Origin of the sequence: Oxalobacter vibrioformis, assembly GCF_027118995.1 — a bacterium.
Classification (GTDB): domain Bacteria; phylum Pseudomonadota; class Gammaproteobacteria; order Burkholderiales; family Burkholderiaceae_D; genus Oxalobacter; species Oxalobacter vibrioformis.
This window is the reverse complement of sequence record NZ_CP098242.1, coordinates 55172-112696: the sequence shown is the minus strand read 5'-3', so window position 1 is coordinate 112696 and position 57525 is coordinate 55172. Positions and strand designations below refer to the sequence as shown.

Below are 57525 nucleotides of genomic sequence, written 5' to 3'. Positions count from 1 at the left end.
CTGTTTTATTTGAAAATCGTATAGACAGGAGGCCGGTTATGACAGGATGGAGCTGGGATAAAGAGGATGCCAAATCACATGTGATTGTTCCAAAATCGGAAGCCGTTGCAGTCTATCTGGACAATTCAGATCAGCTGATTATCAGGCAGCAGGGAGAACTCGGGGAGGAAGACAGCATGGTGATCATTCCTGCTGGGTATACGGAAACCCTGATTAATGCGATACGAAGTGCCAAAAAGCTGTAAAACGCCAAGAGGAAACAGAAGGAGGCGGTATAAAAACCATTCTTCGAATCAGATACCCATAACAGAGAGGAATCAATCATGAAAAAAAGCACGAAGATGCTTGTTGCACTGCTGGCAGGCTTTTCTTTTGTCGTTTCACCGGCTTTCCCAGCTCCCCAGGGCGAAAAGGATATGCCTGAAGAAGTCAGGAAAGACAAGCCTGAGCAAAGAAAACAGAATGAGAAAAAAACGATGGAGCGCAACAAGGATGGCAGGGAGAAAAAAGCGCGTGACAAGGATGAGGTAAAGCGCGAGAAAGCACGGGATAAAGAAGGGAAAAAGCCGAATAAAGATCGCCGGAAAGCGCAGAAAAAACAGGACAGGGAGCGCGAGACGGAGCAGAAGCAGCGAGACAAGGAAGACAGGGAAAGTAGCAACAGGCCGGATAAGGAAAGGAAAGACCGCAAGGATCGCAAGCGGGAAGATGGCAAAGTGCGTTCACAGCAGAAAGAGTAATCTGACAGCGGCCTGAATGCAGGACAATCACTCCCGGGGCTTTGCCCCTTTTTTTACGTCGGCAGTGCGGGCAGAATCAGTGCAGATATAGTGTATGATTTCCTGATTACTTGAAAGGGAAAGTCATGCGCTATTTTTTTTCAGCCTTAACTGCTTTCATTGTGTTTCTTTTCCTGCCTTTTTCATCTCATGCGGTGACGCCGGCTTATGACGAACTTGGCCGCCTCATGAATGGTGATGAGGTATACAAGGAAAATAATCCCCCCAAGAAAGGTCAGGAAAAACGGCCGGTACCGGAAATTGACCGTTATAACCATATGGGCATGACCCCGCTGCAAAGTGCATCGATGTATGGAGAGATTGATAAAGTTCACGATTTTCTCAAGAAGAAGGCCAATCCCGATATCATTTCGGCCGGGGGGCAAACGGCACTGCAAATGGCTGTGCGTTCCAATCAGCCGGAAATCGTCAAACTGCTCCTTGCCCATAAGGCCAACCCGAATCTGCGGGATGCGCTTTCTCTGGCTAAATCTGATGAAATGAAAAAACTCCTGGTATCCCACGGGGCAAAAGCCAGCCAGAAAAAAGAAAAAAAGGATGTTCAGATCAGCCTTATTTCTTCTGAAGAAGTGAAAATCATTTCTGAAACAATCGAACAGGAAAAAAAACATAACAGGCCCATTCCGACCCTGGCGCAGGCGGTCATATTAGGCGTGAATCCGGAAGGGCTGGACGCCATGCTGAAAAAAGGAACCGATATCAATGAGATTGACCCGGTTTTTGGTACAGCACTGCATCAGTTTTTTGAGCAGAGGCGTGACAAATCGATCGGTATTTTTCTCCTGGAAAAAGGGGCAGATCCCAATCTGGTTTCCCGCATGACGCACCCCTTCTTATCAGCACTGTCACGGGGAGATCTGGATATTATTTCCCTGATGATCGAGAAGGGCGCCAATATCACGGTCACCGACCATGACGGGAGAGAAGGGTTAAGCCGGGCGGCAGAAGGAAGGAAAATTGATGTCGTGAAACGCTTGCTTAAGGCGGGTGCAAAAGTCGATGCCAAGGATAAGAATGGTCAGACCGCGCTTTATTACGTGTTGCGGAGAAAACCAAAGGCAGTGGATATGGCGCAACTGCTTCTGGAAAACGGGGCATCGACAATGGTCACTCCAAAACAGCCTGCGTTAAGCGTTATTGACTGGCGTACAGAGAACGTGGACATGATGCTCCTGCTGCTTGAATATAAGGCCAAACCCGTTGTCAAGCGCGAGGACGGCACCCTGGTGATGTTTGCCGTTCACTCGGGGAGCCTTCCGCTTTTGAATGCGGCTATCAAGGAAGGGGTGGATGTGAAAACGCGCAATCGCGATGAAGACAGTGCGCTGGAGTATGCCGTTACGCAAAAAAGAGTGGATATGATCAAGGTACTGCTGGCTGCCGGTGCACCGGTAAATGGCAGTGTGGATCTCCCTGGCAGGCGTTTTGTCGATACTTACGGCAAGATGCATGCAGGAACTGACGATTTGCTGGCCATTGCAGTAGAGACAGGAGACCTTGATGTGATAAAAACACTGATTGATGCGGACGTCCATCTGGATACAACGGCTAATTCCTTTGAAAAGCCGACGCCGCTTCATATGGCTGTTCAAAAGAAACGGAGTGATATTGTCGATATGCTCTTGACGGCAGGGGCCAACCCCAACAGCTTGGACAGGTATAAAAGAACGCCTTTGCATATAGCAGGACGTTATCCTGATGCGGCAATCGTCAAGCGTCTTTTAGCAGCCGGTGCCAATCCGAACGCGGCAGATGAAAAAGGCGAAAACACCGCTTGATATGGTTTCACGCAATGACGACAAGCAAATCAGTGACATACTGATCAAGGCTGGTGGAAAAAAGGAATACGCAAAAAACAGGGCTGGTAATCAATCCGTCCCCAGGAAAGGGAAAATATGGGCAAGTCAATCAAGCCGGTGGTGTATACAGAAGAAGAAATCGATTGTATAGAACAGCATATCGAAAAACATTTTGGCGCTTTTGAGCATGTTTTTCACGAGGTTGCTTCTTCTGGCATTCATGTTGATATCTGCATTATCCCGCCAAGCGAAACGAAACCTTTTTATACGCTTGTCACAATGGGAATGGGGGCACACAGGATGACCCTGCCTGACAGACTGCAACAGAGCGGTCTGTCACGGGCAGAACTGCTGGTAACGCTGCCACCGGACTGGAAGCTCGATGACAGTGACGAAAAATGGTACTGGCCGATTCGCTGGCTGAAAATCCTGGCCCGGCTGCCTGTTGATATGGATACCTGGCTTGGCTGGGGACACACGGTTCCCAGTGGAGAACCTTTTGCCGAAAATACGACGCTTTCCACTATGCTGCTGGTTGATCCTTACCCGGACGAAGCAAGCATGCTCTGCACGCTTCCCGGTGGAGAAGCCGTCCATTTTTACCAGCTTTTTCCTCTGTACGAAGAGGAAACTGATTTCAAGAGACAGCACGATACCCAGAAATTGCTTGCGCTTTTTGGTGGTGAAGTGTCACATGTACTGAACGTGGGCCGGAAAAATTATGGCTTGTCGGTTTCTGCAAAAAATTTCGCGATAACAGATATTCGCCCGCTGATTGATTGGGGAGGTGCAGAAGGATGCTTTGCCACAGACCGGATCATGGTTGATGCGAGCAAGGTGGGTTTCATGTACCGGGAAATGCCGGAATATGAGGGAGACAGCGGCTGGCGTTTTGCCGCAGGCGATGAAACGGCAGAGTATATGGATAACCCGGCTAATTCCGGTATCTACATGCTCAATACGGTTGCCAATTATGATCCGGATATTATTTCGTACCTGAAGGCGGATTATGGAACGGCCTTTTTCCGTAATGAAAAGGGAGCGTTTGAGAGGGACGACAACTGGGAACCGGAGAAAGAGGAGTGACGTGCAAAAAAAACAACATTTGCACGTAAAATACGTCGTTTTCTTTGCCGGATTCCCGGAATTTATACTATATTGCAAGGTAGTCTCATTTTGCGGGACTGGTCGTGACAGTCTGCTTTTACTCATGCTGGCAGAACATAAACAAAAGCAGGATTGATTGTCATGGCTGAAACTTGCGGAGAATAATGTGGCAGAACCAAAACAACACATGTCACGCCAGATCGCCGAAGAAATTGTTGAGCGAAGCCCATCGGTTTCCATTCGGGTAACCGGTCCTGAAAACGGTTTTTCCACACTGTTTGTTACCGAGAATATTTCTTCTTATGGGTATTCCAGGGAGGACTTTGTTTCCGGAAAGATTCACTGGATCGATCTCGTCCACCCGGATGACGTCGATATGGTATCTGATGCGTTAAAACGTCATGATGAAGAAAATACGGATCAGTTCAGCATGGTGTATCGCATCAGAAAGGCGGATGGCACACCCATGTGGATTACGGATGCCACCATTGTCGAGCGTTCCCCTGAGGGTAAAGTCATTCATTATGACTGCATCATGCGGGACTACACCGAGGCAAAATCCAATATCGACAAAATTGAAGACAGCCAGAGACAGAAAGTTGTCCTGAATAATATCCTGCAGGGGCTGCATGATGTCGACCTGGACAAGGCATTGCAGACCATTTTGGACAGGGCTGGTGTGTATCTGGATATCAGCCGCATCACCCTTTTTGAGGACAGCCGGAACCATACCCAATGCAAAGCCATCCATGAGTGGTTCAATACGGGTATTTCACCCATGATGGGAAGGGATGATTTCGTCCTGAATTACGAAAATGATTTGCCCGAGGTTACCCGCAGCCTGATGGAATCGGGTTGCATCATTATTAACTCGGATGATGATCCCAAGGGGTCAAAAAAACGTTTTGAAATGGAAAATGTCCGTGCGTCGGCCATGTTTTCTGTCTATATTCAGGAAGAACATTTCGGTTTTCTCTGCTTTGACGAGTGTGTCAAAAATCGCGATTGGGACAGTGATACCATCGCCTTTCTCGAAAATGTGACCCGCCTTGTTTCCACTGCGCTGTTAAGAAGGCGAAATGAGCAGGCCATCAGCAATATGGCGCTGACAGACCAGTTAACAGGACTGCCTAATCGCTACTATCTGGAAACGCGCCTGAATCATGCCGTGACCAAGGCAAAGGAAATCGGCCAGAGCGGCTATGTCCTCTTCATTGATATGGATGACTTCAAAATCATCAATGATGGTTATGGACATGATTATGGTGACGTTATCCTGAAAGCGTTTGCCTCCTTCCTGCTGGAAAATTATAAGAGCGAGTCAGAGATTTTCCGTTTTGGCGGGGATGAGTTTGTTATTTTGCTGCACCCGGAAAATGCCGGTTCGGTGCAGCGGGTCATCAACGGACTTTTAGCCAGGGCGCAAATGTCCTGGAATGTCCTGAACAAAAGTTTCTACTGTACGTTGAGTATCGGTGTCGTTGCTTTTCCCGAAGAAAACATGGACAGCAAGGATATCATCAAGCATGCGGATATCGCCATGTATCAGGCAAAGCGTTCCGGCAAAAATAATTATGCTTTCTACAATGCCACCCAGGATAATGACTCTGTCGAGCGGGCCGAGCTCGAAAAGGAAATGCGCGAGTCCATTGATAACAACTTCAGTGGTTTTTCTGTCTTTTACCAGCCGCAGACTGATAATGCCGGTATGGTCATCGGTGCTGAGGCATTGTTGAGATGGACCCTGTCTGACGGTACGCAGGTCCCGCCTATCCAGTTTATTCCGCTTGCTGAATATCTCGGGCTGATTGTGCCTGTCGGGGAATTTGTCCTTCGTGAATCGGCGCAGGTATGCCGGCGTGTCAACGAAACCCATCCGGAATTCTGGACCAGCATCAATGTGTCCATTCGCCAGTTCCAGCAGCAGGATTTTCTGCAAAGAGTCATGATGATCATGGAGGAAACGGGCGTCAACACGGCCAATATTGTCTTTGAGATTACAGAAGGCATGGCTATGTATGACATTACGAGAATGAAATCCCTCTCAGAAGAATTCCGCGAACACGGGATACGGATCTCAATGGATGATTTTGGCACAGGATATTCCTCTTTAAGCAATATGCGTGAATTGCCGATCGATATTGTCAAGATTGATCGCACCTTTATTCGTGATATTACGACGGATGCCTACTCGAAATCATTTATTCGCCTGATTATCGATCTGGTTCATTCCATGGGCAGGAAGGTGTGCGTTGAAGGGGTGGAGACAGCGGAGCAACTGAAATATTGCCAGGAATGCAATGCGGATTATGTGCAGGGATTCCATCTCCATGTCCCTGTGTCTCTCGATGAGTTTGAAAAAATCATCAATCTCAAACAGGACTGACCAAAACGGGGCTGGCTGGTAAGGCACCTGCCGGCTTTATCTGATGCTTTACGATAATACGCGCCTGCATAGCAGGCGTTTTTACAGGAGGTCGGGATATTGTTACCTCAGATCAGATATGTCACAGCCTGTTTGCTTGCCATCGTCTTTTTCCCACTTTTCTCTTCTGTTGCGTGGGCACAGACGGATCCGTTGCCTTCATGGACGGATCTCCCGGCAAAACAGCGGATCATGGCTTTTGTCAGGCAGACGGTAACGCCCGATAGTCCCGGTTATTTGCCGGAAGCGGAGCGAATAGCGGTTTTTGATAATGATGGCACACTGTGGGTTGAGCAGCCTGTGTATGCCCAGATGGTTTAATCGTCCGGAAAAAGAAGATTGAGAATATCTCAAACGGGAAAAACAAGGCACTGCTGATAGACCGGGTTATTGGCATCCGGCCGGTAATTGCTGTCGGCAATTCGGATGGTGACTATGAAATGCTGGAATGGACCACGGCAGGGCGTAATGGAATGGGGGTTATCGTTCATCATACCGATGCCCGGCGTGAATATGCCTATGACCGTCTTTCGGGCATGGGAACCCTGAAAAAAGCACTGGATGATGCTTCCCGGCAGGGATGGATTGTTGTTGATATGAAAAGAGATTGGCAGACTATTTTTCCGGAAAAATAGCCTGTCATCAGGCGGCGCAAAAAAGGGAGGAATGATTCCTCCCTTTTTGAATGGATGATTGATCAGAATTCTTCCATTTTCTCTTCATAAGTTTCAGTTGATATATTTCGGGCAGCAGTGAGTGCAGGAACCCTGTCTGCCTCATTCCTGATATAGCCCGGCAGCCGTATCGGCAGTTTTTTACCGCGTTTACTGCTGGTGCACAGCCGCGTTCAATGGCAGCAGGCTGGTCTGAAAGGCGATGCCGTCAATCACACTGATGATTTCCTCAATCTTTTTTGCGGATGCATCAATTTGATGCATGGTTTCAACTACCCGGACGTTGGCTTCTCCGCCTCTGATGGCAATATCTGTTGCAGAGGTGGCAAGCTGGTTTGCCTGTTGTGCATGGTCAACGCGACGGAGCGGCAAGCTGCTGATGATTGCCATGATGATCGTCAGCAACAGCACGATGACAAAACCGATAGTGAGTCGGGTACCTATCTTCAAATTCTTCATATTACCTTCATCGGTATCTGGAAAGTCCTGGCTAAAACAGTGCTTTCCGGTCTTCTTTTTAAGAGTACCTGTATGGAACAGTTGTGTATATGCGAAATTGATATATAAAAGAGGTGTATATATATTTTTGTTATAACTTAAATGTAAGAAAATTTTTTATGTAAAATGCTGAAAATTAATGATTTATTTGTTGTTTGCATTGTTTTTTATACTGTGATGCAACAAACATTTACATTAAGATTTGTTTTTCTTGTGTGGTGCGCTTACAGGAGAAACGGCAATTCCAGCAATCTGGCTTCATGTATTACCACTTGGGTGAGGATATTTTTATTCCCCAGATTCTCTGGTCGTTTTGTCTGTTAATTCGCCGTTATTTGTTAACGAATAACGAGGAGTGTCTCATAAAAGAGCAAACGGTGATTATTTGATTTTTATGGTTTTTTCATGAGAGAAAAAACCATAAAAAATGATTCAGTTCATTTGTTGAATGACCTGGATTTATCAGATTAAGAATAATTGAAATTGAGATATTAGATTTCTTATATTATTGATATTTAATATCATTTGTTTCAAAAATGTTTTTTCCTCTGATAAAATGACATGTTTTTTTTATTTTAATAATTGCAATATTTGTTGGGGAAGCTAATGTCGCAGTTAAGTAAATCTCATACAAAAAAGCCCAAACGGGATAAAAGTGATTCCAAGGTAACCTCAACGAGTGCGAAAAAAGGCAGTAATGGCAAGAAAAGCCGCAATCGCGAAATAGCTGGTTTCAGGCTGATTAACAAGATCAGAACACGCGCAATCGAATTGGGCTTACAGGATCGTTATATTGCCGATATGATTGGCGTAACACCGATTTACTGGTATTCCATTGCAAACGGACACCGGAAAATATCCTCTCTCAGCAAAGAAAAACTCAAGAAAATAGCAGAATTTCTCAAGATACCCACTGTGCAGGCGATGAATCTGGCCGATGTGCTGGATCATGACGATTTTTTCCTTGGGCGCCTGGAAGATCAGCTCAGTACCTCAATAGACCAGATGCGCAATGATCCGGCATGGATGTGCTGGGCACCAAGCAAGGAGGAGTGGAATTCGCTTTCTATCGGTGCGCGAACCGGAATTGTCATGCTGTATGAGACCGTTTTTTACAAGTCTTTCCTTGAACGGGCTGAAATTGAATTTCCTGAGATGAGAAACAAGGTCAGGGATTTTATTGAAGAAAAATTCCCGGAAAAAGGAAATAGACTGACAGAAGTGGATGTCTGACCAATTGATATAAAGGGATTGGACAATCAGATGATACTGTTGCTTGTTTAATGGGTTTTAATCCGCCTTTATTTATTCAAAACAGCCCCTTCAGCATTATTAAATGGCCAGAAAATCCGCTAAACATTTTCCGGTGGATCAGGGCGCTGTTTAATGTTTTTTAAAATGGACCGATTAAACATGAATCGATCCATTTTTTGTTGTTATTCTCCAGATATCAGAAACAAATCGGATTACCTGTCGTTTGGCTTTCGCCTGATAAGTTTCTGCTGCCTTTATGGACTGTCATTTTTTGACAGGTCTGTAAAAACAAAAAAACCGCGTAAGCGTTAGACTTATCACGGTTTTTTGAACTTGCGCGAAAGAGCGCGAAAGTGTTGTTGGTGGCCCGGGGCGGAATCGAACCACCGACACAAGGATTTTCAGTCCTCTGCTCTACCAACTGAGCTACCAGGCCAAGACGTGCAATTATAGCAAAGCGGATGAATAGCGCAAGGGTTTTTCCGGGCGTAAAATACAGGAATACAGGCGGCACATTGCTTAAAGCCTGCTAATTCTTTTAATAACAGCATGTTATGGATGAAAAGCGGTTTTTCTGATGGAGAAAATTGTTTTTTGTCCGCTGACAGGATACTCATGGCAAAGAAAACACTGGCTGAGCGAATTATTGCCTTTAACCGCGCCCTCCATTTTGACGGGGAACTGCCAGAGGGTATTCGTATCATGAATCCTTTTGCTGAAAATGTGTCTGCACTGAAAGCCTCGTCTGCTTTCTATCGCAAATACTATGATGATATGTTTCCCAGGCATATGATTATCGGCATCAACCCGGGACGTTTCGGGGCGGGACTGACCGGTGTGCCTTTTACCGATCCCAAGCGGCTGGTGGAGCGGTGTGGCATAACGGATTATGCAGGCCCTGTTACGCATGAGCCATCCAGTGTTTTTGTATATGAGATGATCCGGCAGTATGGCGGAGAAGATGCGTTTTACCGGGATTTTTATATTACCTCTATTTGTCCGCTGGGTTTTACCAGAAAGGGGGCGGCAGGAAGAGAGGTGAATTTCAATTACTATGACAGCAAGGTGCTTTATGAAGCGGTTCGTGACTTTATGATTGACAGCCTGCGCCGCCAGCTGGATTTCGGGTTTTCAACCGATGTGGGGTTTTGCCTGGGTACCGGTAAAAATGTGGATTATCTTTCGCGTCTGAATGAAAAATGTGGTTTTTTCAAACAGATTATTCCGCTTGAACATCCCCGATACATCATGCAATACAAGGCAAAAGCCATCCAGGCGTATGTCGACAAGTATCTTTCGCTTTTTTCCCGGGTCCGGCATAACCGGTAAAAGTGCTTGCGCGTGGTGAAAGTGCAGGGGGCATGAAAGAAATCCGGTATTCGTGAAGAAATAACCCTGATGATATAGCCATGGTAATTTTTACGGGTTTTAATATCAGGAAGCAAGGCATATACTTTTTTGGGAATACCTTAATGAAGGGAGAAGTCAGGCAGTAAAAATCTTGACTTTTTTCTGTCATCCTGTTGTCAATGAGATCATTCGTGAAAGATGCATCAGTTACCAATAAAAGCACCTCCGGGCAGGTGATTATATCGGGAGATGCCCCCTATCATTTTGAGGACGATCCGTCTTCCTGCGGCTGTTCTCCGTTTGTTCCCGCCCGTTCGAGAAGTTTCTTTTTCAAATTTGCCATGATCTGCCTGACCGTCGGTGGCGGGTTGAGGTACGGGATTTTCAAGACGTGTGAATTTTTCGTATAAGACCTGATGGAGTGTTTTCTGCCCTGATTTCATTTTTTATGATGTTTTGTGCTCATTGTCAATGTGGGACCTCGGTCTTATTTGCAATAGTTGTATCGTGCTGTTTATAAAAGATTTGCTTCTATCTCGACAATATTGAAAAATATGCACAATGCAATTAAAAAGTTAGAGCGATTCATATGACACAGGAACAGGAGAAAGAGACGTCATTAGTGAAGAAGACACATATTGGACACTGAGTAAACAGCATGCGGTATTCACTAATGTTACTTATTACTTTTGTGATGACCTGCCAAGTAAACCAATAACCCACATCTCATTTTCAACTGGTTTTTCATCAAAATTCAGTGAAAACTTCCTTTATACAAAGCTGGTTGAGGCTTTTGGAATGCCAAAAACCTGGAAAAGAAAAGGATTTTTCTCTTGGAGTGTCAATGATGGAATTATTTACTATTCTGATAATGGGGGTTTTTTGTTGCTCCCCAAAGGGTTTGTGCCTGGTTATTGGTAGTCTAAGTGATTGGCTTCTTGGTGTTTCTTGTAAAAGATAGATGCTGGAGATTTCAGGTTTTAGTCTGCGCAATGTGTTTTTACTGCATGCGATGATTTAAAAAATTCTTGCCATGTGATGTACTTAGCATAATACTCCAAAAAAAAAGCCGCTGATCCTAACAGAATCAACGGCGTATATATTTTTGGTGGTGATAGGTGGATTTGAACCACCGACCCCAGCATTATGAGTGCTGTGCTCTAACCAACTGAGCTATATCACCGGAAAGCGTGTAATTTTGCTTGTTTTGCACCACGATGTCAAGTTGCTGACCCGTTGTGAGGAAATTATTTTTCTTTGGTTCCTGTATGCTCTGCCAGCGCTTTTTTTACGAGGGTAATGATCTCTTGTGCCGCATCGGGTGACAGGCAGTCGACAACCCGGCGCTCAGGCATGGCTCTTAACCAGGTAAGCTGGCGCTTGGCGAGTTGGCGGGTGGCGGCAATGCCTTTTTCCCTCAGCGCTTTCCGGTCAAATTCGCCATCAAGATATTGCCATGTCTGGCGATAGCCGACACAGCGCATGGATGGCAGGCCCAAGTGCAGATCTTCCCTGTTGCGCAGGGCGCGCACTTCATCTATGAGCCTGTCATTTTCCAGCATGTGGTCAAATCGTGTTGCGATGCGCTCGTGAAGCATGCTGCGATTAGACGGCTCCAGTGCAACAGGAAGCAGCACGAAAGGCAATTCGGTGTTTTTTCTTCCGGTATGCAGTTCGGAGAGCGGTTTGCCGGTGATTTCGATGATTTCAAGGGCCCGCTGGATGCGCTGTGAGTCGTTGGGCTTTAAGCGTGCTGCAGTATCCGGGTCGAGCAGGGCCAGCTTTTGATGCAGAGCCGGCCATCCCTCACGGGCAGCATCTTCATCGATTCGGGCGCGGATAGCCGGATCAGCACCCGGCAGATCATCAAGACCAGCCAAAAGCCCCTTGAAATACATCATGGTGCCGCCAACCAGCAGGGGTAATTTCCCCCGCTGGCTGATTTCAATGACCAGGCGGAACACGTCTTCCCTGAAGCGGGAAACGGAATAGGATTCGGACGGATCAACCAGATCAATGAGATGGTGTGGAACCATGCGGCGCTCGTCAGGCGTGGGCTTGGCAGTGCCGATCGTCATGTCCCGGTAAACAAGGGCGGAGTCAACGGAAATGATCTCTGCCGGAATATGCTGCGCCACCTCAAGTGCTGCAGCGGTTTTTCCGGATGCCGTCGGCCCCATGATGGCAACAGCGAAGGGTTTGCTTTCCATGTCGGGTAATGTCGTATCAGGATAAGCGAGTGTTATTGTCCCCGCATGAAGAACGCATCCAGTGCCTGCCAGTTGATCTGTATCCATGTTGGGCGGCCGTGGTTGCACTGGTCGGCGTTTTCCGTGACTTCCATCTGGCGGAGCAGGGCGTTCATTTCCGACAGGGTAAGCGAGCGGTTGGCGCGTACGGAACGGTGACAGGAAATGGTTGCCAGCAGTTCATTGCGTTTTTCGCCTGCGATGACGGAGGTGCCATATTCATGAAGCTCGGCGAGCATGTCCTTGATCATGGATTGGATATCCGATTCACGGAGCAGGGCAGGGATGCTGCGTATGGCGAGTGTGCCCGGTGAGAGGGAGGTGATATCAAAGCCCAGCGAAAGCAGCGTATCACGATACTCTTGGGCCGTGCCCGCCTGGATATCATCTGCCGTAAAGGAAATGGGCACGAGCAGGGACTGGGTTTGCAGGGTATTGGCGTCGACCTGTGCCTTGAGTTTTTCGTACAGGATACGCTCATGGGCGGCATGCATATCAACCAGGATCAGGCCATCCCTGTTCTGGGCGAGAATCCAGGTATCACGCAATTGCGCCAGGGCGTAGCCTAACGGGTGCGTATCCGGTATGGCAGGGGCGCCTGCTGCCGGGAATGCCTGTGTCGCTTCCCCAGGGGAAGACTGCATGTCTGCAAGCGGTAATTCCGGCCTGTCTTTCAGGGCAGCAGAGACGAAGCTGCCATATTCGGTCAGGTTTTGCCTGACCATGTTTCTGCTGGCGGTTTCCGAGCGCCATATGCCGGTTGAAGAGCCGGTCCTGATAACAGAAGGAGATGTGTCGACTGCGGTTGATACGGACTCTGCTGTTTTCGCCAGCGCCCGGCTGACGGTATGCTGGACAAACTGGTGAATGCTCCGGCTGTCACGGAAGCGCACCTCGGTTTTTGCCGGGTGCACATTGACGTCAACGGCAGAAGGCGGGATATCAAGGAAAAGCACGTAGCTGGGAAAACGGTTGCCATACAGCACATCTTCGTATGCCGCTCGTATGGCATGGGATAAAAGGCGATCGCGGACAAAGCGGCCATTGACATAAAAATATTGGGAGTCAGCACGGCTGCGGGATGCCGCTGGCTGTCCAAGAAAGCCATACAGGCGGATGTCCTGGGGGGGGGGCTCCGGCCGACTGGTCAATGAAAATCCTGGCACTGGCAAATTCCTTGCCGAGAATCATGGCTGAGCGCTCATCCAGGGTGCCTGCCGGCCATTGTGTCGCGGGTTTCTCATTATGTGAGAGGGTAAAGTGGATTTCCGGACGTGCCAGGGCAATACGCTGAACCACGTCGAGGCAATGGCCAAACTCTGTTTGCTCGGTTTTCAGAAATTTCCGGCGGGCCGGTGTATTGATGTACAGTTCACGGACATCTATTGTGGTTCCCTGTTGTCCGGAAGCCGGTATGGGCTTGTCTGACATCGTGTCTCCGCTGATTTTCCACGCATGCTGCTCGGTGGCTGTGCGGGAATGGATGTCGATATGGGCTACCGAGGCAATGGATGCCAGCGCCTCGCCACGAAAGCCGAGGGTAGCGACATTTTCCAGATCATGCAGGTTGCCTATTTTTGACGTGGCGTGCCGCATCAGGGCAAGCCCGAGCTCTTCGGGAGGAATACCTTTGCCATTGTCGGTAATGGCAATGCGCTTGATCCCGCCATTTAAAAGGCGGATATCAATGCGGGTGGCACCGGCATCAATGGCATTTTCAAGCAGTTCCTTGACGACAGCCGCAGGGCGTTCGATAACCTCACCTGCCGCAATCTGGGAAATCAACTGATCCGGCAGCAGACGGATTTGATCTGGTTGTGATGATTCTTTCTTCATGATCATGATTATAGCGGCGTTGAAAAGGGGACGCATCGTACCAGGGTTATCAAACAGGTAATATTTTATGATTTATGTGATGATGCAGGATACTGCGAGTATACTTTCACTTGTTTTTGGCGCTGTGCTTCCTGTTTTTTGCGCAGCAGATAATTGGATCAATTTTCGGATAATTATGGATTTCATGCAGTTTCTCGACATGGTCATTCATGTCGATAAAACGCTGGGTATGGTAATCAGCAATTACGGGACACAGGTTTACGTGATGCTGTTTGGTATTATCTTTTGCGAGACGGGCCTCGTCGTCATGCCGTTTCTGCCGGGAGATTCCCTGCTCTTTATTGCCGGTGCTTTTTGTGCCACTGGCGCCATGGATATGTGGCTTTTGATGGCACTTCTCATTTTTGCTGCTATCTCGGGTAATACGGTAAATTACTGGGTGGGGAAAAAGGTCGGACGAAGCGTATTTACAAAAGATTATGCCTGGCTTGACAAAAAGGCGCTTCATCATACCCAGGCATTTTTTGAAAAACACGGGGGGAAAACCATTACGCTTTCGCGCTTTGTGCCGATTGTCCGGACCTTTGCGCCTTTCGTTGCCGGTGTTTCCGATATGCCTTTCGGGCGCTTCCAGTTTTATAACATCACGGGTGGCGTCGGTTGGGTGGTGAGTCTTGTCGTTGCCGGCTATTTCTTTGGCAATATCCCCATTATCCGTGACCATCTGAATACGATCGTCCTGCTTGGCGTCTGCGCTGCGATTGTTCCTATCATCATTGGCGGCATCTGGCGCTTTTACCTCAAGGTAGTCCGCTCCAACTGATTTTTATCTTTTTCATGTTTTATCGATTTCGTTTTTTTATTCTGTTATCCCTGGTATGTGCGCTTTTCGCCTGCAAGAAGGCACCCGCTGAATATCCGCTTGCTGGCGCACCGATTGGCAAACCCGCCGAAACCGCGCGTATCAAGGAAGGGTCGATGCTCTTGCGCGGTTTGGATGATGAGCGCCTGAGCAGCCTTGAATTACCTAATCCTTATGCGGATTATGTGTATGTCATCAAGCCGGGCCGCCACAGGCTGATGGGCATGAATATCCAGTCCGGTCATGTCCTGATTCCGACGGACCTGCGTTGCTACAGCCTGGAAGCAGAACTTCTCCCGGGCGTGGATTATCTTCTTGTTGAGGACAAGGAAAAGGAGATGGCGCATCTGAAACGGGAAGATACCGGCGCCATTGTTGCCTCCGGTGAAAAGTATGAGCAGAAAGATCCTTATTCCGGCGCGTGTACCTGGGGAAAATGAAGATCGATATTCAAAGGGCTCAGTTAACTGACGCGCGTGATATTGCCGTGATGACAGGCGAATACCGCGCGGAGATGGCAGCTTTGGCCGGTGTGTCAGAAATTGATTTTCAACTGAAGGAAGAAACGGCCATACTGGACGGATTTCTGGATAATGCAGATTATGCGGTGTTGATTGCACGCAGTGTGCGTGGTCATCCGCTGGGTTATGTCACGCTCTTTGAATCCCAGCCGTATGCGGACGCTGCATACGGGATTATTGAACAGCTTTATGTTCGCCCGTTTTACCGCCAGCGCCGGATTGCCCGCCGCATGCTTAATGAAGCCAGGGAGTTTGCTTCAAAAAAACGATGGAGGCGCCTTCTGGTAACTTTTCCGGTATTTTTCTCGCTTGATGCGGCACGATCGCTTTTTGAAAAACAGGGATTCAGGGACCCGGGGCAGAGAAAGCAGTGGCTGCTGATATGAAAAAAGCCGTCTTTAACAGGCGGCTTTTTGTTTGGAAACGATTATTGGACCCTGATGTTTTTGAATTGCCAGGGATCGCTTTCATCCAGGTCTTCCTTAAAAGGCCAGTTGCGTCCGGATAGCGGTGTCCAGTCGCCATACTCGCCAACGACCTCGCCAAGGTAAGGGCCGGCAATTTCCAGCATGACATTGTGGTCCATGTTATCCGGTTCAATAATGCTTTCTTCCGGATTGCGGATGGCATAAATGACACCCGCTAAGACGCCTGCAGCGACCTGCAGGCTGGTTGCATTATTATAGGGCACCAGATTGCGGGCCTCGCTGATGGAAAGGCGTGAACCATACCAGTAGACGCCTTTTTTGTTCCCCATGAGTAAAACGCCCAATTCATCGACGCCCTGGTTGATTTCATCGCGGATGAGGATTTTTTTCGATTGCTCACGCCAGTTTTTCCCGGCCAGTTCATGCAGGGAAAGGATGGCATCATCGCAGGGGTGATAGGCGTAATGCACAGTCGGGCGATAGACTACCTTGTCGCCCTCCCGGACAGTCAGGTAATCCGCAATGGAAATGGATTCGTTGTGGGTGATAAGAAAACCCAGATAGGCGCCCTCAAGCGGCGTCCAGCTTCTGACTTTTACTGCTGCACCCGGCAGGGCCAGCATGATGGCTGACTGGCAGCCGGTTTCGTGGGAGACCCCATCTTCCGGCCAGTGCTTTTCATGGGTACCCCAGCCCAGTTCACAGGGCTGAAGGCCTTCACCGATGAAGCCGTCAATTGACCATGTGTTGATAAACGTATCACGCGGTTTGTATATCGCAACATTCTGTGTATCGCGCTCGGCGACATGGATCGTCCTGATTTCCAGTTGCTGCGCCAGTTTTGCCCAGTCTTCTTTCGTTACAGGATTGGCGTCAATGTTATTGTCTGCCGCCAGGTTCAAGAGAGCTTGCTTGAGAAAGCCTGATACCATACCGGGGTTGGCGCCCTGGCAGATAACAGCCGTAGGCGCTTTTTTCTCTTTCCTGCCAAAATTCAACGCATGTTCTCGCAACATATAGTTGGAGCGTTCAGAGAGGGTAGCCGTTTCTTTTGTATAGCCGCCTTCCCAGGGCTCGATAGACGTATCGATATAAAGGACTTCTTTTTCACGGCAGAGCGCCATGAGAGCCAGGCTGGAAACATTGACGGAAAGATTGACCAGGAAATCGCCTTTTTTCAGGTTGGGCTCAATAATAGAGCGGTAATTGGCTTCAGTCAGGGTGATTTGCTGATGAGTAATACCATAGGTTTTGGCAATTCCTTCCTCGTCTGCGTTAGCGGAAATCACCTTGATCTTCTGTGGTGTGATCGTCAGGTGACGCAAAAATAACGGGATAACACCCTTTGCAATGCTGCCCAGTCCGATCATGAGCAGATTACCCGTAAAATTCTCGCGTGGAATGTTCAATTTTTTATCCTTGTAATGAGGGCAGAGCCCAGGTTAAGAAAATGGCATAAGATCTCTTTTGATAAGTGGTTTTCAGGAGACTTAAACGGCAACTCGCCTATTTTTCAAGGGATAAGCGAGTGGTTTTTTTATTGCATGGAAAAAGCAATAACCAGCAATTTTATTGTCAAATTGTTCATTTCGCAAATATTCCTGAGGCCGTTTTCAGGCTGATAGTTTACTTTTATTGGCATGAACGAGTTATTTTGCAAAAAAATCGATAATATACTGATTCCACAGTTTTTCTTTTTCTTATGAGAGTTGCTATTCTTGATTCAGATCCCGTTTCCGCGGCCAGAATGTCCCGTTCACTTTCTGCTGCCGGTTATGCCTGCCAGCTCTGTCGCAATCGTGATCGACTGATCGATATGGTTGACTCCCAATTGCCGGATATCCTGCTGTTGCGTTTGGACGAGAAAGAGGAAGGCATTTTTTCGCTGATCAGCCAGGTAAAGGAAAAAGGGGTCAAGAGAATCCTGCTTCTGGTAAAAGCAGGGCAGGAAGCCCTGGTAAACGGAGGATTGTTCGCCGGGGGAGATGATTATCTGTGCCTTCCCGTAAGGCAGTATGAATTGCAAACGCGTATCAGTGTGCTGGCCAGGCAGATCATGCCGGATGTCAAACAGCACTATTACCTGAAATATGGCCATTATGAGTTTGCCAGGTATCCGAATGATCTGATCGTTTCGGGAAAAAGCATCAGGCTTACGGCCAAAGAGTTTGACCTGGCCTTGCTGTTTTTCCGTCATATCGGCATGCCTTTGTCCAGGGCGCATATTGCTGAGGCGATATGGGACATGGATGGCAATGAAATGATCAGGACGATTGATACCCATGTTTCCCGTGTCAGGAACAAGCTGAACCTCAAACCGAAAAACGGTTTTCTGCTGGAGCAGGTGTATGGTTTTGGCTACCAGTTGCTTTCCTTGGCAGAAAAGTGAATGGCCCTACGTTACCTTCACGTATAATTCCCCTTTTATTTTCATTCGATCCACACCAACGTCATGAAACCGTCGATGCTCGCCAAACTGGAGCAACTGGCCCTTCACCTGAGGGAGCTGGATGAATTGCTGATGCAGCCGGATGCGGCATCCAATCAGGATAATTACCGACGGCTGACACGGGAGCATGCGGAGATTTCCCCCGTTGTCGCGCTTTTTGAAGCATATCGCCAGGCAAAATCCGACCAGGAGGCTGCAGAAGAAATGCTGCAGGATGCCGAGATGAAAGCGTTTGCACAGCAGGAGATCGAGGCAGCCAGCGAAAAGATGGTAAAGGCAGAAGAAGAGCTGCAAATCATGCTGCTGCCAAAAGACCCGAATGATGACAAGAATATTTTCCTGGAAATCCGGGCGGGCACCGGCGGTGATGAATCAGCGATTTTTGCCGGCGATCTGCTGCGCATGTATTCCCGTTTTGCCGAGCATAACCGATGGCAGGTGGAAATTGTCTCATCTTCACACTCAGAGCAGGGTGGATACCGGGAGGTGATTATCCGCCTTGTCGGAAGAGGCGCTTACTCAAGGATGAAATTCGAATCAGGCGGTCACCGTGTCCAGCGGGTTCCTGTCACAGAAACACAGGGAAGAATTCATACGTCTGCCTGTACGGTTGCTGTTATGCCCGAGGCAGATGATATTGAGGAAATACAAATCAATCCGGCTGAATTGCGGATTGATACCTTTCGTGCATCCGGTGCTGGCGGGCAGCATATCAACAAGACGGATTCCGCTGTCAGGATCACGCATCTTCCGACAGGTATTGTCGTGGAATGCCAGGATGACAGAAGCCAGCACAAAAACCGTGCACAGGCCATGTCGGTGCTGGTTTCCCGGATCAAAGATATCCAGACGCGGGAGCAACAGGCCAAAGAGGCCGCTACACGCAAAAGCCTGATCGGCTCTGGCGACAGGAGCGAACGGATTCGCACCTACAATTATCCGCAGGGAAGGGTCACAGACCATCGCATCAATCTCACACTGTACAAGCTGGAAGCCATCATGGATGGGGATCTGGATGAACTGACCAATGCGCTGGCCACCGAACACAAGGCAGAACTGCTGGCCGAGATGGGGGAAAACGTCTGAGCAGCAGATAAAAGTGGCCAAAACAACGGGTTTTTGTGCCAGATTAAAGGGAAAAGGCCCTGTTTGGTTAAAAATTGTAACGACGTTTGTTTTAGCGGATTTCTCCCGGTATAACCCTACTATGACTTCACGAAAACTCCTTGGCTTTATCATACTGCTGTGCTGCGGTTTTATCGTGTTTGCCCTTTATCTGCAACACTATCAGGATGTGCTCCCTTGCCCATTGTGTGTGGTGCAGCGCTATGCCTATATTGCCATTGCAATTTGTTGCCTCTTTGGCCGGTATACCCCCTTTATTCGCCTGGCATCGTTCTTTTCTCTTCTGGTAGCTGTAGGCGGTGCTTTTGCTGCCTCCATGCAGTTATGGGCCATAAAAAACCCCGCCATCCAGTGCGGGCGCGATCCGCTGGAAGCCACCATGAACAGCCTGCTGCCAGCCAAGTGGCTGCCATCCGTTTTCAAGTCGGAAGGGTATTGCGGCGAAGTGCTGGACCGGATTTTGGGGTTGACGCCCCCTGAGTGGTCTCTGGCATGGTTCATGCTCTTTGCCTTTATCTTCTTTATTATCATGCTGCGCCGTCGCAGATGAGATGCTGATGACGCCTGTCGCACCGGAAAGCGCAAAAGACGCGGATGCTGCACTATTTGCCCATATCAGGGGAGGTATCCGGATTGGCGCCCTGTTCAGAAAACCTGTGGTTGATCCGGTTGATCTGCGGATATTGCTGGAATATGCGCTGGGCATATCCCATGTCCAACTGGTGATACAGTCAGAGCGTGAGCTGGGAGAAAAGGAAGCGCATATTGTCCTGGAACTGCTGATGCGTCGCTATAGGGGGGAGCCTGTGGCGCATATTGTTGGTGAGCGGGAATTTTATGGCCTGCCGTTTTCCATCACACCGGATGTCCTGATTCCCCGGCCTGAGACTGAGCTGCTGGTGGAACTGGCAATATCCCGCCTTCCTGAAAACGGCGTATTGCTGGATCTGGGTACGGGTTCTGGAGCGATTGCCGTTGCCGTTGCCCACGAAAGGCCGGACGTTTCTGTGACCGCAACCGATGTTTCGCCTGCCGCGCTTGATGTCGCAAAGGAAAATGCCCGGCGCAACCTGGCCGCTGGCCGGGATATCCGTTTTTACCAGGGGGAATGGTTTGCTGCGTTGCCAGCCCCCTTCCGTTTTGATCTGATTGTTTCCAATCCGCCGTATATCGTGGTCGGAGATGTGCATCTTTCAGCGGGGGATTTGCGTTATGAGCCACAAGGGGCGCTCACCGACTTTGGTGACGGGCTTTCGGCTTTTCGTGAACTCACGGCGCATGCGGTTGGCTGGCTGAACCCGAATGGCTGGCTTTTGATGGAGCACGGGTATGATCAGGCGGAGGCCGTAAGAAAACGGTTGCTTGCCAACGGCTTTGCCTCTGTACAGAGCTTCAAAGACCTGGCAGGGATTGAACGGGTGAGTGGCGGTGTTTTTCCCGGATGATGACTGGTCATTAAATTGCCTGCTGTAAAGCTGCCTTTCGCAAACGACAATTTAATGAGGGTTGCACCTAAACCGGGTGGATAAAAGGTACAATCGCTGGCATGAAAAAAATAGTTATCCTTATTTCGGGACGTGGCAGCAATATGGAAGCCATCATCCGCTCGCTGAAAGCGGAGGACTGGCCCGCAGAAATCGCCGCTGTCATCAGTAATACGGAAAAAGCCGCAGGGCTTGCCACGGCAGAAAATGCAGGGATCGCCACAGAGGTGGTTTCGCGGGGTGAATTCAGCAGCCGGCAGTCATATGACACGATGCTGTCTGAAGCCATTGACCGGTATGCGCCCGATCTGGTGGTGCTGGCAGGTTTCATGCGGATTCTTACCGCAGAATTTGTCCGCCACTACGAGGGACGAATCATCAATATCCATCCCTCTTTGCTTCCCGCTTTTACGGGATTGCACACCCACGAACGTGCGATTGAAGCAGGCGTAAGGCTGCATGGCGCTACCGTGCATTTCGTCACGCCGGAACTGGATGCCGGGCCGATCATTGCACAGGCGGTGGTACCGGTTTTACCGGATGATACTGAAGCGTCACTGGCTGCGCGTGTACTGGAGCAGGAGCATCGGCTTTATCCCCGCGTGGTGCGATGGTTTGTTGAAGGGAAGGTCAGGTTTGACGCGGGCAGGGTACGCCTGGATGACGCCATCAACACGCCCGCAGAATTTATCCTGACTGGAGATTTTTCATGAAGTGGTTATCCCCACATGTCCTGACACATACAGAGCAGGTACTGCGCGAAATCATGAGTTTTGCGGCACCGGCAGATGGTGTGCTTTCGCGTTATTTCCGCGAACACCGCAAGATTGGTTCCCGTGAGAGAGGGGCTATTGCAGAAGCGGTGTATGCCATATTGCGCCATCGCCTTTTTTTTACCAATTATGCCGAATCGGGAAACGGCCCCATGATGCGACGTCTTGCATTGCTCGGGCTGGCAGAATCTGCCGGGGCAAAAACCATCACCGGGCTTTCCGATGCGGAGCAGGAATGGCTGGGCAGAATGGAGAAAATTGATCGCGCACAATTGGGCGCACGGGTTCGTGCGGATATGCCGGAATGGATTTATGACCGGCTTATTGCCCAGTATGGTGAGGATGAAGTGCTTTTGCTGGCAGCGGCCCTGAATGTGCCGGCACCGCTTGATTTGCGTGTCAATACACTGAAAGCCAAACGCGATGAGGTTATGGCTGAGTTGGCCAAGGCACCGGTTGTTGCCGAGCCGACACCGTATGCGTCGCTGGGCCTGAGGGTGGAAAAAAAGACGGCACTGCAGAATATTCCGCTCTTTAAGGAGGGGGCCATTGAGGTACAGGATGAGGGCAGCCAGATCCTTGCTCAGATTGTCGGCGCGAAAAGAGGCGAGATGGTCGCGGATTTTTGTGCCGGTGCGGGTGGAAAGACGCTGGCATTGGGTTCTGCCATGCGCAATACCGGGCGGCTTTATGCTTTTGATGTCTCGGACAAGCGCCTGGCAAAGATGAAGCCCCGCCTTTCCCGAAGTGGCCTGTCCAATGTCCATCCGGTGCATATTGCGCACGAGCGTGATGCCCGGATCAAGCGGCTGGCGGGAAAGGTGGATCGTGTCCTGGTGGATTCTCCCTGCAGCGGGCTGGGTACCTTGAGACGCAACCCTGATATCAAATGGCGCCAGACGCCGGAAGGGCTTGTAGAGCTGACCGAAAAGCAGGCGGCGATCTTGGCATCGGCCTCACGCCTGGTGAAACCGGGGGGCAGGCTGGTGTATGCCACCTGCAGCCTGCTGGAAGAGGAAAATGAGCAGATTGTGCGGGATTTTCTGGCAAAACATCCCGATTTTACGCTGCGTCCGATGAAAGACGTTCTGGCAGAACAGAAGATTGATCTGGAAATGGATGATTTTCTTAAATTGTTGCCGCATAAGCATCAGACAGACGGTTTTTTTGCTGCAGTACTGGAAAAAACCGGCGCCGACCCCGCTTAAAGCCGCCTTCTTCTTCAGCAAAATCAACCGGCGCCGTACTGCCGATGGTACAATATCGGATGGTCATCGCAGTATTGGCCTCAAGTCACTGAACCGGCATGATATTTCGTGCCGATTATTTGTCTCAATCCATACGCAGCACTTTTTCATATAAGACGATATGGCTCACTTTCACTTTTCCCATACCGTGCCTGACACGTTGCAAAGGAGAACTTCATGATTCTTGGCATTGATGTAGGTGGTACGCATACCGATTCGGTTTTGATGAACAACCGGAAGATTATCCGGAAATCGAAGGTTCTGACCGATAAGGAAAACATCCTCAAATCTGTTCTGATGGCAACCAGCGCCGTTGCCGAAAAAGAGGACATCAAAAAACTCCAGCGGATCGTGCTTTCCACGACGATTTCAACCAATGCGGTGATACAGAACCAGCTGGACGAGGTTGGCCTGATTGTCATGAATGGCCCGGGTGTTGCGCCACAGGACCTGCCGCTTGCGGATAAAACCAGACTGGTTGCCGGCTACATGAACCATCGCGGCATGGAAGCAGAGGCACCGAACAAGGCAGAACTGGAAGAAGTCCAGTACGGGTTTGAACAAAAGAAAATTGATCATGTTGCAATTGTTGGTAAATTTGCCACACGCAATCCTGCACACGAAAAGAGTGCTGAAGCGATTTTCGGCAAAAAAGCCAGGCACGTTTCTGTGAGCCACCAGCTTTCGGGCTCTCTCAATTTCCCGCGCCGTATTGCCACGACCTACCTGAATGGGGCCGTGTGGAGTCTGCATGGCGGCATGGTGGAGCAACTGGATGCCTACATGAAAGAGCTGGGCATCAATATACCGCTTTACATCCTGAAAGCCGATGGCGGCACGATTGAATACAGGCAGTCACAGGCACAGCCGGTTCAGACGATTCTTTCCGGCCCTGCGGCAACCATCATGGGTGTGCTGCCTTACGTTTCACTGGAAAAGGATTCGGTTTCCATTGATATCGGCGGAACGACAACGGATATCGCGCTGTTTGCTGACGGTGTACCGCTTCTTGAGCCACTGGGCGTACAGATCGAAGGCTACAAGACCGCTGTTCGCGGTCTTTTGACCCAGTCCATTGGTGTGGGTGGCGACAGCCATGTCCGCGTGGTGGATGGCAGGCTGGCACTGGGGCCGGAACGTCTGGGACCTGCCATGGCACTGGATGGCCCTGTGCCAACACCGTCTGATGCGGCCATTGTGCTGGGTCTGGCTGATTTTGGTGACAAGGCCAAGGCCATGGCCGCCATGGAAAGCCTGGCGACACAACTCAAGCAAAAGCCGGAAGAGACGGCACAGGCTGTTTTGAATCTGGCCTGTGATATGATCGCAGCCAAAATCAACAGCATGCTGGAAGATGTCAATGGCAAGCCCGTGTATACCATTCACGAGCTGCTGGAAGGCCGCAAGATCAACCCGGTGGAAATGATGGTCGTTGGCGGCCCGGCACCTTTCCTGGCGAAAATACTCCAGGAAAAAACCGGCTATGCCGCTGTGGTACCGGAAGATTCCGATGTGATCAATGCCAGCGGGGCTGCCATGGCGCGGACCACGGTTGAGCTTAACCTAGTTGCGGATACGGAGGATGGTTCGCTGTCGATTGCGGAAGAAGGGCGGCTTCAGAAGATTCCGCCAAGCTTCACGGAAAGAGATGTGATTGACCTCGGCAAGGGCCTGCTTATTGAGAAAGCCCGTGCGGCAGGCGCGAAAGAGGAGGATATTGTGGTAGAAGTGGCTGATATCCAGTCTTTCAATGTCGTCAGAAGCTTTTCAACGACCGGCAAGAATATCCGGGTCAGGCTGCAAGTGAAGCCAGGCCTGATCAAACATGAAGCATAACCAGGGAGAATATCGTGACTAAAACAACAGGACTGGTTTTTTTCCCGGCATTTGACTATGCCATTTCGCCGACGCATCCCGAACGGGAAGAGCGTCTGCTTTATACGCAGGACCAGGTTTTCGAGGAAGGCCTGCTGGACTTTGAGAACATCAAGGAATACAAACCTGTATTGTGTACCGAGCAGGATATCCAGCGGGTGCATTTCTGTGTGCCTGACATCAAGTCGATTGTTCATGCCTCGCACCTGATTGCGGTCGGTGGCACACTGGTTGCCGCTGACAAGGTCATGAACAAGGAAGTGGACAACGCTTTCGCGCTGGTGCGCCCGTGCGGTCACCACTCCATGCGTGTGGTGCACGGCAGCCGCGGTTTCTGTACGCTCAATATGGAAGCGATCATGGTCGAGTACATCCGCGAGAAGTACGGTATCCGCCGTATTGCGATCGTGGATACGGACTGCCATCACGGTGACGGTTCACAGGATATCTTCTGGCATGATCCGGACATCCTCTTTATCTCGATGCACCAGGATGGCCGTACGCTCTATCCGGGATCAGGTTTCCCGGATGAACTGGGCGGGCCCAATGCCTTTGGCATGACAATCAACCTGCCGATGCCGCCGGAAACCTGCGAGGAAGGTTTCCTGTACGTGCTGGATGAAATCATCATGCCGATCGTGAATGACTTCCAGCCGGAGCTGATTATCAATTCAGCCGGGCAGGATAACCACTATTCCGATCCGATCACGAACATGAAGTTTACCGCGCAGGGGTATGCGGTGTTAAACGAGCGCTTAAACCCGGATCTTTGTGTGCTCGAAGGCGGCTATTCCATCGAGAGTGCGCTTCCCTATATCAATACAGGTATCATCCTTGCGATGGCCGGTATGGATTACAGCAATATCCGTGAGCCGGACTATGATCCGCGCAAGCAGGTCCAGCCCAAGCACATCACGGAGTTTTTAGCCAAGCTGAAGGAATACACGCTGCATAACTGGAAAAACCGTGAAAACCTGCGTTATGAGGTTTATCCGGATCAGCCTTTCCACAAGCGTTCGGTCAATATTTTTTACGATACGGCCCGGATTCGCGAAAACCTGCATGAAGTCGTCAGGCAGTGTGATGACTGTGGTGGTGCTGTCACGCTGGATTCCAGTGCGGATACCGGCCGTCATGGTCATATCTTTGCTGTCCAGTTGCCGCGGTACTGCTGTGATGACTGCCGTGAATGGGGTGAGGAACAGTTTGAAATGGCCAATCCGAAAAACTATGCGCAGATCTTCATGCAGGACAAGGATAAGGACGAGTACCATATCAAGGAAAAGTAAGGCATTATCCTGTGTCAGCAAAACCCCGCTTTTGACCGAAGCGGGGTTTTTGTTTGTGGGTGAGTGTATGGGGTGATTCCCTTCGCTTGTTGGGTACTCTGCGATAGGATTTGCTCTTAGAGTGGGATGATACGGTGGGTGGCTGACCCACGGCAGGTATCTTATTTTGCTCGTCCAAAATAAGATACCAACAAAAGGACGCCGCAACACCTTGCCCCGCTTGCGCGGGGTTCCCGGATTTTAGTAGAGAAGTGACACCACTGCGTGGTGTGGGGATGCTCCTGCTGCGCAGACGGCATGGGGCAGCTTCGCTGCCTTGAAAAGGAGGCTTGGCGGGGAATAGCGTGTGCTTCGCCCATGGCGAAGCGCACGAACACAAGTGGCAAAAGAGAATGCCCGCCCTTGCCGAGCGCTCACCGTGCGCCGCACTGCGTTGGCACACGCTACATTCCGGCAGCATGCCAGGTGTCGTAGAGGACAGATATCGGGTAGGGCGGACAACTTGTTGCCCACGCGGGAAAAACATAAGAACAGGAGATAGACTTCGAGAATCGGGTGTTTTTCCCTATCGGGATATCGCCGGCATAGGCACCGTGAAGCAGTGCGCATTCTGCCGCGTGGCCATAAAAAAACTGGCGGAGATTGTGTCTCCGCCAGTTTGACGACTTGTCAGCAGCGTTTTAGCGCGACTGCTGTTAAAACGTCTGATTAGCCCTTCATGGAGCCGGTCTTGCGCTGATTCTCGAAGAATTCGAACGCTTTTTCCAGAATGTGAGGTGTATGACCACCACGCTCACAAGCCAGACGGAAGTACTCTTCCAGTGCTGGTTTGTAGTCTGGTGAAGAGATTGCGATGATCTTGGCAGCGCGCTCTCTTGGAGACAGGCCACGCAGGTCAGCAATACCCAGATCGGTAATGATGATGTCGACGTTGTGCTCGTTGTGGTCAACGTGCGGTACCATCGGCAGAACGCGTGACAGACGGCCATCCGGCGAGGCTGCACGGGTCAGGAAGATGGTGGTGTGTGCGTTAACCGCAAAGTCACCGGAACCACCGATACCGTTCATCATGTTGGAACCGGCGATGTTGGTGGAGTTGACGTTACCGTAAATATCCACGTCCATAGCGGTGTTAACAGCGATCAGGTTGATACGCTTGATGATTTCAGCCGAGTTGGTGATGTAGATCGGACGGATGCAGACTTTGTCCTTGTAGCGATCCCAGTTACCGTACACTTCTTCGGTTTTCTTCGGAGAAACGGTAATGGAAGTACCGGTCGCAAACGTCATACGGCCGGAGTCAAGCAGATCCCAGGTGGAATCCTGCAGTACTTCAGACCACATGGTCAGACCCTGGAAAGGACCTTCGAGCAGACCCCACAGACCGGCGTTAGCCACGCTACCCACGCCAGCTTGCAGCGGGAAGAGGGATTCGGTCATGCGGCCAGCTTTGATTTCGCTCAGGAAGAAGTTACGCAGGTTAGTTGCCATTGCGTCCTGTGCCGGATCAGCCAGCACGTTTTCGGAAGCGGAGTCGAGCTGGTTGGTCAGCACGATACCGACGATCTTGGACGGGTCGATCTTGTAACCGATTGAACCGGCACGATCCATTACATCCATGATTGGAATAGCTGCAGGTGCCGGCATGTTGCGGGTTTGCGGAATGTAGCAATCATGGACACCTTCGAAACCATCAGGTACTGCCATGTTGATTTCGAGCAGGATCTGCTTGCCTTTTTCCAGGAATACGTCGGTACTGCCGCAGGAACTTGTCGGGATAACAATACCGTCTTCGGTGATTGCGGTTGCTTCAACCACAGCGATATCCGGATCCGGCAGCTGTTTTCTGCGGATCATTGGAGCCAGGTCGCCCAGGTTCAGATCGTAGTAAGGAATGCGGCCCTGGTTGATGGCTGCACGCATGTCGCGGTCAGACATAAATGGGGTACGCTTGGAGATGGCATCAGCACGTGCCATTGCACCGTCAACGTCAGCACCGAGAGAGGCACCGGTCATCAGGTAGATCTTGCGTTTGCCGCCTTCGGCGATTTTTGCAAATTCAAACGGGATTTGCTTCGGGTCACCAGCACGCGTAAAGCCGCTCATGCCGACAACCATGCCATCCTTGATAAATTCTGCAGCTTGGGCAGCACTCATGATTTTGCTGTCCAGCCCAGGATAGCGAATTCTTTTCTTGACTTTTTCTTGGTCCATATTTGTTCCACCTAGTTAAAGTTAGACATCTGTTGTTAACAACCTGTAATACAACCAAGCTATTGTAAGGTGTGTTGAGGTTGCAATCAAGTCTGCCAGCGGTATTTCATGTATTTAAAGACGACCTGCCTATGGTTTTTGGTGTGTCATCCATGCTGTGCAGAAGTGATAATGGTGATAAGGATCGGAGGGATCCTGATTTTCTCCGGGAAGACAGGAAGGAGGTTTCCGGGGAAAATGAAAAAAGACAGTTTTGTCGAATTGCTTCATCAGTTTGTGATGATCGACCATTGTATTTTATTACCGCTCGCCGGAAAAAACAATCGTCCCTGATATCGCTGACCGGACGGTCATTCCATGAAAAATGCCATGGCTTTTTTTACGATGCCCGGATGAATGATATGCCCGCCGGAAAAGGTGTGAAAATCAACCTCAGCGCCCATCGCCTTGAGTTCCTGGTGCAGCCGATTTCCCGTGGCCTGGATATTGAGCCGTTCGTCTTGGGGGCTGTGGGAAAGAAAAACAGGGGGGAGGTTTGTTTTTTCATGCCTGGCAATGAAGCCCCCGGAAAAGACGATGATGTGTGATACCCGGTCTCCATTGGCAAGCCCTAAAGAGAGGGCATAGCTGCCGCCGTCGGAAAAACCGGCAAGGGCAATATGCGCCGGGTCAATGGCAAAGTGGCTGGAGACCAGATTCACTGCTTTTCCCAATCGTAGAAGATCCTGGCCATAACCGCCCATGCAGATATCCCAGGTTACCCGCGTGGACTGGGGAAGCAGCAGTAAAAACCGGTGCTGATTGGCATGGTCGATCAAAAAGGGCAGGGCATTGGCGGCATTTTCCTGCGCACCATGAAACATGACGAGAAGGGGAACCGGTTTGTCCGGCTGAAGTCCTTGCGGCACGACAAGAAGGGTATCTCTCGATTCAGCAAGGGCAAGGCGGTACTTGCCGGCCGGCCGGGGGGGCTTTGATGGCGGCATGATCCACAAGGGAAGCCGCCCTGGCTTTTTTACATGATGTGTCATGCCTGTTTCTTTACAGGTTATGTTGCCGCCTTTTTTTCCAGGAAGAATGCCATGGCTTTTTCTACCATGGGCGGATGAATAATATGCCGTCCGGAGAATAGCTCGAAATAAATATCGTAGCCTTCTTTTTTCAGGTCCGTGTAGTGTTTCAGGGCGCTTGTCTTGATATTGAGCTGCTCGTCTTCCGGGCTGTGGGTGATGAAAATCCGGGGCTTGCCGGTTTTGAGGTACACATTCATGAATCCACCGGAGAGCACGATGATATGCGATACCAGCTCGCCATTGGTCAGGCCTGTTGAGAGGGCATAGCTGGCCCCGTCGGAAAATCCGGCAAGGGCGAAGTGTTCCGGATCAATGACAAAATGGGACGATACGTTATCGAGTGCCTTGCCAAGCCGGTCAAGATCGGGACCATGGCCGCCGATCGTCAGATCCCATGTGTAGTAAGTGGATTGGGGCAGGAGCAGCAGGAATTTGTGCTGGTGCGCATATTCCGTGAAAAAGGGCATGACTTTTTCGGCATGGCCGCTGGCACCGTGAAACATCACGAAAAGCGGGACCGGCTTGTCCGTTTCCAGTCCTTCCGGGACGATCAGGATGGTGTCGCGTTCTTCTGCCAGGCCAAGAAGATGCTGGCCGGCAGGCAAGGGCGCTTTTGTTGGCGGGGCGATTTTGAATGTCAGCCGTCCGATCATTTCCGGTGGAAAGATGGATGGGTCCATTTGCATCAGGGTCTCAGGAGTGATTTTTTTCATAAGGTTCCTGGATATTGAGTGATTGGAGAAACGGCTCTTAAAGGAGCGTATAAAGAAGATCTGGTGAACACCAGGATCATGAATCCTTATTATGCCCTAATTTTGGCATAAATGGGACAATAGCCCGGTTTTCACTGATGAAAACCGGGCTATTGCTTGCTGCAACACCTGCCTTCCCTTGGCAGGAGAGGGAGAACTATTTGCGGACCCGGGTGTTGTTGACAATGAGTTCCACAATCCGGTCATAGCGGTTTAATGCGCTTAAGTCCGGGCGTGTTTCATTTTTTTTCCACCGGTTGATGGTCATGCTGACGACACCTAAAAGGGCTGCCAGTTGGGCGTCTGACCGTGTCCCCAGCTTTTCTGCCCATTCGTCAAGTATTTCAGACATGGGGCGGGCAAATTTTTCCCGGATTTGCATGGACATTTTGCTGTTTTCCGCCAGAAGCTGGCGGGCTGTTTTCATGACATCAGCCGGGACGGAAGCGGTTCGGCCATAGGTGTAGGATGAAAGCCGTGGCAGGCCAATATCCAGCATAATGGCAAAATCCTGGTGTCTCAAGCCCAGTGTGTTTTTGATGTCAACAAGCTCCTGCTGCTCTTTGGAGAGCTGGGCTTTTGATTTTGATCTGTTCATCTGGCGCTTTCTATCTTTCTCTGCGCGCTCGTTTTTCGCTCTTTTTTTCGCTGTTTCACTTGAAGGAGGAACCATGGTGATTGGTGGAAACGAATTCAGATCAGGTCTTCTGGCTTTCACGTCTGTAACCCTTTAGTCTTGTTTTGTGTTTCATAACAGTCTGTTGAACTGCTGCCTGTTTATCTGCTTTTTAAAAGCCTCTTATTTTTGTTTTTTTTGACAACAACCGAAAAATTCCGGTGGCGGTCATTTTATATGAGGAAGATGAAATTTATTCCTCGTTGCTGCTCTAATTTTATACTTACAAATAAGAATACATCATCTTATTATGAAATAAGTTTATACGCATGTATTACAAAAGACATCCGTTTTCGTGCATGTTAATGTTATCTGCAAATGTTTATTTTGCTCTATTTCCTTGATTTTACAAGGGAATACGGAGAGGTGGTTGCACTATTATTTTTTACCGGCATCACGGGATAATGAAAAGCAGGAAAGTCCAAGTGCAAAGGGTTGGACTATATAGAGTTGTAGTTTTAGGCAAATAAAAATTAACCTATGGAAAGCATAAAATAAGGAAAAAACGATATGTTCAAGGCCCTCGTAATTGAAAATGATGCCCAGCAGGGGTACCGAGCCGAGCTCAGGGATATGGATGAATCACACTTGCCCAAAGGGGATGTGACAGTCAGGGTCGATTACTCCTCTCTAAACTACAAGGACGGACTTGCAATAACAGGCAAAAAACCGATTGTTCGCAGTTTTCCCATGGTGCCGGGCATTGATTTTGCCGGTGTCGTGGAAGAAAGCCGCAATCCGGCATACCGGAAAGGAGATATGGTCTTTCTGAATGGGTGGGGCCTGGGTGAAACCCGCTGGGGCGGCCTGGCACAAAAGGTGCGGGTGAATGGGGAATGGCTGACGCGCCTCCCGGAAAAAATCAGCGCCAAAGATGCCATGGCAATCGGGACAGCCGGCTATACCGCCATGCTTGCCGTGATGGCGCTGGAGAAAAACGGCATAACCCCTGATAAAGGGCCTGTCCTGGTAACCGGGGCCAGTGGTGGGGTGGGCAGCTTTGCGACAGCCTTTTTTTCGCGGCTGGGCTACCAGGTCACGGCATCAACCGGCCGCCCGGATTCTGAATATCTGGTGAAAAAACTGGGTGCTGCCGAGATTATCAACCGAACAACGCTTTCCACACGCGGGAACCCGCTTATGAAGGAAAGGTGGGCCGGTGCGATTGATTCCGTTGGCGGGCAGACGCTGGTCAGTGTCTGTGCCAGCATCATGTATGGTGGTGCGGTTGCTGCCTGCGGTATGGCGGAAAGCCTGGATTTTCCGGGGAGTGTTGCCCCTTTTATCCTGCGCGGGATTTCGCTTGCCGGTATCGATAGCGTGAAGTGCCCGGTTGAAAAGCGTAATGCGGCATGGCGCCGGATGGCTGAAATCGTTGATCCGGTGCTGCTGGAGGAAATCAGCCATGAGATCCGGCTGGAGGAGGTGCTGGACACGATTCCCGAGCTGATGGGCGGCAGGATCAAGGGACGGGTGGTTGTCCGCGTGGATTAATGAGGCCTGCCCCTGGTTTGCGCTCAGTAGAGGTATTGTGAGCGTATGGCGTCAATGTCGGCATCCAGTACACGGGCCAGGTAGTTTTCTACCGTTCCGTGTGCTTTTTCCATGGTGTCAATCCCGGTTAGCAGATAGTCCGGCTTGACGCTGTAGAGGACCGCCAGTTGGGGATTGTCCTTTGTCAGGAGGGTGTACTTCCCGGCAAGATAGGTATTGGAATCCATGTAATCCCGGATGATGGTGTCCCTGTCCACGCCCAGGGCAAAAAGAAGGAAAGCGGCAGCCATGCCGGTGCGGTCTTTTCCGGCAGTACAGTGAAAGAGAATGGGCAGGTCGTTTTTGTTCTGGATCAGCCTGAAAAATTCACGGTAGGTGGCATTGATGCCGGTGTCGTTTACCAGTTCACGATAGACAACCCGCATGAAGGCATCAGTATCGTCGTAAGCGCCGAATTTCCCGTGCTGGATTTCGCTCGGCGCGACATTGCCGGGTGCCAGCGGGCGATGAACCACATTTTTTACCGAGGCTGGCAGCCTGTCCGGTGCTGCCTCGACTTCTTTGTGTGTCCTGAAATCAAAAACGGTTGTGATCGGGATGGAACCCAGGTAGGCGATATCCTCATCACTCAGATGGGCCATGTCGTCCGCACGGAAGAATGTCCCCCATGCAATGCGCTTTCCCCCGGCGCCACGATATCCGCCCAGGTCACGAATGTTGTACCCGCCAGCCATGGGCAAGTGGTGTTCTGCCAGCGTGAGGATTTCTTCCGGTGTCTGCAGGGTAAAGCAGGCATGGGTCATCGGGTCAACTGGAAGGGAATAGCTCCCGCTTTTTTCGCCTGACAGGGCAGGAGATGATGCCTGATGTGCTGTGTTTTTTCCCGGCCAGATTTTCCAGGGGATATCTTTTTTGAGATGGAGTGTCGCAGCCTTGGTTTTTTTGTCACGGGTGATGGAGGCGATATCTTTCATGGGGTATCCAGCATGGTGTGTCTTTGGAAACAATCAGCGGACAGCAAAATCGAAGTAGCTGTCAGGGTAAGGTTCATTTTCCAGTGTGTAGTGCCACCATTCCCAGGCAAAGGTCTTGAATCCGTTTTTCTTCATGATGGAAATGAGGGTTTCCCGGTTGGCCATCTGTTCCCGGTTAAGCTGTGGCGCGTCGAGATGCGAGGCCGGATCAAAAAAGTCAAAAGATGAGCCCATGTCAAGTTCTTTTCCGGTTTTGCACTCAATGAGCGTCAAATCAACGGTGCTGCCTCTGGAATGGCTGGAGCGTGTGGCAATGTAGCCTTTTGTGAAGAGCGCTGGTTTGTCCAGGTGCGGGTAGTAGGCGGTCTTTGTCTGCGTGTCAGCCGGGTTTTCGGCCCAGCGGATGAAATGGTTGACGGCTGTCTGGGGACGGTAGGCATCAAAAACCCGGATACAGTAGCCCTGTGCCATGAAGGCGTCGCTGGCTTTTTTGAGCGCAAGGGCTGCGGGTTTGCTGAGGATGGCTACCGGTGCCTCATAGCCTTCGATACGGGTACCGACAAAGTTATTGGTGCTGTAATAACGGATATCAAGCTGTACATCCGGGGCAATATCGCTTACGTAGACAAAATCGGCTGGCATCGTGTGAGTTGACTGGAAAACAGATGTGCATCCGGCCTGCATCAGGAAAAACATTACCGGTATAAGCGTGATCAGGGATCGTCCGGTAAATGGCTTCATGAGGTATGGCAGGACAGGTAAAGACAGGGCTGAGTCTGGTTAACGGGCCGCGTTGCGGATCTGGCATGATTTTAGCATCTTGTATTTGAAAGCGGGCAGGCGTCGTCATACAATAAATGCAAAGACAGGTTGAATGGGAGCACGAATGGAGCAGGAACTGACTTTTGAGATGATATCGGCAGCGGCGCAAAAGCTGAAAATCGAGCCGAATGTGCTGGATGCGGTATGCCGTCTGGAAGCCCGGGAGCCGGGGTTTTTGCCGTCAGGAAAATCCGCGATCCGCTTTGAAGGGCAGATTTTCTGGAAGGAGATGCTGAAAAGGGGCTTTTTCGAAGACAAGCTGCGTGACTTGTCCCAGCAGTATCCCAATGTGCTTTACCCGAAACGGATGCCGGAGTTTTATCTGGAGGGGGAAAGGGAATACCAGCGGTTTGATGATGCAGTCACCATAAATGAAGGGGCAGCGCTTGCGGCAACCGCATGGGGCTTTTTCCGCCTGATGGGCAGGCAGTTTGCCGAGTGCGGGTATGACGATATCCATGCGTTTGTCGAAGGCCAGAAAGCCGGCGCGGCCGGGCAACTGGAGGCGTTTTGTCAATGGATGGTATCCAGGGGGCTTATTGAGTCTTTGCAGCAGAAGGACTGGCAGATGTTTGCCCGCCTGTGCTATGGCCCGGCATATGCGGAGAGAAAATACGACAAAAAGCTGGAAAGGGCCTATAAAAAATCACTGGAGGCGCATGGCCCGGGCTGATGTTATCGATTGCCACTCTGGAGAAACCCCCCTTTGTAAAGGGGTGTTTCTTTTCAGGAAGCGCTGATAAGGTGTATTTGTCAAGCAAAATACAGGGAGAACGAATATGAGCAGTGCAGATACCAGTGTCTCTATCGTGGATCTCGAGCAGATCAACGGATTCCAGTTCCGGGCAGGGTTTGGTGACGGGATACCTGAATGGCATATTGATGAGCCGGAACCGATTGGAACAAATACCGGTCCAACTCCTGAGCAGTTGCTGGCATCCGCTGCCGGATACTGCCTGACGGCGTCTCTTAATTTTGCGCTGGGCAAATTCAGGGAGGATACCGGCGTAATAAAAACCCGTGCCGAGGCGACAACCGGCCGCAATGAGGAGGGGCGCAAACGGATTACCGGTATTCATGTCACGATCACGCTGGGCAGGCCCGAAGCCGCTTTTTCCCAACTGGAAAGGGCATTGGCACAGTTTGAGAATTTCTGTGTGGTTGCCGGTAGTATCCGTAAAGGAATTCCGGTCAGGGTGACGGTCGCGGACAGCGATGGTAAAATCCTGAAAGATGACTGATGGTATTTGTCAAAAAAACTGTTGCCATAAAGGGAGGATGACCATGAAGCTGCTTTCCCCTGTTCGCGTAGGCGAAATTTCTTTGTCAAACCGGGTTGTCATGGCGCCCCTGACGCGTTCACGGGCATCAAAAGACCATGATGCACCAACAGAACTGAACGCTGAATATTATGGGCAGCGTGCCACGGCTGGCCTGATTGTCTCGGAAGGAACCCAGATATCACGGCAGGGGCAGGGATATGCCTGGACACCGGGGATTTATACGGATCTCCAGGAAGCCGGCTGGAAGCAGGTGGTGGAAGCTGTGCATGCAAAAGGCGGGAAAATGGCGGCACAGCTGTGGCATGTGGGCCGGGTATCGCATCATTCCCTCCAGGAAAACGGGGTGCCGCCTGTAGCGCCTTCGGCGATAGCCGCAGATAACACCAAGGCGTATATTGTCCAGCCGGACGGGACAGGGGCCTTTGCGCCGGTAGACAAGCCTCGCGCACTGAAAACGGAAGAAATCCCGGGGGTGATTGCGCAGTACCGCCAGGCGGCGGTGCGTGCCATGCGGGCCGGTTTTGATTTCGTGGAAGAACATGCGGCAAACGGGTATCTCCTGCAGCAGTTCATGTCGGCCAATTCAAACCAGCGGTCAGACCAGTATGGCGGGTCACTGGAAAACCGGGCGCGCCTGACTCTGGAAGTGCTGGATGCCCTTTGCGAAACCGTCGGCAATACACGGGTGGGTGTCCGTATTTCGCCGCATTTCAATATCAACGGGATTAATGACATAGAAGCCGAGCCAATGGCACTCTATCTGGCGAAGGAATTTGACCGCCGGCATATCGCGTATCTGCATATTGCCGAACCCAGCTGGGTGGGCGGTGAGCCGCTGGATATGGATTTCAAGCGCAGGATACGGGAAAGCTTTGGCGGCCCGATTATTCTCTGTGGCGGCTATACAGGCGAAACAGCAGAAAAAGCCGTGGAAGCAGGGATATGTGATCTGGTGGCTTTTGGCCGTCTGTATATTGCCAACCCGGATCTGCTGGAACGTATCCGCCGAGGGGGGCCTTACAATGAACCGGACCGCGCCACTTTCTATCAGGGTGGGCCAAAGGGGTACACGGATTATCCGGTTTTGCCTGCCGCCTGATCAGATTTCCACGCGGGCGCCCAGTTCAATGACCCGGTTTGCTGGAATCCGGTAAAAGTCTGCCGGATTCCGGGCGTTACGGTATATCCAGATAAAGAGCATTTCCCGCCACCGGGCCATGCCGGTGAGCGGATTGGATATGATCGTTTGCCGCGAGACGAAAAACGAGGTCGTCATCATGTCAAAGGTATAGCCGTATTCCTTGCAGAGCTCAAGGGTTTTCGGGATGTCTGCCTCATCATTGAAGCCGTAGTAAAAATCGAGCTGGTAGCAATTGTGCCCCAGTTCTTCCGCCTGGATTCTTTCTGATGGGGGTATCCACGGCGTTTCTTCTACATGGATGGTCAAAAAGAAAACCCGTTCGTGCAATACCTTGTTATGCGAAAGGTTGTGCAGGAGTGCCTGGGGGGTGCCGTCATGTTCCCCTCGCAGGAAAATGGCGGTACCGGCCACCCGGTGAGGCGGCATGAAAAAGAGCGATTTCAGGAAAGCGTCCAGCGGAATGGCGTGCATTCTCTGATTTTCACCGACCAGATGGCGTCCGCGGCGCCAGGTCATCATGACAGTGAAAAGCGCAAAGCCGATTGCCAGCGGAAACCAGCCGCCATGGCTGATCTTGAGTGAGTTCGATGTGAACAGGAGCGCGTCCGTGATGCCGAAAAAGACCGGGACAATGATGCTGACAGCAAGATTGAGTTTCCAGACATAGCGCATGACAAAGAAGAGGAAAATGGTCGTGATCAGCATCGCGCCGGTAACGGCCAGGCCGTATGCTGCCGTCAGGTTTTCCGAAGAGCCAAAGCCGATCACGGCTAAAATGACGGCGCACATCTGCATCCAGTTGATGGAGGGAATATAAATCTGCCCGAATTCACTGGGTGAGGTATGAATGATTTTCATCCGGGGCATGAGTCCCAGGCCGATGGCTTGCTTGGTGATGGAAAATGCCCCCGAAATGGTTGCTTGGGAAGCAATGATAACCGCCATGGTGGAGAAAATCACCAGCGGGTAAATGCTCCATGAGCCCAACTGCATGAAAAACGGGTTGGCCAGTGCGTCCGGGCGCGAAAGGAGCAATCCGCCCTGGCCCATGTAATTGAGCACGAGGGCAGGGAAGACGAAGCGGAACCAGGCGCGCCGGATGGGTTGCGGCCCGAAATGACCCATGTCGGCATACAGGGTTTCGGCCCCGGTAAATGCCAGGACGACCTCACTCAAGGCGATGAAAGCAATAAACGGGTTGTTGGTGACAAAGGAAAGGGCATACCAGGGGTTAAACGCCATCAGGATTTCAGGCGCTGCCACGATATTGACGATACCGAGGGCCCCCAGCAGCAAAAACCAGAAAATCATGATGGGGCCAAAGAGTTTGCCGATACCGGCAGTGCCTTTTGACTGGACGGAATACAGGCCGACAAGGATAACCAGTGCGATGGGCACGACGTAGGGTTTCAGGATGGGCGTGGCGACTTCAAGGCCCTCTACCGCAGACAGGACGGAAATGGCAGGTGTAATGACGCTGTCCCCATAGAAAAGGGATGCGCCAAACACGCCCAGCACCAGCAACGGGAAATACAGCCGGGAATTTTTTTTGAAAATGGTATGGGCCAGTGCCATCAGGGCCAGGGTACCGCCTTCCCCACGATTGTCTGCCTTGAGCATGATCAGCACGTATTTGACCGATACGATGATAATGAGCCCCCAGATGATCAGGGAGACAATGCCCAGGATATTTTCAGCCGTGAAGGCGACATTGCCCACATTGCCGAAGATGGCTCGCATCGTATATAGGGGACTGGTGCCGATATCGCCGTAAACAATACCGACAGCAGCAATCGTCAACGCGGTCAGGCTGCTTTTTTCAGGTCGCTGAGACAAGACTTCACCTGTGAGTCATTACGATAACGGCACCATAGAATAAACCTCAAAAAAATGCAAATTAGGGTGTGTTAACACGAAACAGCCTGCTGCAAAGCCGTTATGTCCCAAATGGCTGTGTTGCCTCGAAAAATCTGAATTTGACGTAGATTGACTACGCCTGCATCCAGATTTTCTGATGCGCCTTGCCCTTTGAAACAAAACGACTTTTCGCGAACGGCGGTTTAGTGTTAACACACCCTGGTTGACAAGAAGCGTTGAATCCGCTTTAATGACTAAAAAACTAGTTATATGATTATGTGTTTGCACAGGAATGAATGATGAGAACGGAATACTTCAATGCCTTCCCGGAAGAATGGAAACCGGCTGCGCGGGTTTTTTCCGCGCTGGGTGATACCACGCGCCAGCAGATCCTGCTGCTGTTTGAGCCGGGCGAAGAGCTTTCCATCAAGGACATTTCCTCCATGTTTTCACTGGGGCGGTCCACGGTGGTTCATCATCTCTCTGTGCTGGAGGAGGCGGGCATCCTGTCGGTTCGCCGGCAGGGGCGTGAAGCACTGTATTCCATCGTCTATGCGCTGCTGCTGGATTCTCTGGAAAGGCTTCGCCTTTTTATCGAGAGCGACATGAATATCCTTTCAGGCAATACAACCACCGAGTGAGTCTGTCATGACACGTTCTGCTTATGCTGAAATCCCAACAGACAGCAGGAAAACGCTTTTCAGTATGGGGTCCTGCTATGCCATGGGTACCTTCAATGATAATTTTTTCAAGCAGGCTGCTTTGCTGCTGGCTGCCACTGCCGGTATCGGTTATGTCCAGGGGGTGGCCACCATTCTTTTTGCGCTGCCCTTTGTCATCTGCTCTGCATGGGCCGGCTGGCTGGCCGACAGGAGACCGAAAAACACGCTGGTGATTCTCTCCAAGTGCGTTGAGCTGGGGGCAATGCTCTTGGGGGTACTGGCGCTTGTTTATACCAGCTGGTTTGGCATGGTGCTGGTGATCTTTCTCATGGGATTGCAGTCCACGTTTTTCAGTCCCGCACTAAACGGGGCGATCCCGGAAAATTTTTCCGCAGAAGAGGTGCCGCGTGTCAATGCGCTGATGAAGCTGGCAACCACTGTCACGATTCTTTTGGGCATTGCTCTGGGGGGTATTTTTCTGGATGTGCCTGCTATTTTTCCGGAAAAATGGATTCCCGAAGGAGATTTCGGGGCAGGACGCGTTGCCGTCGGTGTTGTTGGTGTGTTGATGGCCGTGGCGGGTATCCTCGCGGCTTTCGGGATCAGGAAAAGCCGTCCGACAGCGGTGTCAGATGAGCCTTTTCCCCTGCTGGGGCCGGCTGATTCGGTGCGCCATGCGGTGGAATACAAGCGGGAAGATCCGTCTCTCTTTTTGGCACTGGCAGGAGAAGCGTTTTTCTATGCCCTTTCCTCTTTTGTTCTGTTGTGTATCAACAACCTGGGCGTCAGGCAACTGGGGCTGGGGGTAATGGCGACCAGTATGCTGGCGGTATCACTGTCTATCGGCATTTGTATCGGCGCTATTGTGGCGGGAAGGCATCAAGCCACTATCTGGCGACGCTATCTCTTTCCTGCCGGTACGGGGATGGTGGCAGGTATCCTGTTTTCTTCGCTGGTGGTGTTTTTGCCGGCTTATCCCTTTCTCCTGACAGGTTTTCTGCTGGTGGTGTATCTTCTGACGGGCATCTGTGCCGGCATGTACCTGATCCCGCTGGTCAGCACTATCCAGATTCGTCCGGCAGACACGGAAAAAGGCAAAGTGCTGGGTGTTTCAAATTTTGCCTCTTTTTCCGGCATTATCCTTTCAGGTTTCTTTTTCGCACTCTTCGACTGGGTTCATGAACTGACCGGCGGTGCAAAACCCTCGACACAGCTTGTGTGGTGTGGCCTGGCGGGGTTGGTGTTCATGTTCTGGGCTTATCGCCGTCTGCGGGTACTCTTTCCTTTTGAGCGTTACAGCCCGCTGGGTACTTTTTTGCGTCTTGTGCTGGCCCTGCGTTACCGGATCACCACTACCGGGCTGGACACGCTTGATATCAGGGGGCCGGTGCTTTTTTTGCCCAATCACCCCGGACTGATTGACCCCTTTATTGTCTATTCACAGCTGGCCGGTTATTCACCGCGCCCGCTGGTCGATGAGCGCCAGATGGCCGGGCTGCACGGAAAAATGGTGGCAAGGCTTCTGGATGCGGTGCTGATTCCGGACATGATGAAAGATGGGGCAAAGGCGGTAAGCGAAACACAGCGGGGTATCCATGTGATCCTCGATAGCCTGAAGGCGGGTGACCATGTGCTGATGTATCCGTCCGGCCGGGTTTATCATTCATCCAGGGAAAATATTGGCGGTAATTCCGGGGCGTGGTCCCTGATCCAGCAGGCACCGGATATCCAGGTGGTGCTGGTGCGTACCAGTGGGGTATGGGGCAGTTCCTTCAGCTATGGGGCTACGGGCAAGGCACCCAATTTCATTCGCTCGCTCTTGCAGGGCATATTGACGGTATTGGGGAATGTTTTCCTCTTTGCACCAAGACGGCGCGTGCATGTTGATTTTATCGAGGCGAAAGGGCTTGCCGGCGTAACGGATCGCCGTGAACTCAACCGTTATCTGGAGGATTTTTATAACGAGACAGAGCGTCCTGCGGTACAGGTTCCCCGCTGGTTCTGGCAGGGAAGTAAACCGGTGGAACTGCCGGAATACGTGGTGCATAAAAACGTGGCGGATACACGGGATGTCAACCCGGATATTCGCGAAACGGTGTACCGGATTCTGCGCGAAACAGCAGGGCTGCCAGAGAATCATCCGGTTTATGACAGCATGAGCCTTTCCAATGATCTGGGGCTTGATAGCCTGATGCTGATGGAAGTGTCGATAGGGATTGAAGATGCTTTCCAGCATAGTGTTCCCAGCCTGGAGATGTTAAATACTGTGGCAGACTGTCTGCTGGCCGCCAGTGGACAGCTTGGCGCAGATGAACTGTTGCCTCCTGCGCCGGATGCCTGGTTTCTTCCGCCATCCGCTGTTCCACTGGAATTGCCGACGGATCTTTCCTGTATCGTTTCGGCTTTTTTCCGCCAACTGAAACACAATCCGAAGGATCCGCTTCTGGCGGAAAGGAGCGGTCTTAAAAGCCGCCAGCAGGTATTTCTCGGGGCACTGATTATTGCTGAACGTTTCAAGGCATTGCCCGGTGAGCGGCTGGGTATCATGGTGCCTTCGGTACCGGCGGCTGTCGTTGTCTGGTTAGCCGCGCTTCTGGCTGGCAAGACGCCGGTTTTTTTCAACTGGACCGTGGGCGAGGTCAATCTGAAGCACTGCATTGATCTGACAGCAGTCAGCCATATTGTCAGTGTATCGCCCCTGATGGACAGGCTTGAGCGGCAGGGCATGCCGATGGAGTCGCTTTCGGTCGAGTGGGTGGCGCTCGATAAAATGGCAGCGTCTTTTTCACTGGTTGACAAAGTCCGTGGCGTGATCAAATCCCGGATGATGAAGGATGTGAGACATTTTCCGGTGCCCCAGACAGCGGCAGTGCTTTTTACTTCCGGATCGGAATCCTTTCCCAAGGCGGTGCCGCTTACCCATGAAAATCTGCTGACAAATGCGGTGGATATCATCCGCGTGCTCAATCTGGCATCAGATGACACGGTGCTTGCGATGCTGCCGCCATTTCATTCCTTTGGACTGATGGTCGGGCTGGTGATACCGATGGCAACGGGTATCAAGGCGGTCTTTCATGCCAATCCGACAGAACCGGCGCTCTTGAATGGCCTGATCCGTGATTTTCGTGTCAGCCTTTTGGCGATGCCGCCCACTTTCATGCATGCGCTCTTGGAGCAGGCAAAAGATTCGGACAGGCTGGCAAGTGTGAAATACGCTTTTGTCGGGGCGGAAAAATGTCCTGAGCATGTCTATCAGGCATTTGCCGAGCAGTGCCCGTCTGCCTCGCTTTGCGAGGGCTATGGCATTACCGAATGTGCACCGGCCGTTTCTGTCAACCGTCCCGGTGATGTGCATCCCGGCACTATCGGGCCGCTGCTGCCGTCGGTAACGGGTGTGATTGTCAGAGAAGATGAGGGCGTGATTGGTGGACGGGCAGCTACCGGTGAAACCGGTATGCTTCTGGTGCGTGGCCCCAGCATATTCCATGGGTATATTGGCGACGCGCCATCTCCTTTTGTCGAATTTGAGGGAGAAAGCTGGTACAGGACAGGAGACCTGGTCAGCATGGATGCGGCAGGCCGCCTGACCTTCCAGGGCCGTTTGAAGCGCTTTGTCAAAGTGGGGGGCGAAATGATTTCACTGCCGCAGATAGAAAATGTCCTGCTCCAGGCATATGGCCATCATCCGGATGCGCCTGAAGAAGGGGTGGCGCTGGCAGTGGAAGCAACGCGGGAAGAGGAGGGAACACAAATCGTGCTCTTTACCCCGCTTGACCTGACACTGGTGGAGGTGAATGCCACGTTGAGAAGCGCCGGGCTTTCCCTGCTTTATGCGGTCAAACGGATTGAGAAAACAGATGCCATCCCCCTGTTAGGCAGCGGCAAGACAGACTACCGTGCCCTGAAAGCCCGGCTTTCAGTCTAGGGTATGTCAATCCGCCCAGAAAACCGAAAACGGACAGAAGCATATTGCCATAAGCAATGTAACAATATAACATTACAGTCAAATTGATTTCATCACCTGACAAAAAGGAAAACTGACATGAAAAAAAGGCTGCTGATGGCAGGGCTTGTCCTGGGAAGTATGGTATCTGTTTCTGCTTTTGCCCACGGCAAGCATGTGCATGGCGAGGCGGAAATGGAAGTTGCCCTGGAGGGCAATGAACTGGCAATTGGCATTTCCGGCCCGCTGGCCAATTTCCTTGGGTTTGAGCATGCCCCGAAAGACGAGCGGCAAAAAAAAGCGCTCATTGATATGACGGGTGACCTGCATGAAGGGGGAAGGCTTTTCGAACTGAATGCGGAAGCCGCCTGTTCTTTCACCTCCAGCCAGGTGGCGGTCAGAAAAGGGGACAAGCGGGTCAATCCGATCATGCTGCAAACGCTTGGCGGCACAGAAAAGGACGGGCATGCGGATATGGATGCCTCGTATGTTTTTTCCTGTAAAAAACCGGATGCGCTCAAATCCATCACAGTCAGACTTTTTGCCCGCTTCCCCGGACTGACAGAACTTGATGTCCAGATGGTGTTGCCGAAAAAGCAGATGTCGGCTGAACTGACTCCCAAGAAACCACAGCTTTCCTGGTAAGGCTTCTCATGCCTGAGCACGCCATTGCGCTGGAAAATATCGACTATACCTGGCCGGGCAGTACGGCTGCCACGCTCAGGATTGATTCGCTGTCCCTCGAAAAGGGGGGACAGCTTTTCATTGCCGGTCCCAGTGGCAGTGGCAAGAGTACCCTTTTAGCGCTCATAGGCGGCATCGTCACACCGCAACAGGGTGAGGTGCATGTGCTGGGTACGCCTTTGCATACGCTGTCAGGCACACAGCGCGACCGTTTCCGCGTGGACCATATCGGCTTTATTTTCCAGCAGTTCAACCTGATTCCTTATCTTTCCGTGCTGGAAAATGTGCTGCTGCCATGCCGCTTTTCCGCTGTGCGCAGCCGGGGGGCGCTGGATCAGGGGGCATCCCCGCAGGAAGCGGCAAAACATCTTTTGAGTGAGCTGGGGCTGGATGACGCCTTGTGGTCCCGTTCTGCCAGCCGGCTTTCAGTTGGACAACAGCAGCGGGTGGCTGCCGCGCGTGCCCTGATCGGCCGCCCGGCACTGATCGTGGCTGATGAGCCGACATCCGCACTGGATGCTGCCCATCAGGAAGACTTTATCAACCTGCTCATGCAGGAGTGCGCACGCTTTTCAACGGCACTCCTTTTCGTCAGCCATGATGAGAGGCTGGCCGGGCGTTTTTCCCGCCGTTTTTCGCTGCTGTCATCTGCGAGAGAGGCAGCATGAGCCATCTTGTCTATCTGCTCCGTCTGGCGGCAAAAAGTGCCTGGAACCGGCGTTTTACGCTTTTCCTGATCGTTTTTTCCATTTGTTTGTCCACCACCCTGCTGTTGGGCATTGAACGGATGCGGGTACAGGTCAAGGAAGGGTTCATGGATTCAGTATCCGGTGTTGACCTGATTGTGGGGGCCAGGGGCAGCAATGTGCAACTGGTTCTCTATACGGTTTTCCGGATGGGGGGAGCCACCAACAACATGGGTTACGACAGTGCACAGCGGCTGGCGGAAAACCCGATGGTTGCCTGGACGATTCCTGTTTCACTCGGTGATTCGCACCGTCATTTCCCCGTACTGGCAACCAACCAGAACTATTTTGAACACTTCCGCTATGGCAATGCGAAAGCCCTGCAGTTTGAAAGCGGCAAGCCGTTTACCGGGGTATTTGACGTGGTGATCGGCGCGGATGTGGCCCGTGCGCTGGGGTATAAAGTGGGTTCACAGATCGTCCTGAGTCACGGTTCCGGTGGTATCAGCATGACAGACCATACGGACAAGCCGTTTGTCGTAACGGGGATTTTAGAAAAGACAGGCACGCCGGTAGACAGGACATTGCATATCGGGCTGGACGGAATGGAGGCTATCCACCTCGGCTGGGAAGGGGGAACCCCGGTGAAGGGTCTCAACATCCTGCCGGAGCATGTGAAGAAATTTGACCTGACGCCAAAGAGCGTTACGGCAGTCATGGTTGGACTCAACAAACGCGCCCAGGTTTTTGCCCTGCAGCGGGAAATCATGAATGACAAGCAGGAGGCATTGATGGGTGTTTTACCCGGTGTGGCATTAGATGAGCTGTGGACAATGCTCAACGTGGGCGAAAAGGCGCTTCTTGCAGTTTCTTTCCTGGTTGCGCTTGCAGGCCTGGCAGGGCTGGCCTCATCGATTCTGGCAGGGCTGGGAGAGCGCCGCCGTGAACTGGCTGTCCTGCGCTCGGTCGGCGCGAAGCCGCATGAGATTGTTTTGCTGCTGCTGTCAGAAGGGGTCTTGCTGCTGCTTTCCGGTATGCTGGCAGGCGTGGTTTGTCTTAACCTGGCGTTGGCTGCTACTTCTTCCGTGATTGAGAAAAAATGGGGCTTATCCCTTTTTCCAGGGTTCCCCGGCGCAGGAGAATGGTGCCTGTTGGGCGGAATTTTCGTGGTCGGCCTGATGGCTGCCCTGATTCCTGCGATTCGCGCCTACCGCATGAGTCTTTCTGACGGGCTGACGGCAAGCGTATGAAAAAGAGTGAGTGAGATGAAGAAAATAATCGGGGTCATTGTTGTTTTTGTTGTTGTTGTCATTGCCTTTCATCAGGGGGCATCTTATTTTTCCAAGCGGGTGGAAGAAAAAAGAAACAGCCCGGTCATTATCACCGGCTCGTATTCCGGGGAAGAGTCCTCCAAACCTGAAAGCGGGCAGTATGAGACCATTGAATGGGAAGAACTCATGCCGGCAGGCTGGAACCCGGTCAAAAACACGGAAGGGCTGAAAATTGAAGAGCTGGAAGACAATGATCCCCGTGCGGTGGAAGCATTGAAAAAAACGATGGATGCCTGGAAAAATGCACCGGTCAATCCGGCATTAAATGGCAAATCAGTGCGCATTGCCGGCTTTGTCGTGCCGCTGGAATACCAGGGCAATGCCTTGAAAGAGTTTTTGTTGGTGCCTTACTATGGCGCGTGCATTCATACACCACCCCCGCCACCGAATCAGATCATCCATGTTGCCCTGGCAAAGCATGCGCGTAATATCCGTGCAATGGATGCGGTATGGATCACAGGAGACATGACGGTACAGCAGAAAGACACCGTACTGGGCGTATCCGGTTATACGATGAAGGGGTTAAGCATCGTGCCGTATGTGGAGGAGAAAAAGCCTGATGCCAAAGAGGAGGGTGGATCATGAGTCGACGCAAGGTGTCAGAAAACCATATCCGCAGACGGCTGGCAGATGCCCAGGCCCTGTGCGATGAAAATGGCGCCAGCTTTACCAGCCTGAGGCGGGAGGTGTTTGAGTTGCTCCTGCGCAGGGGAGCTCCGGCCAAGGCATATGATCTACAGGCAGACATGATCGCGACCGGCCATCGGGCAGCGCCTACGACCGTTTATCGTGCGCTGGAGTTTCTGACAGAGCAGGGGCTGGTTCACCGTATCAATGCCTTGAATGCCTTTGTTGCCTGTTCGGGAGATTTCAGGCATCACCATCACCATGCACCGCTGATGCTGGCCTGTTCGGGGTGTGAAAAATCCATTGAGATTTCCAGCCCGGATGTGGGGGAGACCATCCGTCGGGCACTGGAGCCAACCGGGTTTCACTTTCAGGGGAATGCCATGGAAATCAGGGGGGTATGCGAAAGCTGCCAGGAGGCGGCAAAGTGATATGCCGCAGGCAATGTGTCAGGCGTGCTTGACAGCCTGAATTGCTCTTTTTTATGATGCGTTCCTTCACCAGAGGAGTTTTGCCCATGAAAATAGCCCGCTAAATTGAGTTGACCAGCATATTGCTGCTGCGTGCTGCCCTGTGCCTGTTCACTTCGTGCGGGAACGTATTTTCACCTTCTTTTTTTCTCTTCCGTCAGGAATGAGTGCCGGCAAGGACCGTGAGATGGGATGTGCTCTCGGTCTTTTTTGTTTTTACGGAAAGTTTTACTCATGAAAACGGTATCGTATGGCCATATCTGGAAGATTGCCTGCCCGATTCTGATAAGTCTTGTTGCTGAGCATCTGATCATGATGACTGACACAGCTTTTCTGGGCCGTGTGGGTGAGGTTGAGTTGGGTGCGTCAGCACTCGCTGGCGTTTATTTTCTCGCACTTTTCATGATCGGCTTCGGCTTTTCCATGGGCGGGCAGATTCTGATCGGCAGGCGCAACGGGGAAAAGCGGTTTTCTGAGATCGGGCCGATTGTGATTCAGGGAGGCATGTTTCTTGTCTTTCTGGCCCTGGCAGCTTTTCTGCTGACCCGGCTGCTTTCACCGATTATCCTCAATGGGCTTTTCGCCTCCGAACAGGTGTATGAGGCGACGATCAGCTACCTGAACTGGCGCAGCTTCGGCTTTTTCTTTGCCTTTGTCTGCCTGATCTTTCGCGCCTATTTTGTAGGGATTGAGCAGACCCGTATCCTGACCATCAGTTCCTTTCTGATGGTGATTGTGAATATCATCCTCAATTACCTGCTGATTTTCGGTAAATGCGGTTTTCCGGAGATGGGGATTGGTGGCGCTGCCCTGGCGTCAAGCCTTTCCGAAGGGGTTGCTCTGGTTTTCTTTATCCTCTACACCCGAAAATTTGTGGATTTGAAGAAGTACGGCTTTTCAGGCGGCTTTTCATTCAGGCGAGACCTGATTATCCAGATACTGGGCGTGTCTGTCTGGATGATGATCCAGTATCTTGTCGGGGTGGCTATCTGGTTCATGTTCTTTGTCGCGGTAGAGCACCTGGGTGAAAGGGCAATCGCCATTTCAAACATCACCCGCAGCCTGCTGACGATGATTTTCATGCCGATATTTGCGCTGTCTTCTGCTGCTGTTACGGTGACCAGCAACCTGATGGGGGCCGGGGAGCAGGATCAGGTGATGGGCGCCTGCTGGAAAGTCATCAGGCTGTGTTTTCTGATTACCCTGCCGATGGCCGTTGCCATCTTTGTCTTTCCGGAAGGCTTTGCCCGGATTTATACGGATTATGACAGTCTGGTTGCCGACAGTGTGCTGGCCATCCGGGTGGCGATGACGTCGCTGGTGATATCGGTGCCGGGATTTATCCTTTTCCAGACGATTTCGGGAACGGGTAATACGCGCACCGCACTGCTTCTGGATCTGGGGCCGATGCTACTTACCTGCGGCTTCATTTACGGCGTGATTTATTATCTGCGGATGAATGTCGCTATCTGCTGGCTCAATGAGCATGTTTACTGGCTTTGTATTCTGGTGATCTCCCTGGTTTACATGAAAAAAGCCAACTGGCAGGGCAAGAAGATTTAGGGGCGGCCCTTATTAACTGGGCAGCTGTGGAAAAAGCGATGCGGTTACGTGTCGCTTTTTCTGTTTTTTGTGTTGTGACATGATGATTACCGGCTTATGCCCTACAATGAAAGCAGCGCCTGCTGTTACCCCAACACTGCCCAGGAAGGAGGGTGTTCCATGAAAAGCCATCGCAAGGAATTGTGGTTTGAAACAACGACCCGTCGCGCCTACCTCAATATCACCTCGCAGGTGGAGGCAGAGCTCAGGGCTTCCGGCATAAGGGAAGGGCTGGTCCTGGTCAATGCCATGCATATCACGGCGTCTGTCTTCATCAATGACGATGAATCCGGGCTGCACGGGGATTTTGAGCGGTGGCTGGAAAAACTTGCCCCGGAAAAGCCTTATGCGCAGTATGCCCATAATGGCTATGAAGACAATGCGGACGCCCATCTGAAAAGGCAGGTGATGGGCAGGGAAGTGGTGGTGGCGATTACGGAAGGCCGCCTCGATCTCGGCTCCTGGGAGCAGATTTTTTATGGCGAGTTTGATGGCAAGCGGCGAAAAAGGGTGCTCGTGAAAATTATCGGTGAATAGTGCTTGCCCGTGCCTGATCAGGCCGGGTCGGGCAATACAAGCGGGCGTCGGCAGATGCCGGCAGGAATCCCTTTTTCGTTAAGCAGCATCTTCAGTACAGGCAGCAGGCTGTCTGCGCGATAAATCGGCGCCAATGCAGCCATGATGGCGTCATTGTACTTTCCCGCCGCTTGGTAATCACCCGCATGCCAGGCATTGATCATGTCGCGGATTGCTTCCGGAATCAGGTTGCCGCCAATGGAAGAGATGGCATCGAACCCGGCTTCGAGTTTTACGATCATGTCTGCTTCCCCGCCCATGAAATACGAGAAGGGCTTGGTGATGGCTTGGCGAAGCTTCCTGATTTTACTGATATCACCCGCTTCTTTCAGGCTGATAACGAGCGGATCGTCCGCCAGTGAAACCGTGCTTTCAACAGACAGGTCAAACCCTGTCCGGGCAGGGTTGTTGTACAGCTGGACCGGCTTTTGGGCTGCCGCAATAATATGCCGTGCATAGAGAATGGCTTCGCGCTGTGAAAGGCGAAGATAGGGTGGAAAGCCCAGCATGATGGCGGCAATGCTTTTTGTGGCTGACAAAGCGCGGGCAAGGGACATAACGTCGGTCGTGCGAATACTTGCCACACCAAAAAGCAGTTGCAGATCGTCGGGCAGGCGGGCGGATTCCAGCGCCTGCAATAACAGCAGCTTTTCGTCGAGTGCCAGTGAGTGCTGTTCACCCGTGGAACCGCATACCAGTATGGAGCGGGCACCTTTTTCATAGAGTTTTTCCATGATTTTCAGGGTATGGCCCGTATTCAGTGATTCGTCAGGGTCAAAAGCAGTCGGCATGGCGACATTGAAATTCAGCAGCATGATCAGCCCCTGTCTTATCGGAAAACGCCGTGCTGTTGCAGGATATTGAGGCCAATCACCACGAGAACCATACCGCCCAGGATATTGGCCTTGCTGCCGATGGTGGAAAGGCCGGGCAGGCGGGTGATCAGCCTGCCCATATGAAGGGCGGCAGCAGAAAGGGCAAAACAGACGATGCCGATAATGACAGCCGGAAGCAGGATATCCATTTCCAGCAGCGCAAAGGAAAGACCAACGGCCAGCGCATCCAGGCTGGTGGCAATGCCTAAAAGGAGCAGGGTGCCTTTTTGCGTCGGATTATAAAAGGTGCTGGCGCTGCCGCCGCCTCTGTGGCTTAAGGCTTCGCGGATCATGCGGCCACCGACAAAGGCCAACAAGGCAAAAGCGATCCAGTGGTCATACTGTTCGATATACCGATGGGCTTTTATACCAAGCCACCACCCGACTACGGGCATGATGAACTGGAAGCCGCCGAACATACTGCCGATCTGCAGGGTCTGGGCAGGCGTGACCCGTTTCAGGCGCAGGCCTGATGTCAGCGCAACAGCAAACGCATCGATCGCAAGCGCGACCGCAATCACAAAAATAGCGAGAAAATTCAAAAAATATCCTGAGGGGGGGAGAGTTTTCTGTTTCGCATTTTACCTGTTTACCGGCTGAAGGTAAAAAGGATAAGAGTAAAATAGAATGGGTTTACAGAAGTTTTGCATCATTCATTTACAGGAGAAGCATATGCGTTTTAATGATCTGGCAGCCAAACGGTATTCTGTCCGCAAATTTACCACTCAGGAAGTGGAAAAGGAAAAGCTTGAGTACGTGCTGAAAGCCGGGCAGCTTGCGCCTACTGCGGGTAATTTACAGCCCTGGCGGGTTCTGGTTGTCGAAGACAGGCAGGCACGGGCCAAATTGAGGGAGTGCACGGCATACCATTTCAATGCACCGGTAGCGCTTCTGGTGTGCGCCAAAAAAGAAGAGGCCTGGAATCGTTCCTACGACGGCAAGAACAGCGGTGATATCGATTGCAGTATCGTCACGACCCAGATGATGCTGGCTGCTGCTGATATCGGTCTGGGAACCACCTGGGTGATGCATTTTGATCCGGTCAGGATGCGGGAAGCTTTTGCTATTCCCTCATCACTGGAACCCTTGTCGCTCTTGGTGATGGGGTATCCGGCTGAGGATGCGGCGCCCAATCCCAAGCACACGGAGCGCAAGTCACTGGAAGAAACGGTTTTTTACAACGTATTTGCCGGATAACCGCTGTCCGGTAACGGCTTGATACAGGCTACCTGACCGGCAAATTGTCAGGCCGCCTGTTTTTTTTGTTGTTTTTATTCTGTTTCTTTCTGTCGAGCAATTTTTCCTGTTTTGGTGTAACCTTTATTCTTTAACTGAACCGTTACTGAAATGCGGTATTCATGTCTGGACATGTATATCTTGACACACTACTATCCTGAAGAGAGCAGAGAATGAAATTGAAAACCAAAATGATTGTCTCAATGACAGTCGTGTTTTTATTGTTCACGATTGCATCGGGACTGGGGCTTTTTGGTGTTTACCAGAGCCAGGTCAAATTTGAGCGTTTCCTTGAGACGGATGTCGCGCTCCAGCAGGCTGAATCCGAGATGTATGCACAGGGATTGCAGCTGGGGCAGGCGCTGAGAAATATCATCCTGGCTCCTGAAAATAAAACCGCCTACAAAAACCATGAAATGGCGGCAACCGATTTCAATGCTGCCATGGCACGTGCCATCAGCCTTTCGGTATATGATCCGGACACACAGGCAGTGTTGAAAGAAATCGCGGAACTCCGGAAAAAGCAGGAGGACGTCCAGGCCAACATTATTGCCCTGGCGCAGCAGGACAGGGCACAGGCAATCGAAGCGGTTAACAAGGGGGAGACACCGCTCTGGCGCAGTATCAAGGCCAAGCTTTTAGATGTGACCAAGAAAAGAGACGAAGCGGTTGAGCGCACCAAGACAGCCACGCTGGAATTTACCAACCAGAGCCTGATTGTCAGTTCGGCACTGATTGTCTCGGCCATTATCTTCGGCATCCTGGTTTCGGCCTGGCTGATCCGTGCCATTACGCGCCCGCTCGAGTATGCGGTTTCCATTGCCAAGACAACCGCAGCGGGTGATCTTTCCTCGGATATCCAGGTGACATCAAGTGATGAAACAGGGCAACTGATGCAGGCATTGAAGGATATGACGGAAAATTTGCAGCGTACGGTGTCCGAGGTGCGTGCCGGCGCGCAACTGATTGCATCGGCATCAACACAGATTGCCGCTGGCAATGCCGATCTGGCTTCGCGCACCGAGGCCCAGGCCGGCTCTGTTCAGCAAACGGCATCGACCATGGAACAGATCACGTCCAATGTCCGGATGAATGCCGAAAATGCCCGTGAAGCCAATGATCTGGCTGTCGCGGCGTCGTCTGTGGCGATCAGGGGCGGGGTTTTGCGGTGGTTGCAACCGAAGTACGGGGCCTGGCGCAGCGTTCTGCCGGGGCTGCCCGTGAGATCAAGGACCTGATCAATAATTCGGTTGCCAAGGTTGACCAGGGCAGCCAGTTGGTTGAGCAGGCAGGCAATACCATGCGGGATGTGGTTGACAGCATCAAGCGGGTTAACGACATCATGAGTGAGATCACCGCCGCCAGCCAGCAGCAAAGCGCCGGAATCGAGGAGGTCAATAACGCAATCAGCCAGATTGACTATACGACCCAGCAGAATGCGGCGCTGGTGGAACAGGTAACGGCGGTTGCTGAAAACCTGCGGGACAGGGGGGCTGACCTGGCACAGCAGATCAGCATATTCCGGCTGCGGGAAGATATGGCCGTGCCGGCATCCCGACAGCCCGACAGCCGCCCAAATTACTCAAGGGGTGAAGAACACCATGGGCGAGTAACTCAAAAAGAAACTCTTGTATGTTCTCTTTGAAAGCATTATTGATGAAGGCTATGCCGGCATCGGCAATTTTTACGGTTATGGTGATCACCTCGATGAAGTAGCCGCCCATGTGCTGGCGGCAGCCCAGACTGAGGGGTTTATCGATCCGCGTATGGCAGAGGCTTATTTTGTGGAGCCTGATTATGAGATGCCGGATGACCTGGTTACCCTGAGCGAGCATGTGCAGTGGAGCCCGACACGGTACGTTTTTCCCATTGCCGACTATAAAAATGCACTGGTTCTGCCAACAGGAATCACGCATGCCACCTAGGAATCGGAAAGCGATCCGGATCTCATCCAGGAAGCTTTTCATACCTATGGTCACGAAAAAACAGCCAGGGCGAGTATGCGCTGGATATGGTTACCGGGCAGGAGCGCCTCAAAGAGACGTTTTTCTCCTGTATCCGCCTGCTTTCAGATGTAAACGGGCTTTTCTTCAGGCTGATGGATTTCCGGGAGGATGATGCCTTCGAGGTATGGGCATACTATGACGATGATATTGAAACTCTGATTGAACTGCTCTCGTTCAATCCGGCTGATACGATCAAGAATGGTTATGTGGAAGTAGCCGTCACGGCGTCAGACAAGGCGTTAAAGACCACGCTGATTCCTGATCCGCACAAGCATATCCGTTTTTTTACCCGGGATGAAAGTCTTTTCAAGGAAACGGTTTGCCAGGCGCAGCTTTGGGGATTTTCGGAGACGAACGATTTTTACCATATTGAGGCGGGATATTATCACTGGCATTATCGCCCTGTCACCTTGCATACCCGCAAGGGCTTCATCCAGTGACTTGAAGACACCGGTTTTGAGCGCGCGGGATGATATAAATCAAACAGGCCTCTGCCTCTTTCACCATTCCCGGCCCTGACCGCCAATCACAAAGAACCTTTTGCGCCTGCCATGATCTGAAAACATTAAGGTCAGGACTCATTAAATTGCCTGCTGCAAAGCCGTTGTGTCCCAAATGGCGGTGTTGCACCAAGAAATGGGAACTTGCCGTAGGTCTACTACGCCTGCGCCTCCATTTCTTGTTGCGCCTGGCCCTTTGAGTCAAAACGGCTTTTTGCCCACGGAAAATTAATGAGTCCTGACCCTAACGCTGTTTTCTGGTAACGACCATCAGGGAGGTGGGGTATGGGAATCATTTCATGGATTGTTTTTGGGATCATTGCCGGTGCGCTGGCCCGTTTTATCAGACCGGGAGCTGACAGCATGGGGATTATTGTGACCATGCTGCTGGGTATTGCCGGTGCGGTTGTTGGCGGCTGGATCAGTACTTTTTTCGGATTTGGCACGGTCGACGGCTTTAACCTCGGCAGCTTTGTGGTTGCTGTCATCGGTGCACTGGTTGTGCTCTTTGTCTGGGGCCTTCTCACCAATAAAAAACAGGCTACCTGAGCACCTGTTTTTGCGATGCGCAATCCGCCCGGGTATTCCGTCCGGGCGGGTTTTCTTTAGGTTAATTCATAGAAAGCAGTTATAGTTAAACGCTTTTCTCAATTTCCGGGATTTCATGTTTTTGCTTTTTCGTTGCAAAGTTTTCATCGCGCTGTTGGTGGCTGTTTCTTTGTTTCCTGCTCTGGCACAGGCACAGGCGTGCTCAGCGCGGGAGATGAATGCGCTCGTTTTTGAGAATTATCGTTTCAGGATGACGTTGCTGGAGGCGACAGGCAAAAATGATATCTACGAAAAAGCCGCGCGGCAAAAACTCAAACAGTTTGATGTGCTGTGGTACCAGCAGGACAGGGATATTCCTGAAATCTGCAAGACGGCAAAAGCACTGATCCGGATTGCTGATGATGTACTGGCAGGAGGGACAGGAGATGGCGAGGAATTGGCCCATCCATGGAACAATTGTACGCCTGATGAAATGTTCTCATTGATGCGGCAGTACAGGCGATTGTGTATCTCGAAAAATCCGGCCCGGGCATGCCGGATTGAAGAAGTCCGCCAGCTCGATAAGGGGTCCAACGCACTATATCAAGCGTTCAGGGAATCGGGCTATCCTGGCTTTCCTGCCTATGTTGACAGGCAATGTGAAATTCGTCGGAAGATCCTGTCACATTTTCCGTAAAACACGCGTGAAACGGCTGCTTGTTATGCAATCGCAATCTTTTCATATTCGGGATGATGCTTTTTGATTGCGTCATTGTTTGACGTGTTTGGAAAGATTAAATTGTAGATATACACCATGACAACCACGATGGAGATTATCTATGAATACGCATCTGACGACCCAGGAAGACATCACTATCTTCAAACATATCCTTGATCTTTGCATAAGGCCGGTTATCGGCAGTGCCAGGTTATCAGGCCCTTTTACTGATGCCGAAAAAGCATCGGTTCCCGCCGTGTTTCTGGATGAAAAGACGGTGAAAATTTTCATGCCGAGCGGGGGACGGATTTATTTTCTGATACAGAAAGGAAGCGCTTTTAACCTGTCTGACAAGACGATGCTCACCCGTTTTGTCAGCAGGCTGCAAAGCACCGTATACGGCAGCGATGCGCTTTCTGCTTACAGGGAAACGTCTGCGGTTCCCGTGCAGGCAGAGTGACGGCCAGCCTGGTCTGGTGTGAATGTTTGAAACGCGTTTTTATTGCACAACAGATCAGGAAGGAGGGGGTTATGCCGGTTTTTATTTATGACATGATCCAGCTCGAAGAAGTGATGCGGGTTTACAGGAATGATATCGGGCTTTTGCACAACCAGATACGGCGGCTGGAGCAGTTTCAGCTCAACAGGCAGGAAAAGGTTCTCATTCCTGACAACACCGTTGCCATACTGCTTCCCGAGTCGGATATCTGTATTTTCCGTTTCAAGATCGAATACAGCGCCATTGAATGGGTTACCCGTCAATTCAAGCAGTTGAAAAATTACGATTTTTCATTACTGGCGAAGACGAAGCCGACGTTTATCGACAGCAGCGAACATGAGGATGTGCCCCCGGAACTGAAACAATTCGTGATGAAGCACTTTACCTGGCAGGTGTCTTTATATTAACCGGCCCCGGACTTACGGGTGGCTGTCCAGCAAACGAGGGAGCCGGCAACAACAAAAGCGACACCAATCCAGAATCCGGTCCTGGGTACCGTTTTGAGCCATGCACACATGAAAAGCATGGAAAAAACCGGGGTAAAGTAGGAGATGGCCGCCAGCAGGATAATGTTTCCCTTCTGTATGCCGGTTTCCCAGCAGGCATAGGAAAGGGCAAAGATAACCCCGATATAGGCCAGTTCGGCCCAGGCGGTCCAGTCCGGAGAGTTGAGTTCGCTTCCTGTGATGAAGAAACGCACCCAGAGTGCGGTAGCGATAACAATAAAGAAAAAGGGAACGGCGTTTTGGCCTTCACCGTATTTGCGGCTCAGGTTGCAGTAAAAGCCCCAGAGGATGGCGGCAATGAAAGCCATCCCGTAGGGAAGAGGGGTTGCCATGATATTCTCGACAAACCCGGCCAGATCCACGTCACTGTTTGCCGTGATGCACAGCGTGATGCCGGCAAGTGAAAGCGCGATGCCCATCCAGACCCACCAGTGCACCCGCTCCTTGTTGATCCAGATTGAGATGATGACGATGGCACAGGGCCAGAGATAGTTGATCATTCCCACTTCCAGGGTCTGACTGCTGGAAGTGGCCAGGCCGATGGATTGGGACATCAGGATTTCATACAGGACAAAGGCAGCACCGCATCCCCAGACGTACAGCGGGTGCATGTTGCGGATGTTGGGAAAGCCCTGCCGCAGGCAAAGCACAATGGCGCCAGCCGTGAAGATGAGGGCCGTGCCGCCTGCCACGCCGAAAGCCTGGCTGACCGAACGGACAAGCGCGATAAGCGTGCTCCACATGAGAATGGCGGCAACACCGTGCAGATTGGCTTTGGTGGTATTCATGGCTGGTTTGTCCTCAGCCGCTTTTCATCAGTGGCTAAGACGTGCTGAACAGGATGAAACGAAGGGGGTATTTTACCCACTTGCCGGGAAAATTGTATGCTTTTGATTTTCGGTCATTGAGCAGGAAATGCACCTTCATGATGGCTGTCTCACCGCTTGAACAGGCCGACTGCCCAGCTGTGTGGTGTGTCATAAAGCCGGTTTTCCGATCGGGGGAAGCCTATGTGTATCCTCGCGACATTTCTGAAAGCGAGGCTTATTCTGCATGGGTTGATGTGGCGACAGCGACATACGTTGCCAAAAATGGGGAAATGGTTCTGGGGATGTATTACCTCAAGCCGAACCAGCCTGCTCAGGGGAGCCACGTCTGCAATTGCGGGTATATCGTTGGCGCAAACGTCAGGGGAAAAGGGGTTGCCTCTCTCATGTGTGCCCATTCCCAACAGGAAGCCCTGCGGCTGGGTTTTTCAGCCATGCCGTTCAATCTGGTTGTGTCAACCAATGAAAGTGCCATCCGGCTCTGGCAGAAAAACGGGTTTGAAATCGTCGGAAGACTGCCCGGCGCATTTCATCATCCTGTCGCCGGTTTTGTGGATGCCTTTGTCATGCTCAAGAAGTTGCTCTGAATATTGTTGCAGTAAATTCAATGCATTGCGGTATTTGTTTAATCTTTTTTATTGATTTGGTTTTTGCTGGATAAGAGACTCGCGACCCATTTCATATCCTCATGGCGATAGAAAAAAGGGGGGGCTATCCTGTTTAAAATGCTTTCTGGTATCATCCCGACAGACTGAGCAGGGCCGTTATTTCTGAACAGGTTGATAGCTAATGACTCACTGTCAATAGTGGTACAATAGCAGTACCGATTTAACATGTACTGTTTGAGAAAGTGTCATTGTCATGACGGCGTCCCACCTTAACATTGATGCGCACTGCGGCTGTTCGGAAGACGGCAAG

The 57525-nt window shown here is 51.3% G+C and carries 56 protein-coding genes, 2 tRNA genes and 2 pseudogenes (1 of these 60 running past the window's edge); 44 read left to right on the top strand and 16 right to left on the bottom strand.

Translation table 11 applies throughout. The annotated features are described in order from the left end of the window. The first annotated feature begins 38 nt into the window (after positions 1-38). The 7 genes from NB640_RS00610 to NB640_RS00580 all read left to right on the top strand — a co-directional run bounded on the left by NB640_RS00610 (position 39) and on the right by NB640_RS00580 (position 6766). A complete protein-coding gene (locus NB640_RS00610) occupies positions 39-245 on the top strand; it encodes a hypothetical protein (RefSeq protein WP_269309209.1) in 207 nt (68 codons plus the stop codon). Positions 246-323: 78 nt separating this feature from the next. Beyond that, entirely contained in the window at positions 324-740 is a 417-nt protein-coding gene (locus tag NB640_RS00605) for a hypothetical protein (RefSeq protein WP_269309208.1), read from the top strand. A gap of 125 nt (positions 741-865) precedes the next feature. Then, positions 866-2578, top strand: a complete 1713-nt coding sequence (locus NB640_RS00600) for an ankyrin repeat domain-containing protein (protein WP_269309207.1) — start codon at positions 866-868, stop codon at positions 2576-2578. Positions 2579-2695: 117 nt separating this feature from the next. Further along, positions 2696-3685, top strand: coding sequence for an immunity protein Imm33 domain-containing protein (locus NB640_RS00595; protein ID WP_269309206.1), 990 nt, complete (start codon positions 2696-2698; stop codon positions 3683-3685). A 187-nt stretch (positions 3686-3872) separates the two neighbouring features. After that, positions 3873-6092, top strand: coding sequence for an EAL domain-containing protein (locus NB640_RS00590; protein ID WP_269309205.1), 2220 nt, complete (start codon positions 3873-3875; stop codon positions 6090-6092). A gap of 99 nt (positions 6093-6191) precedes the next feature. After that, positions 6192-6452: a hypothetical protein gene (locus tag NB640_RS00585; protein WP_269309204.1), complete on the top strand. Its 261-nt coding sequence runs from the start codon at positions 6192-6194 to the stop codon at positions 6450-6452. A gap of 119 nt (positions 6453-6571) precedes the next feature. After that, on the top strand, positions 6572-6766 hold the full coding sequence (locus NB640_RS00580) for a hypothetical protein (protein WP_269309203.1): 195 nt from the start codon (positions 6572-6574) through the stop codon (positions 6764-6766). Between the two features lie 201 nt (positions 6767-6967). Here NB640_RS00580 and NB640_RS12975 read toward each other — a convergent pair. Beyond that, positions 6968-7159 (bottom strand): annotated as a pseudogene (locus tag NB640_RS12975) (methyl-accepting chemotaxis protein); the annotation flags it as partial. 750 nt (positions 7160-7909) lie between these two features. Here NB640_RS12975 and NB640_RS00570 point away from each other — a divergent pair. After that, complete coding sequence (locus NB640_RS00570; protein WP_269309201.1) at positions 7910-8536, top strand: helix-turn-helix domain-containing protein; 627 nt, start codon at positions 7910-7912, stop codon at positions 8534-8536. A gap of 381 nt (positions 8537-8917) precedes the next feature. Here NB640_RS00570 and NB640_RS00565 read toward each other — a convergent pair. After that, positions 8918-8993: transfer RNA gene (locus NB640_RS00565), tRNA-Phe, on the bottom strand. 179 nt (positions 8994-9172) lie between these two features. On the opposite strand from NB640_RS00565, the gene NB640_RS00560 reads away from it, so the two are divergent. Beyond that, the gene (locus NB640_RS00560; protein WP_269309200.1) at positions 9173-9886 is read left to right on the top strand and encodes a uracil-DNA glycosylase family protein; all 714 of its coding nucleotides are present in this window, start codon (positions 9173-9175) and stop codon (positions 9884-9886) included. Between the two features lie 1127 nt (positions 9887-11013). Here the strand turns inward: NB640_RS00560 and NB640_RS00555 are convergent. The 3 genes and pseudogenes from NB640_RS00555 to mutL all read right to left on the bottom strand — a co-directional run bounded on the left by NB640_RS00555 (position 11014) and on the right by mutL (position 13992). Then, positions 11014-11090: transfer RNA gene (locus NB640_RS00555), tRNA-Met, on the bottom strand. A 64-nt stretch (positions 11091-11154) separates the two neighbouring features. Then, the gene (gene miaA, locus NB640_RS00550) at positions 11155-12117 is read right to left on the bottom strand and encodes a tRNA (adenosine(37)-N6)-dimethylallyltransferase MiaA (protein WP_269310465.1); all 963 of its coding nucleotides are present in this window, start codon (positions 12115-12117) and stop codon (positions 11155-11157) included. A gap of 32 nt (positions 12118-12149) precedes the next feature. Beyond that, positions 12150-13992, bottom strand: a pseudogene (gene mutL / locus NB640_RS00545) (DNA mismatch repair endonuclease MutL). A gap of 175 nt (positions 13993-14167) precedes the next feature. Between mutL and NB640_RS00540 the strand changes: the two are divergent. From NB640_RS00540 to NB640_RS00530, 3 genes are read left to right on the top strand one after another with little or no spacing between them, the layout of a single operon-like run. Beyond that, positions 14168-14815 (top strand): VTT domain-containing protein, encoded by a 648-nt coding sequence (locus NB640_RS00540; protein ID WP_269309199.1) that lies wholly within the window; start codon positions 14168-14170, stop codon positions 14813-14815. A gap of 14 nt (positions 14816-14829) precedes the next feature. Next, positions 14830-15294, top strand: a complete 465-nt coding sequence (locus tag NB640_RS00535) for a hypothetical protein (protein ID WP_269309198.1) — start codon at positions 14830-14832, stop codon at positions 15292-15294. Continuing rightward, a complete protein-coding gene (locus tag NB640_RS00530; RefSeq protein WP_269309197.1) occupies positions 15291-15761 on the top strand; it encodes a GNAT family N-acetyltransferase in 471 nt (156 codons plus the stop codon). The genes NB640_RS00535 and NB640_RS00530 overlap by 4 nt, the downstream gene beginning before the upstream one ends. Positions 15762-15802: 41 nt before the next feature. On the opposite strand, the gene NB640_RS00525 is transcribed toward NB640_RS00530, so the two are convergent. Then, positions 15803-17212 carry a homospermidine synthase gene (locus NB640_RS00525; RefSeq protein WP_269309196.1) on the bottom strand — a complete coding sequence of 470 codons (1410 nt, stop codon included), beginning with the start codon at positions 17210-17212 and terminating at the stop codon, positions 15803-15805. Between the two features lie 338 nt (positions 17213-17550). Here NB640_RS00525 and NB640_RS00520 point away from each other — a divergent pair, with 338 nt between their 5' ends. The 8 genes from NB640_RS00520 (at position 17551) to NB640_RS00485 (ending at position 26045) form a co-directional block, all read left to right on the top strand. Beyond that, the gene (locus tag NB640_RS00520; RefSeq protein WP_269309195.1) at positions 17551-18192 is read left to right on the top strand and encodes a response regulator transcription factor; all 642 of its coding nucleotides are present in this window, start codon (positions 17551-17553) and stop codon (positions 18190-18192) included. A gap of 63 nt (positions 18193-18255) precedes the next feature. Next, complete coding sequence (prfA, locus tag NB640_RS00515; protein WP_269309194.1) at positions 18256-19338, top strand: peptide chain release factor 1; 1083 nt, start codon at positions 18256-18258, stop codon at positions 19336-19338. A gap of 121 nt (positions 19339-19459) precedes the next feature. After that, a complete protein-coding gene (locus tag NB640_RS00510) occupies positions 19460-19927 on the top strand; it encodes a disulfide bond formation protein B (protein ID WP_269309193.1) in 468 nt (155 codons plus the stop codon). Between the two features lie 7 nt (positions 19928-19934). Next, complete coding sequence (gene prmC, locus NB640_RS00505) at positions 19935-20822, top strand: peptide chain release factor N(5)-glutamine methyltransferase (RefSeq protein WP_269309192.1); 888 nt, start codon at positions 19935-19937, stop codon at positions 20820-20822. Positions 20823-20923: 101 nt separating this feature from the next. After that, a complete protein-coding gene (gene purN, locus NB640_RS00500; RefSeq protein WP_269309191.1) occupies positions 20924-21574 on the top strand; it encodes a phosphoribosylglycinamide formyltransferase in 651 nt (216 codons plus the stop codon). After that, positions 21571-22842: an RsmB/NOP family class I SAM-dependent RNA methyltransferase gene (locus tag NB640_RS00495; protein WP_269309190.1), complete on the top strand. Its 1272-nt coding sequence runs from the start codon at positions 21571-21573 to the stop codon at positions 22840-22842. The genes purN and NB640_RS00495 overlap by 4 nt, the downstream gene beginning before the upstream one ends. A 216-nt stretch (positions 22843-23058) precedes the next feature. Continuing rightward, positions 23059-24717 (top strand): hydantoinase/oxoprolinase family protein, encoded by a 1659-nt coding sequence (locus NB640_RS00490; protein WP_269309189.1) that lies wholly within the window; start codon positions 23059-23061, stop codon positions 24715-24717. A 14-nt stretch (positions 24718-24731) separates the two neighbouring features. Continuing rightward, positions 24732-26045, top strand: coding sequence for a histone deacetylase family protein (locus NB640_RS00485; RefSeq protein ID WP_269309188.1), 1314 nt, complete (start codon positions 24732-24734; stop codon positions 26043-26045). Positions 26046-26753: 708 nt separating this feature from the next. On the opposite strand, the gene NB640_RS00480 is transcribed toward NB640_RS00485, so the two are convergent. From NB640_RS00480 to NB640_RS00465, 4 genes are all read right to left on the bottom strand, one after another. Continuing rightward, the gene (locus NB640_RS00480; RefSeq protein ID WP_269309187.1) at positions 26754-28259 is read right to left on the bottom strand and encodes an acetyl-CoA hydrolase/transferase C-terminal domain-containing protein; all 1506 of its coding nucleotides are present in this window, start codon (positions 28257-28259) and stop codon (positions 26754-26756) included. A gap of 350 nt (positions 28260-28609) precedes the next feature. Then, positions 28610-29290 carry an alpha/beta hydrolase gene (locus NB640_RS00475; RefSeq protein ID WP_269309186.1) on the bottom strand — a complete coding sequence of 227 codons (681 nt, stop codon included), beginning with the start codon at positions 29288-29290 and terminating at the stop codon, positions 28610-28612. A gap of 17 nt (positions 29291-29307) precedes the next feature. Beyond that, complete coding sequence (locus NB640_RS00470; protein WP_269309185.1) at positions 29308-30045, bottom strand: alpha/beta hydrolase; 738 nt, start codon at positions 30043-30045, stop codon at positions 29308-29310. Between the two features lie 196 nt (positions 30046-30241). Further along, positions 30242-30682 carry a hypothetical protein gene (locus tag NB640_RS00465; RefSeq protein WP_269309184.1) on the bottom strand — a complete coding sequence of 147 codons (441 nt, stop codon included), beginning with the start codon at positions 30680-30682 and terminating at the stop codon, positions 30242-30244. Positions 30683-31270: 588 nt separating this feature from the next. On the opposite strand from NB640_RS00465, the gene acuI reads away from it, so the two are divergent. Continuing rightward, a complete protein-coding gene (gene acuI, locus NB640_RS00460) occupies positions 31271-32254 on the top strand; it encodes an acrylyl-CoA reductase (NADPH) (RefSeq protein ID WP_269309183.1) in 984 nt (327 codons plus the stop codon). 23 nt (positions 32255-32277) lie between these two features. Here acuI and NB640_RS00455 read toward each other — a convergent pair whose 3' ends face one another. Next, the gene (locus NB640_RS00455; protein WP_269309182.1) at positions 32278-33228 is read right to left on the bottom strand and encodes a tyrosine-protein phosphatase; all 951 of its coding nucleotides are present in this window, start codon (positions 33226-33228) and stop codon (positions 32278-32280) included. Positions 33229-33261: 33 nt separating this feature from the next. Next, positions 33262-33969: a M15 family metallopeptidase gene (locus NB640_RS00450; protein ID WP_269309181.1), complete on the bottom strand. Its 708-nt coding sequence runs from the start codon at positions 33967-33969 to the stop codon at positions 33262-33264. A gap of 133 nt (positions 33970-34102) precedes the next feature. Between NB640_RS00450 and NB640_RS00445 the strand changes: the two genes are divergently transcribed. The 3 genes from NB640_RS00445 to NB640_RS00435 all read left to right on the top strand — a co-directional run bounded on the left by NB640_RS00445 (position 34103) and on the right by NB640_RS00435 (position 36432). Then, the gene (locus NB640_RS00445) at positions 34103-34723 is read left to right on the top strand and encodes an N-acetylmuramidase family protein (RefSeq protein ID WP_269309180.1); all 621 of its coding nucleotides are present in this window, start codon (positions 34103-34105) and stop codon (positions 34721-34723) included. Between the two features lie 106 nt (positions 34724-34829). After that, entirely contained in the window at positions 34830-35291 is a 462-nt protein-coding gene (locus NB640_RS00440) for an OsmC family protein (protein WP_269309179.1), read from the top strand. A 37-nt stretch (positions 35292-35328) separates the two neighbouring features. Beyond that, positions 35329-36432 (top strand): alkene reductase, encoded by a 1104-nt coding sequence (locus NB640_RS00435; RefSeq protein ID WP_269309178.1) that lies wholly within the window; start codon positions 35329-35331, stop codon positions 36430-36432. Here the strand turns inward: NB640_RS00435 and NB640_RS00430 are convergent, their stop codons facing one another. Continuing rightward, a complete protein-coding gene (locus tag NB640_RS00430; RefSeq protein WP_269309177.1) occupies positions 36433-38310 on the bottom strand; it encodes a potassium transporter Kup in 1878 nt (625 codons plus the stop codon). A gap of 317 nt (positions 38311-38627) precedes the next feature. On the opposite strand from NB640_RS00430, the gene NB640_RS00425 reads away from it, so the two are divergent. The 9 genes from NB640_RS00425 (at position 38628) to NB640_RS00385 (ending at position 48873) form a co-directional block, all read left to right on the top strand. Then, positions 38628-38972, top strand: coding sequence for an ArsR/SmtB family transcription factor (locus NB640_RS00425; protein WP_269309176.1), 345 nt, complete (start codon positions 38628-38630; stop codon positions 38970-38972). Between the two features lie 7 nt (positions 38973-38979). Then, positions 38980-42918 carry an MFS transporter gene (locus tag NB640_RS00420; protein ID WP_269309175.1) on the top strand — a complete coding sequence of 1313 codons (3939 nt, stop codon included), beginning with the start codon at positions 38980-38982 and terminating at the stop codon, positions 42916-42918. 117 nt (positions 42919-43035) lie between these two features. Continuing rightward, positions 43036-43581, top strand: a complete 546-nt coding sequence (locus tag NB640_RS00415; protein WP_269309174.1) for a DUF2796 domain-containing protein — start codon at positions 43036-43038, stop codon at positions 43579-43581. 8 nt (positions 43582-43589) lie between these two features. Then, positions 43590-44288 carry an ABC transporter ATP-binding protein gene (locus NB640_RS00410; RefSeq protein ID WP_269309173.1) on the top strand — a complete coding sequence of 233 codons (699 nt, stop codon included), beginning with the start codon at positions 43590-43592 and terminating at the stop codon, positions 44286-44288. Next, positions 44285-45556, top strand: coding sequence for an ABC transporter permease (locus NB640_RS00405; RefSeq protein WP_269309172.1), 1272 nt, complete (start codon positions 44285-44287; stop codon positions 45554-45556). Before NB640_RS00410 ends, NB640_RS00405 begins: the two co-directional genes overlap by 4 nt. A 15-nt stretch (positions 45557-45571) precedes the next feature. Further along, entirely contained in the window at positions 45572-46222 is a 651-nt protein-coding gene (locus NB640_RS00400) for a DUF3299 domain-containing protein (protein ID WP_269309171.1), read from the top strand. Next, a complete protein-coding gene (locus NB640_RS00395; protein WP_269309170.1) occupies positions 46219-46695 on the top strand; it encodes a Fur family transcriptional regulator in 477 nt (158 codons plus the stop codon). The genes NB640_RS00400 and NB640_RS00395 overlap by 4 nt, the downstream gene beginning before the upstream one ends. A gap of 273 nt (positions 46696-46968) precedes the next feature. Beyond that, a complete protein-coding gene (locus NB640_RS00390; protein ID WP_269309169.1) occupies positions 46969-48297 on the top strand; it encodes an MATE family efflux transporter in 1329 nt (442 codons plus the stop codon). Positions 48298-48456: 159 nt separating this feature from the next. After that, entirely contained in the window at positions 48457-48873 is a 417-nt protein-coding gene (locus tag NB640_RS00385) for a secondary thiamine-phosphate synthase enzyme YjbQ (protein WP_269309168.1), read from the top strand. 17 nt (positions 48874-48890) lie between these two features. Here the strand turns inward: NB640_RS00385 and NB640_RS00380 are convergent, their stop codons facing one another. Beyond that, a complete protein-coding gene (locus tag NB640_RS00380; RefSeq protein ID WP_269309167.1) occupies positions 48891-49727 on the bottom strand; it encodes a dihydrodipicolinate synthase family protein in 837 nt (278 codons plus the stop codon). Between the two features lie 14 nt (positions 49728-49741). After that, positions 49742-50329: a manganese efflux pump MntP gene (locus NB640_RS00375; protein WP_269309166.1), complete on the bottom strand. Its 588-nt coding sequence runs from the start codon at positions 50327-50329 to the stop codon at positions 49742-49744. A 130-nt stretch (positions 50330-50459) separates the two neighbouring features. Here NB640_RS00375 and NB640_RS00370 point away from each other — a divergent pair, with 130 nt between their 5' ends. The 9 genes from NB640_RS00370 (at position 50460) to NB640_RS00330 (ending at position 55681) form a co-directional block, all read left to right on the top strand. Beyond that, positions 50460-50984 (top strand): nitroreductase family protein, encoded by a 525-nt coding sequence (locus NB640_RS00370; RefSeq protein WP_269309165.1) that lies wholly within the window; start codon positions 50460-50462, stop codon positions 50982-50984. A 212-nt stretch (positions 50985-51196) separates the two neighbouring features. Further along, complete coding sequence (locus tag NB640_RS00365) at positions 51197-52261, top strand: methyl-accepting chemotaxis protein (RefSeq protein WP_269309164.1); 1065 nt, start codon at positions 51197-51199, stop codon at positions 52259-52261. Continuing rightward, on the top strand, positions 52192-52668 hold the full coding sequence (locus NB640_RS00360; protein ID WP_269309163.1) for a methyl-accepting chemotaxis protein: 477 nt from the start codon (positions 52192-52194) through the stop codon (positions 52666-52668). Before NB640_RS00365 ends, NB640_RS00360 begins: the two co-directional genes overlap by 70 nt. Continuing rightward, positions 52652-52948: a hypothetical protein gene (locus tag NB640_RS00355; protein ID WP_269309162.1), complete on the top strand. Its 297-nt coding sequence runs from the start codon at positions 52652-52654 to the stop codon at positions 52946-52948. Before NB640_RS00360 ends, NB640_RS00355 begins: the two co-directional genes overlap by 17 nt. 86 nt (positions 52949-53034) lie before the next feature. After that, positions 53035-53469 carry a hypothetical protein gene (locus NB640_RS00350; protein WP_269309161.1) on the top strand — a complete coding sequence of 145 codons (435 nt, stop codon included), beginning with the start codon at positions 53035-53037 and terminating at the stop codon, positions 53467-53469. A 345-nt stretch (positions 53470-53814) separates the two neighbouring features. Next, on the top strand, positions 53815-54078 hold the full coding sequence (locus tag NB640_RS00345; protein ID WP_269309160.1) for a GlsB/YeaQ/YmgE family stress response membrane protein: 264 nt from the start codon (positions 53815-53817) through the stop codon (positions 54076-54078). Positions 54079-54292: 214 nt separating this feature from the next. Beyond that, positions 54293-54754, top strand: coding sequence for a hypothetical protein (locus NB640_RS00340; protein WP_269309159.1), 462 nt, complete (start codon positions 54293-54295; stop codon positions 54752-54754). 142 nt (positions 54755-54896) lie between these two features. Further along, the gene (locus tag NB640_RS00335; protein ID WP_269309158.1) at positions 54897-55235 is read left to right on the top strand and encodes a hypothetical protein; all 339 of its coding nucleotides are present in this window, start codon (positions 54897-54899) and stop codon (positions 55233-55235) included. A gap of 71 nt (positions 55236-55306) precedes the next feature. Next, the gene (locus NB640_RS00330) at positions 55307-55681 is read left to right on the top strand and encodes a hypothetical protein (protein ID WP_269309157.1); all 375 of its coding nucleotides are present in this window, start codon (positions 55307-55309) and stop codon (positions 55679-55681) included. Here NB640_RS00330 and yddG read toward each other — a convergent pair. Next, positions 55678-56568: an aromatic amino acid DMT transporter YddG gene (gene yddG / locus NB640_RS00325; RefSeq protein ID WP_269309156.1), complete on the bottom strand. Its 891-nt coding sequence runs from the start codon at positions 56566-56568 to the stop codon at positions 55678-55680. The genes NB640_RS00330 and yddG overlap by 4 nt on opposite strands. Before the next feature lie 137 nt (positions 56569-56705). Between yddG and NB640_RS00320 the strand changes: the two genes are divergently transcribed. Both NB640_RS00320 and NB640_RS00315 read left to right on the top strand, forming a co-directional pair. Beyond that, positions 56706-57194 (top strand): GNAT family N-acetyltransferase, encoded by a 489-nt coding sequence (locus tag NB640_RS00320; protein ID WP_269309155.1) that lies wholly within the window; start codon positions 56706-56708, stop codon positions 57192-57194. 274 nt (positions 57195-57468) lie between these two features. Further along, positions 57469-57525: the 5' end (the start) of a PadR family transcriptional regulator gene (locus tag NB640_RS00315; RefSeq protein WP_269309154.1), read on the top strand. Its footprint extends 387 nt past the window's final position; 57 of the gene's 444 nt are visible here — the first part of the coding sequence; its start codon is at positions 57469-57471; its stop codon lies beyond the right edge, outside the window.

Bases quoted from the DNA above. Each gene is read 5' to 3' on its own strand.
- NB640_RS00610 (WP_269309209.1), top strand. From the start codon at position 39: ATGACAGGATGGAGCTGGGATAAAGAGGATGCCAAATCACATGTGATT.
- NB640_RS00605 (WP_269309208.1), top strand. From the start codon at position 324: ATGAAAAAAAGCACGAAGATGCTTGTTGCACTGCTGGCAGGCTTTTCT.
- NB640_RS00600 (WP_269309207.1), top strand. From the start codon at position 866: ATGCGCTATTTTTTTTCAGCCTTAACTGCTTTCATTGTGTTTCTTTTC.
- NB640_RS00595 (WP_269309206.1), top strand. From the start codon at position 2,696: ATGGGCAAGTCAATCAAGCCGGTGGTGTATACAGAAGAAGAAATCGAT.
- NB640_RS00580 (WP_269309203.1), top strand. From the start codon at position 6,572: ATGCTGGAATGGACCACGGCAGGGCGTAATGGAATGGGGGTTATCGTT.
- NB640_RS00570 (WP_269309201.1), top strand. From the start codon at position 7,910: ATGTCGCAGTTAAGTAAATCTCATACAAAAAAGCCCAAACGGGATAAA.
- NB640_RS00560 (WP_269309200.1), top strand. From the start codon at position 9,173: ATGGCAAAGAAAACACTGGCTGAGCGAATTATTGCCTTTAACCGCGCC.
- miaA (WP_269310465.1), bottom strand. From the start codon at position 12,117: ATGGAAAGCAAACCCTTCGCTGTTGCCATCATGGGGCCGACGGCATCC.
- NB640_RS00540 (WP_269309199.1), top strand. From the start codon at position 14,168: ATGGATTTCATGCAGTTTCTCGACATGGTCATTCATGTCGATAAAACG.
- NB640_RS00535 (WP_269309198.1), top strand. From the start codon at position 14,830: ATGTTTTATCGATTTCGTTTTTTTATTCTGTTATCCCTGGTATGTGCG.
- NB640_RS00530 (WP_269309197.1), top strand. From the start codon at position 15,291: ATGAAGATCGATATTCAAAGGGCTCAGTTAACTGACGCGCGTGATATT.
- NB640_RS00520 (WP_269309195.1), top strand. From the start codon at position 17,551: ATGTCCCGTTCACTTTCTGCTGCCGGTTATGCCTGCCAGCTCTGTCGC.
- prfA (WP_269309194.1), top strand. From the start codon at position 18,256: ATGAAACCGTCGATGCTCGCCAAACTGGAGCAACTGGCCCTTCACCTG.
- NB640_RS00510 (WP_269309193.1), top strand. From the start codon at position 19,460: ATGACTTCACGAAAACTCCTTGGCTTTATCATACTGCTGTGCTGCGGT.
- prmC (WP_269309192.1), top strand. From the start codon at position 19,935: ATGACGCCTGTCGCACCGGAAAGCGCAAAAGACGCGGATGCTGCACTA.
- purN (WP_269309191.1), top strand. From the start codon at position 20,924: ATGAAAAAAATAGTTATCCTTATTTCGGGACGTGGCAGCAATATGGAA.
- NB640_RS00495 (WP_269309190.1), top strand. From the start codon at position 21,571: ATGAAGTGGTTATCCCCACATGTCCTGACACATACAGAGCAGGTACTG.
- NB640_RS00490 (WP_269309189.1), top strand. From the start codon at position 23,059: ATGATTCTTGGCATTGATGTAGGTGGTACGCATACCGATTCGGTTTTG.
- NB640_RS00480 (WP_269309187.1), bottom strand. From the start codon at position 28,259: ATGGACCAAGAAAAAGTCAAGAAAAGAATTCGCTATCCTGGGCTGGAC.
- NB640_RS00475 (WP_269309186.1), bottom strand. From the start codon at position 29,290: ATGACACATCATGTAAAAAAGCCAGGGCGGCTTCCCTTGTGGATCATG.
- NB640_RS00470 (WP_269309185.1), bottom strand. From the start codon at position 30,045: ATGAAAAAAATCACTCCTGAGACCCTGATGCAAATGGACCCATCCATC.
- NB640_RS00465 (WP_269309184.1), bottom strand. From the start codon at position 30,682: ATGAACAGATCAAAATCAAAAGCCCAGCTCTCCAAAGAGCAGCAGGAG.
- acuI (WP_269309183.1), top strand. From the start codon at position 31,271: ATGTTCAAGGCCCTCGTAATTGAAAATGATGCCCAGCAGGGGTACCGA.
- NB640_RS00455 (WP_269309182.1), bottom strand. From the start codon at position 33,228: ATGAAAGATATCGCCTCCATCACCCGTGACAAAAAAACCAAGGCTGCG.
- NB640_RS00450 (WP_269309181.1), bottom strand. From the start codon at position 33,969: ATGAAGCCATTTACCGGACGATCCCTGATCACGCTTATACCGGTAATG.
- NB640_RS00445 (WP_269309180.1), top strand. From the start codon at position 34,103: ATGGGAGCACGAATGGAGCAGGAACTGACTTTTGAGATGATATCGGCA.
- NB640_RS00440 (WP_269309179.1), top strand. From the start codon at position 34,830: ATGAGCAGTGCAGATACCAGTGTCTCTATCGTGGATCTCGAGCAGATC.
- NB640_RS00435 (WP_269309178.1), top strand. From the start codon at position 35,329: ATGACCATGAAGCTGCTTTCCCCTGTTCGCGTAGGCGAAATTTCTTTG.
- NB640_RS00425 (WP_269309176.1), top strand. From the start codon at position 38,628: ATGATGAGAACGGAATACTTCAATGCCTTCCCGGAAGAATGGAAACCG.
- NB640_RS00420 (WP_269309175.1), top strand. From the start codon at position 38,980: ATGACACGTTCTGCTTATGCTGAAATCCCAACAGACAGCAGGAAAACG.
- NB640_RS00415 (WP_269309174.1), top strand. From the start codon at position 43,036: ATGAAAAAAAGGCTGCTGATGGCAGGGCTTGTCCTGGGAAGTATGGTA.
- NB640_RS00410 (WP_269309173.1), top strand. From the start codon at position 43,590: ATGCCTGAGCACGCCATTGCGCTGGAAAATATCGACTATACCTGGCCG.
- NB640_RS00405 (WP_269309172.1), top strand. From the start codon at position 44,285: ATGAGCCATCTTGTCTATCTGCTCCGTCTGGCGGCAAAAAGTGCCTGG.
- NB640_RS00400 (WP_269309171.1), top strand. From the start codon at position 45,572: ATGAAGAAAATAATCGGGGTCATTGTTGTTTTTGTTGTTGTTGTCATT.
- NB640_RS00395 (WP_269309170.1), top strand. From the start codon at position 46,219: ATGAGTCGACGCAAGGTGTCAGAAAACCATATCCGCAGACGGCTGGCA.
- NB640_RS00390 (WP_269309169.1), top strand. From the start codon at position 46,969: ATGAAAACGGTATCGTATGGCCATATCTGGAAGATTGCCTGCCCGATT.
- NB640_RS00385 (WP_269309168.1), top strand. From the start codon at position 48,457: ATGAAAAGCCATCGCAAGGAATTGTGGTTTGAAACAACGACCCGTCGC.
- NB640_RS00380 (WP_269309167.1), bottom strand. From the start codon at position 49,727: ATGCTGCTGAATTTCAATGTCGCCATGCCGACTGCTTTTGACCCTGAC.
- NB640_RS00370 (WP_269309165.1), top strand. From the start codon at position 50,460: ATGCGTTTTAATGATCTGGCAGCCAAACGGTATTCTGTCCGCAAATTT.
- NB640_RS00365 (WP_269309164.1), top strand. From the start codon at position 51,197: ATGAAATTGAAAACCAAAATGATTGTCTCAATGACAGTCGTGTTTTTA.
- NB640_RS00350 (WP_269309161.1), top strand. From the start codon at position 53,035: ATGGTTACCGGGCAGGAGCGCCTCAAAGAGACGTTTTTCTCCTGTATC.
- NB640_RS00345 (WP_269309160.1), top strand. From the start codon at position 53,815: ATGGGAATCATTTCATGGATTGTTTTTGGGATCATTGCCGGTGCGCTG.
- NB640_RS00340 (WP_269309159.1), top strand. From the start codon at position 54,293: ATGAATGCGCTCGTTTTTGAGAATTATCGTTTCAGGATGACGTTGCTG.
- NB640_RS00335 (WP_269309158.1), top strand. From the start codon at position 54,897: ATGAATACGCATCTGACGACCCAGGAAGACATCACTATCTTCAAACAT.
- NB640_RS00330 (WP_269309157.1), top strand. From the start codon at position 55,307: ATGCCGGTTTTTATTTATGACATGATCCAGCTCGAAGAAGTGATGCGG.
- yddG (WP_269309156.1), bottom strand. From the start codon at position 56,568: ATGAATACCACCAAAGCCAATCTGCACGGTGTTGCCGCCATTCTCATG.
- NB640_RS00320 (WP_269309155.1), top strand. From the start codon at position 56,706: ATGATGGCTGTCTCACCGCTTGAACAGGCCGACTGCCCAGCTGTGTGG.